46 protein-coding genes and 1 pseudogene (2 of these 47 only partly in view) are annotated in these 57,671 nt (G+C 68.3%); 20 read left to right on the top strand and 27 right to left on the bottom strand.

The features are described from left to right. Nucleotides 1–11,302, top strand: partial view of a non-ribosomal peptide synthase/polyketide synthase gene (locus IBX22_RS13815; protein ID WP_194815986.1) — the final stretch only. It extends 25,715 nt beyond the left edge of the window; only the last 11,302 of its 37,017 coding nucleotides appear in the window; its start codon lies beyond the left edge, outside the window; its stop codon occupies nt 11,300–11,302. Nucleotides 11,303–11,361: 59 nt separating this feature from the next. Here IBX22_RS13815 and IBX22_RS13810 read toward each other — a convergent pair whose 3' ends face one another. Together IBX22_RS13810 and IBX22_RS13805 are read right to left on the bottom strand one after the other, a co-directional pair. Continuing rightward, complete coding sequence (locus tag IBX22_RS13810; protein WP_194815985.1) at nt 11,362–11,973, bottom strand: YHS domain-containing protein; 612 nt, start codon at nt 11,971–11,973, stop codon at nt 11,362–11,364. Continuing rightward, a complete protein-coding gene (locus IBX22_RS13805; RefSeq protein ID WP_194815984.1) occupies nt 11,970–12,527 on the bottom strand; it encodes a peroxiredoxin-like family protein in 558 nt (185 codons plus the stop codon). The genes IBX22_RS13810 and IBX22_RS13805 overlap by 4 nt, the downstream gene beginning before the upstream one ends. A 77-nt stretch (nt 12,528–12,604) precedes the next feature. On the opposite strand from IBX22_RS13805, the gene IBX22_RS13800 reads away from it, so the two are divergent. After that, a complete protein-coding gene (locus IBX22_RS13800; protein WP_194815983.1) occupies nt 12,605–13,222 on the top strand; it encodes a TetR/AcrR family transcriptional regulator in 618 nt (205 codons plus the stop codon). A gap of 1 nt (nt 13,223) precedes the next feature. On the opposite strand, the gene IBX22_RS13795 is transcribed toward IBX22_RS13800, so the two are convergent. Then, entirely contained in the window at nt 13,224–14,336 is a 1,113-nt protein-coding gene (locus IBX22_RS13795; protein WP_194815982.1) for a GDSL-type esterase/lipase family protein, read from the bottom strand. Between the two features lie 111 nt (nt 14,337–14,447). On the opposite strand from IBX22_RS13795, the gene IBX22_RS13790 reads away from it, so the two are divergent. Then, entirely contained in the window at nt 14,448–14,912 is a 465-nt protein-coding gene (locus tag IBX22_RS13790; protein ID WP_194815981.1) for a MarR family winged helix-turn-helix transcriptional regulator, read from the top strand. Here IBX22_RS13790 and IBX22_RS38145 read toward each other — a convergent pair whose 3' ends face one another. Beyond that, complete coding sequence (locus tag IBX22_RS38145; protein WP_194815980.1) at nt 14,913–15,476, bottom strand: CGNR zinc finger domain-containing protein; 564 nt, start codon at nt 15,474–15,476, stop codon at nt 14,913–14,915. Between the two features lie 30 nt (nt 15,477–15,506). Between IBX22_RS38145 and IBX22_RS13780 the strand changes: the two genes are divergently transcribed. From IBX22_RS13780 to IBX22_RS13770, 3 genes are all read left to right on the top strand, one after another. Then, the gene (locus tag IBX22_RS13780; RefSeq protein ID WP_194815979.1) at nt 15,507–15,908 is read left to right on the top strand and encodes a RidA family protein; all 402 of its coding nucleotides are present in this window, start codon (nt 15,507–15,509) and stop codon (nt 15,906–15,908) included. 53 nt (nt 15,909–15,961) lie between these two features. Further along, entirely contained in the window at nt 15,962–17,113 is a 1,152-nt protein-coding gene (locus IBX22_RS13775) for an epoxide hydrolase family protein (protein WP_194815978.1), read from the top strand. A 105-nt stretch (nt 17,114–17,218) separates the two neighbouring features. After that, a complete protein-coding gene (locus tag IBX22_RS13770) occupies nt 17,219–17,371 on the top strand; it encodes a hypothetical protein (RefSeq protein ID WP_194815977.1) in 153 nt (50 codons plus the stop codon). 27 nt (nt 17,372–17,398) lie between these two features. On the opposite strand, the gene IBX22_RS13765 is transcribed toward IBX22_RS13770, so the two are convergent. The 4 genes from IBX22_RS13765 to IBX22_RS13750 form a co-directional block, all read right to left on the bottom strand. Continuing rightward, nucleotides 17,399–19,384, bottom strand: a complete 1,986-nt coding sequence (locus tag IBX22_RS13765; RefSeq protein ID WP_194817667.1) for a 5-oxoprolinase/urea amidolyase family protein — start codon at nt 19,382–19,384, stop codon at nt 17,399–17,401. A gap of 137 nt (nt 19,385–19,521) precedes the next feature. Further along, on the bottom strand, nt 19,522–20,142 hold the full coding sequence (locus tag IBX22_RS13760; protein WP_194815976.1) for an urea amidolyase associated protein UAAP2: 621 nt from the start codon (nt 20,140–20,142) through the stop codon (nt 19,522–19,524). Beyond that, nucleotides 20,139–20,891, bottom strand: a complete 753-nt coding sequence (locus IBX22_RS13755) for a DUF1989 domain-containing protein (protein ID WP_194815975.1) — start codon at nt 20,889–20,891, stop codon at nt 20,139–20,141. Before IBX22_RS13755 ends, IBX22_RS13760 begins: the two co-directional genes overlap by 4 nt. Nucleotides 20,892–20,932: 41 nt before the next feature. Continuing rightward, the gene (locus tag IBX22_RS13750; RefSeq protein WP_194815974.1) at nt 20,933–22,480 is read right to left on the bottom strand and encodes an amino acid permease; all 1,548 of its coding nucleotides are present in this window, start codon (nt 22,478–22,480) and stop codon (nt 20,933–20,935) included. A gap of 196 nt (nt 22,481–22,676) precedes the next feature. On the opposite strand from IBX22_RS13750, the gene IBX22_RS13745 reads away from it, so the two are divergent. Next, nucleotides 22,677–23,336, top strand: a complete 660-nt coding sequence (locus IBX22_RS13745) for a TetR/AcrR family transcriptional regulator (protein ID WP_194815973.1) — start codon at nt 22,677–22,679, stop codon at nt 23,334–23,336. Between the two features lies 1 nt (nt 23,337). Here the strand turns inward: IBX22_RS13745 and IBX22_RS13740 are convergent, their stop codons facing one another. The 8 genes from IBX22_RS13740 to IBX22_RS13705 form a co-directional block, all read right to left on the bottom strand. Beyond that, complete coding sequence (locus IBX22_RS13740) at nt 23,338–24,237, bottom strand: phosphotransferase (RefSeq protein ID WP_194815972.1); 900 nt, start codon at nt 24,235–24,237, stop codon at nt 23,338–23,340. A gap of 39 nt (nt 24,238–24,276) precedes the next feature. Continuing rightward, a complete protein-coding gene (locus IBX22_RS13735) occupies nt 24,277–25,677 on the bottom strand; it encodes a TerD family protein (protein WP_194817666.1) in 1,401 nt (466 codons plus the stop codon). Nucleotides 25,678–25,740: 63 nt separating this feature from the next. Beyond that, nucleotides 25,741–26,265, bottom strand: a complete 525-nt coding sequence (locus tag IBX22_RS13730) for a hypothetical protein (protein ID WP_194815971.1) — start codon at nt 26,263–26,265, stop codon at nt 25,741–25,743. A 66-nt stretch (nt 26,266–26,331) separates the two neighbouring features. After that, the gene (locus IBX22_RS13725) at nt 26,332–27,132 is read right to left on the bottom strand and encodes a family 1 encapsulin nanocompartment shell protein (protein WP_194815970.1); all 801 of its coding nucleotides are present in this window, start codon (nt 27,130–27,132) and stop codon (nt 26,332–26,334) included. Then, entirely contained in the window at nt 27,129–28,163 is a 1,035-nt protein-coding gene (locus tag IBX22_RS13720) for a Dyp-type peroxidase (RefSeq protein ID WP_194815969.1), read from the bottom strand. The genes IBX22_RS13725 and IBX22_RS13720 overlap by 4 nt, the downstream gene beginning before the upstream one ends. Nucleotides 28,164–28,213: 50 nt before the next feature. Continuing rightward, a complete protein-coding gene (locus tag IBX22_RS13715; protein ID WP_194815968.1) occupies nt 28,214–28,540 on the bottom strand; it encodes a cupin domain-containing protein in 327 nt (108 codons plus the stop codon). 99 nt (nt 28,541–28,639) lie between these two features. After that, a complete protein-coding gene (locus IBX22_RS13710) occupies nt 28,640–29,125 on the bottom strand; it encodes a dihydrofolate reductase (RefSeq protein ID WP_194815967.1) in 486 nt (161 codons plus the stop codon). Beyond that, the gene (locus tag IBX22_RS13705; RefSeq protein ID WP_194815966.1) at nt 29,122–29,925 is read right to left on the bottom strand and encodes a thymidylate synthase; all 804 of its coding nucleotides are present in this window, start codon (nt 29,923–29,925) and stop codon (nt 29,122–29,124) included. Before IBX22_RS13705 ends, IBX22_RS13710 begins: the two co-directional genes overlap by 4 nt. A 45-nt stretch (nt 29,926–29,970) precedes the next feature. Here IBX22_RS13705 and cobF point away from each other — a divergent pair, with 45 nt between their 5' ends. Together cobF and IBX22_RS13695 are read left to right on the top strand one after the other, a co-directional pair. After that, nucleotides 29,971–30,705, top strand: coding sequence for a precorrin-6A synthase (deacetylating) (gene cobF / locus IBX22_RS13700; RefSeq protein ID WP_194817665.1), 735 nt, complete (start codon nt 29,971–29,973; stop codon nt 30,703–30,705). Between the two features lie 41 nt (nt 30,706–30,746). Beyond that, on the top strand, nt 30,747–31,616 hold the full coding sequence (locus IBX22_RS13695; protein WP_194815965.1) for an Fpg/Nei family DNA glycosylase: 870 nt from the start codon (nt 30,747–30,749) through the stop codon (nt 31,614–31,616). On the opposite strand, the gene IBX22_RS13690 is transcribed toward IBX22_RS13695, so the two are convergent. Together IBX22_RS13690 and IBX22_RS13685 are read right to left on the bottom strand one after the other, a co-directional pair. Beyond that, nucleotides 31,609–33,120 carry a carboxylesterase/lipase family protein gene (locus IBX22_RS13690; RefSeq protein WP_194815964.1) on the bottom strand — a complete coding sequence of 504 codons (1,512 nt, stop codon included), beginning with the start codon at nt 33,118–33,120 and terminating at the stop codon, nt 31,609–31,611. The two genes, IBX22_RS13695 and IBX22_RS13690, sit on opposite strands and share 8 nt — an antisense overlap. A gap of 77 nt (nt 33,121–33,197) precedes the next feature. After that, nucleotides 33,198–34,403, bottom strand: coding sequence for a CdaR family transcriptional regulator (locus IBX22_RS13685; protein WP_194815963.1), 1,206 nt, complete (start codon nt 34,401–34,403; stop codon nt 33,198–33,200). Nucleotides 34,404–34,577: 174 nt separating this feature from the next. Between IBX22_RS13685 and IBX22_RS13680 the strand changes: the two genes are divergently transcribed. Continuing rightward, nucleotides 34,578–35,972 carry a lipase family protein gene (locus tag IBX22_RS13680; RefSeq protein ID WP_228538809.1) on the top strand — a complete coding sequence of 465 codons (1,395 nt, stop codon included), beginning with the start codon at nt 34,578–34,580 and terminating at the stop codon, nt 35,970–35,972. Nucleotides 35,973–36,158: 186 nt separating this feature from the next. On the opposite strand, the gene IBX22_RS13675 is transcribed toward IBX22_RS13680, so the two are convergent. The 3 genes from IBX22_RS13675 to IBX22_RS13665 form a co-directional block, all read right to left on the bottom strand. Continuing rightward, complete coding sequence (locus IBX22_RS13675) at nt 36,159–36,320, bottom strand: hypothetical protein (protein ID WP_194815962.1); 162 nt, start codon at nt 36,318–36,320, stop codon at nt 36,159–36,161. A 42-nt stretch (nt 36,321–36,362) separates the two neighbouring features. Then, complete coding sequence (locus IBX22_RS13670) at nt 36,363–36,608, bottom strand: DUF2630 family protein (RefSeq protein WP_194815961.1); 246 nt, start codon at nt 36,606–36,608, stop codon at nt 36,363–36,365. A gap of 87 nt (nt 36,609–36,695) precedes the next feature. Continuing rightward, nucleotides 36,696–38,153, bottom strand: coding sequence for a PLP-dependent aminotransferase family protein (locus IBX22_RS13665; RefSeq protein ID WP_194815960.1), 1,458 nt, complete (start codon nt 38,151–38,153; stop codon nt 36,696–36,698). A gap of 80 nt (nt 38,154–38,233) precedes the next feature. On the opposite strand from IBX22_RS13665, the gene IBX22_RS13660 reads away from it, so the two are divergent. Further along, nucleotides 38,234–38,929 (top strand): pyridoxamine 5'-phosphate oxidase family protein, encoded by a 696-nt coding sequence (locus IBX22_RS13660; protein WP_194815959.1) that lies wholly within the window; start codon nt 38,234–38,236, stop codon nt 38,927–38,929. Between the two features lie 80 nt (nt 38,930–39,009). On the opposite strand, the gene IBX22_RS13655 is transcribed toward IBX22_RS13660, so the two are convergent. Beyond that, entirely contained in the window at nt 39,010–40,245 is a 1,236-nt protein-coding gene (locus IBX22_RS13655) for a hypothetical protein (RefSeq protein WP_194815958.1), read from the bottom strand. Beyond that, entirely contained in the window at nt 40,245–41,009 is a 765-nt protein-coding gene (locus tag IBX22_RS13650; RefSeq protein WP_194815957.1) for a crotonase/enoyl-CoA hydratase family protein, read from the bottom strand. Before IBX22_RS13650 ends, IBX22_RS13655 begins: the two co-directional genes overlap by 1 nt. Before the next feature lie 90 nt (nt 41,010–41,099). On the opposite strand from IBX22_RS13650, the gene IBX22_RS13645 reads away from it, so the two are divergent. From IBX22_RS13645 to IBX22_RS13630, 4 genes and pseudogenes are all read left to right on the top strand, one after another. Further along, nucleotides 41,100–41,696 carry a TetR/AcrR family transcriptional regulator gene (locus IBX22_RS13645; RefSeq protein WP_194815956.1) on the top strand — a complete coding sequence of 199 codons (597 nt, stop codon included), beginning with the start codon at nt 41,100–41,102 and terminating at the stop codon, nt 41,694–41,696. A gap of 9 nt (nt 41,697–41,705) precedes the next feature. Then, nucleotides 41,706–43,328 (top strand): acyl-CoA dehydrogenase family protein, encoded by a 1,623-nt coding sequence (locus IBX22_RS13640; RefSeq protein WP_194815955.1) that lies wholly within the window; start codon nt 41,706–41,708, stop codon nt 43,326–43,328. Between the two features lie 273 nt (nt 43,329–43,601). Then, nucleotides 43,602–44,294 (top strand): annotated as a pseudogene (locus IBX22_RS13635) (M23 family metallopeptidase); the annotation flags it as partial. An 81-nt stretch (nt 44,295–44,375) separates the two neighbouring features. After that, complete coding sequence (locus IBX22_RS13630) at nt 44,376–45,755, top strand: DUF1731 domain-containing protein (protein ID WP_194815954.1); 1,380 nt, start codon at nt 44,376–44,378, stop codon at nt 45,753–45,755. A 24-nt stretch (nt 45,756–45,779) separates the two neighbouring features. On the opposite strand, the gene pcrA is transcribed toward IBX22_RS13630, so the two are convergent. After that, the gene (pcrA, locus tag IBX22_RS13625; protein WP_194815953.1) at nt 45,780–48,437 is read right to left on the bottom strand and encodes a DNA helicase PcrA; all 2,658 of its coding nucleotides are present in this window, start codon (nt 48,435–48,437) and stop codon (nt 45,780–45,782) included. 311 nt (nt 48,438–48,748) lie between these two features. Between pcrA and IBX22_RS13620 the strand changes: the two genes are divergently transcribed. Further along, nucleotides 48,749–49,042, top strand: coding sequence for a chorismate mutase (locus IBX22_RS13620; RefSeq protein ID WP_194815952.1), 294 nt, complete (start codon nt 48,749–48,751; stop codon nt 49,040–49,042). 109 nt (nt 49,043–49,151) lie between these two features. Here IBX22_RS13620 and IBX22_RS13615 read toward each other — a convergent pair whose 3' ends face one another. Next, nucleotides 49,152–50,606 carry an NAD-dependent succinate-semialdehyde dehydrogenase gene (locus IBX22_RS13615; protein ID WP_194815951.1) on the bottom strand — a complete coding sequence of 485 codons (1,455 nt, stop codon included), beginning with the start codon at nt 50,604–50,606 and terminating at the stop codon, nt 49,152–49,154. 133 nt (nt 50,607–50,739) lie between these two features. Between IBX22_RS13615 and pgi the strand changes: the two genes are divergently transcribed. Further along, nucleotides 50,740–52,377: a glucose-6-phosphate isomerase gene (gene pgi, locus IBX22_RS13610; protein WP_194815950.1), complete on the top strand. Its 1,638-nt coding sequence runs from the start codon at nt 50,740–50,742 to the stop codon at nt 52,375–52,377. A gap of 3 nt (nt 52,378–52,380) precedes the next feature. Here pgi and IBX22_RS13605 read toward each other — a convergent pair whose 3' ends face one another. Together IBX22_RS13605 and IBX22_RS13600 are read right to left on the bottom strand one after the other, a co-directional pair. Beyond that, on the bottom strand, nt 52,381–53,046 hold the full coding sequence (locus tag IBX22_RS13605; protein WP_194815949.1) for a nucleoside/nucleotide kinase family protein: 666 nt from the start codon (nt 53,044–53,046) through the stop codon (nt 52,381–52,383). Between the two features lie 64 nt (nt 53,047–53,110). Continuing rightward, entirely contained in the window at nt 53,111–54,289 is a 1,179-nt protein-coding gene (locus IBX22_RS13600; protein WP_194815948.1) for a M23 family metallopeptidase, read from the bottom strand. Between the two features lie 525 nt (nt 54,290–54,814). Between IBX22_RS13600 and sucC the strand changes: the two genes are divergently transcribed. The 3 genes from sucC to IBX22_RS13585 all read left to right on the top strand — a co-directional run. Continuing rightward, complete coding sequence (gene sucC / locus IBX22_RS13595) at nt 54,815–55,981, top strand: ADP-forming succinate--CoA ligase subunit beta (protein ID WP_194815947.1); 1,167 nt, start codon at nt 54,815–54,817, stop codon at nt 55,979–55,981. Between the two features lie 28 nt (nt 55,982–56,009). Then, nucleotides 56,010–56,912, top strand: a complete 903-nt coding sequence (gene sucD / locus IBX22_RS13590) for a succinate--CoA ligase subunit alpha (RefSeq protein WP_194815946.1) — start codon at nt 56,010–56,012, stop codon at nt 56,910–56,912. A 184-nt stretch (nt 56,913–57,096) separates the two neighbouring features. After that, nucleotides 57,097–57,671, top strand: the 5' portion of a protein-coding gene (locus tag IBX22_RS13585) for a DUF5336 domain-containing protein (RefSeq protein ID WP_194815945.1). 457 nt of this gene lie beyond the right edge of the window; the window shows 575 of its 1,032 coding nt (coding positions 1–575); the start codon lies at nt 57,097–57,099; the stop codon falls past the right edge of the window.

Below are 57,671 nucleotides of genomic sequence, written 5' to 3'. Positions count from 1 at the left end.
CTCCGATGTTCCGGTCACCGACGCCGAGCGGCTGGTTCCGCTGCGTCCGCAGCACCCGGCCTACGTCATCTTCACCTCCGGTTCGACCGGCCGCCCGAAGGGTGTGGCCGTGCCGCACGCGGCGGTGGTCAACCAGATCCGCTGGATCACCGGCGAATACGGCATCGACGCCGATGATGTGGTGCTGTTCAAGACCCCGGCCACCTTCGACGTCTCGGTGTGGGAGTTGTTCGGGCCGTTGTCCACCGGTGGCCGCATGGTCGTCGCGACGCCCGATGGGCACCGTGACCCGCAGTACCTGGCGGATGTCATCGCGTCCGAGCAGGTCACCATGACCTCGTTCGTGCCGTCGATGCTGACCGTCTTCGCGGGCGCCGCCGACGCCGCCGCTCTCGGCTCGCTGCGGGCGCTGCTCGTCGCGGGTGAGGCGTTCACCGCCGAGGCGGTCCACGCCATCCGCCGGGTGAGCTCCGCGGAGCTGTACAACCTGTACGGGCCGACGGAATTCACCGTGCACGCGACGCACGGCCCGGTGGCCGCCGATGTCAGCGGCGCGGTGCCGATCGGCCTGCCGGTCTGGAATGCCCAGGCCTACGTGCTGGATTCGCGGCTGCACCCGGTTCCGGCCGGTGTCGCGGGTGAGCTCTACCTCGCGGGTGATCAGCTGGCGCGCGGCTACTACGGCCGGGTCGACCTGACTGCGGATCGCTTCGTGGCCAACCCGTTCGGCTCGGGCGCCCGTATGTACCGCACCGGTGACCTCGTCACCCGCGGTAAGGACGGCGGCATCGTCTACCTGGGTCGCACCGACTTCCAGGTGAAGCTGCGCGGTCTGCGTATCGAGCTCGGCGAGATCGAAACCGCCCTCGCCGCACACGATTCCGTCGCCCAGTCGGTCGCGCTGGTGCGCTCCGACGACCGCACCGGCGATCAGCTGGTCGGCTACGTCGTGCCCGCCGACGGCGCGTCCGTGGACGTGGACGCCCTGCGCGCCTATCTGTCCGCGCAGCTGCCCTCCTACATGGTTCCGGCCGCCCTCGTGGTGCTCGAGGAGATGCCGCTCAACGCGAACGGCAAGCTCGACCGCAAGGCGCTGCCCGAACCCGCCTTCGAGGCAAGGGAATTCCGCGCACCGTCCACCCCGATCGAAGAGATCGTGGCGAACACCTTCGCCGAAGTCCTCGGCCTGGAAGCACATTCGGTCGGCTTGGACGACGACTTCTTCGAGCTCGGCGGCAACTCGCTGATCGCCACCCAGGTCGTGGCCCGCCTCGGCGCGGCCCTGGACACCCGGGTGCCGGTCCGCCTGCTGTTCGAGGCGCCGAACGTCGGTGCGCTGGCTGTCCGCATGGAAGCCCACGCCGGTACCGGCGCTCGTCGCGCGCTCGTCGCGGCCGCCCGCCCGGACACCATTCCGCTGTCGCTCGCGCAGCAGCGCATGTGGTTCCTGAACCGGTTCGACGCGGACTCGGCCGTCAACAACATCCCGCTCGCGGTCCGCCTCACCGGCACCCTCGATATCGAGGCGCTGCAGCAGGCGGTCGCCGATGTGGTGGCCCGGCACGAGGTGCTGCGCACCGTCTACCCGGAGACCGCGGACGGTTACGGCGTGCAGGTGATCCTGCCCGCCGGGCACACCCTGCCGGATCTGACCCCGATCCCGGTGCCCGAGAACGAGGTTCCGGATCGCGTCAGCGACCTGGTGCTGACCGGTTTCGACGTGACCGCCGAAGTTCCGGTGCACGCCAAGCTGTTCCGGGTCGAGGGCACCGACACGCATGTGCTGGTCTTCGTGGTGCACCACATCTCCGGCGACGGCTGGTCGGTGCGTCCGCTGGCCCGCGACGTGATGATGGCCTACGCGGCCCGCTCCCGGGGCGAAGCGCCGGGGTGGGCGCCGCTGCCGGTGCAGTACGCGGACTTCGCGCTGTGGCAGCGGGAAACCCTTGGCTCCGAAGCGGATCCGCAGTCGCTGATCGCGCAGCAGGTCTCCTATTGGACCGAGACCCTCGCCGGTCTGCCGGACCAGCTGGATCTGCCGTCGGACCGCTCGCGTCCGGCCGTCGCCTCCAACCGCGGTGGCGTGCACGAGTTCGCGCTCGGCGCGGAGCTGGTGCGCGACCTGGACAGCCTGGCCCGCGCCAACGGCGCGAGCTTGTTCATGGTGGTGCACGCGGCGTTCGCCGCGCTGCTGGCGCGCCTGTCCAACGGCGACGACATCGCCATCGGCACGGCCGTCGCGGGCCGTGGTGAAGCGGTGCTGGACGACGCCATCGGCATGTTCGTCAACACCCTGGTGCTGCGCAGCGCCGTGGATCCGGCGCAGTCGTTCACCGACCTGCTCGCGCAGACCAAGGACACCGACCTCGCCGCGTTCGGCCACGCCGACCTGCCGTTCGAGCGCCTCGTCGAGATCCTGAACCCGGCGCGCTCGCAGGCCCGGCATCCGCTGGTCCAGGTCATGCTGTCGTTCCAGAACACCGGTGCGGCCGCGTTCGAGCTGCCCGGGCTCGAGGTCGCCGGCGTGCCGCTGGACGTGGTCACCGCCAAGTTCGACCTGCACCTGAACCTGACCGACCGGCTCGGCGCGGACGGCGCCGCCGACGGCATGAGCGCCGAATTCGCTTACGCCACCGACCTGTTCGACGGCGCCACCGTCGCCGGGTTCGCCGAGCGCCTGGTGCGACTGCTGACCTCGGTGGTCGGCAACCCGGCCGGGACGCTGGGCGATGTCGAGCTGCTCGACGCCACCGAACACGCGCAGGTCGTCAGCGGCTGGAACGACACCGCGCACGAGGTCGACGAGACCGCGACGCTGGTGTCGATGTTCCAGGCGCAGGCCGCCAAGACTCCAGATGCGATCGCGTTGACCTTCGAGGGGACGAGTCTGTCCTACGCGGAGTTCAGCGCCCGGGTGAATCAGCTTGCCCGGCACCTGATCGCGCTGGGTGTGGGCCCGGATTCAACGGTCGCCCTCGGGATGCGCCGTTCGCTGGAGCTGGTGGTCGGCATGTACGCGGTCACCGTCGCCGGTGGCGCCTACGTGCCGCTGGATCCGGATCATCCGGCCGACCGCACCCGCTACGTGCTCGACACCGCAGCACCGGTGTGCGTGCTGACGACCTCCCGCGACGATGTCGACGCGGGCACTGTCCCAGCCGTCGTGATCGACCTGGCTCCCGGTGAAGGGAACGGCCCTGATACCGGTTCGCTCTCCACGTCCACCCCGGACCACCGTCATCCCGGCGAACGCCGGGACCCATCTGCTGTGCTGCTGGACTACAGCGCCTACTCCGCAGACCTGATCACCGACACCGAACGTCTGGGCGTTCTCCGTCCTTCCAACACCGCATACGTGATCTTCACCTCCGGTTCGACCGGCCGCCCCAAGGGTGTCGCGGTCTCCCACGCTGCGATCGTGAACCGCCTGGTGTGGATGCAGAGCGCCTACCACCTCGACGGTGAGGACGTGGTCTTGCAGAAGACCCCGGCCACCTTCGACGTCTCGGTCTGGGAGTTCTTCTGGCCCTTGCAGATCGGCGCCCGCCTGGTCGTCGCCAAGCCCGACGGCCACCGCGATCCCGCCTACTTGGCACGCGTGATCACCGAACAGCGCGTCACGACCGCGCATTTCGTGCCGTCGATGCTGTCGGTGTTCGTCGCCGAGGACGCGGCCGCGGCCTGCCGCACGCTGCGCAATGTCTTCGCCTCCGGTGAAGCGCTGCCCGCGGTCACCGCGCAGCGCCTGCGGGAGCTGACCGGCGCGCGCCTGCACAACCTCTACGGCCCCACCGAAGCCGCCGTCGACGTCACCTTCCACGAGGTGTCCGACGCCGCCCTCACCTCGGTGCCGATCGGCGCCCCGGTCTTCAACACCCAGGTGTACGTGCTGGATTCGCGCCTGCACCCGGTCCCGGCCGGTGTCGCCGGTGAGCTGTACCTCGCGGGCACGCAGCTGGCCCGTGGTTACGTGGCACGTCCGGACCTGTCCGCGGACCGCTTCGTGGCGAACCCGTTCAGCGCCGATGGTGCGCGGATGTACCGCACCGGTGACTTGGTCACTTGGACCGCCGATGGTGAGCTGGAGTACTTGGGCCGCACCGACTTCCAGGTGAAGTTGCGTGGTCTGCGGATCGAACTCGGCGAAATCGAAGCCGCCCTCACCGGTTTGGAGTCGATCGCTCAGGCTGTGGTGCTGGTGCGTTCGGATGATCGCCTCGGTGATCAGCTCGTCGGCTATGTCATTGCCGCGGCCGGTCATTCGATCGACACCGAAGCCGTGCGCGCCGAACTCGGCGGTGAGCTCCCGGCCTACATGGTCCCGGCGGCGTTCGTCGTGCTCGAGGAGTTCCCGCTCAACGCCTCGGGCAAGCTGGACCGAAAGGCGTTGCCCGCGCCGGTGTTCGAGGCCAAGGTGTTCCGCGCGCCGTCGACTCCGATCGAGGAGATCGTGGCGGGCGTGTTCGAGGACGTGCTCGGCCTGACCCGCGTCGGCGCCGACGACGACTTCTTCGAACTCGGCGGCAACTCGCTGCTGGCGACCCAGGTCACCGCCCGCCTCGGCGCGGCCCTGGACACCCACCTCGCGGTCCGCGACCTGTTCGAAGCGTCCACGGTGCACGCCCTGGCCGTGCACGTCGAGCACAACGCGGGCTCCGGCCGGGCCCGGCCGCAGCTGACCGCGCAGCCGCGCCCGGATCGCGTCCCGCTGTCCCCGGCGCAGCAGCGGTACTGGTTCCTGAACCAGTTCGACACCGCCGCCTCGGCGGTCGACAACATCCCGCTGGCCGTGCGCCTGTCCGGCACGCTGGACATCCCCGCGCTCGCGCAGGCGATCGGTGACGTGCTGGCCCGCCACGAGGTGCTGCGCACCGTCTACCCGAACTCGGCCGAGGGACCGCAGCAGGTCGTCCGGCCGGTCGCCGCCGCGCCCGAGCTGGTGCCGGTGGACGTCGACGAGGCCGACCTGGTCGGCACCGTGATCGGCTTCGCGCTCACCACCTTCGACGTCACCGCGCAGGTGCCGCTGGATGTGGCGCTGTACCGGATCACCGACACCGAGCACGTGGTCGCGTTCGTGGTGCACCACGTCGCCGCCGACGGCGCCTCCATGGGTCCCCTGGCGCGTGACCTGATGGCCGCCTACGTCGCTCGCGCCACCGGCGACGCGCCGCAGTGGCTGCCGCTGCCGGTGCAGTACGCCGACTACGCGCTGTGGCAGCGTTCGGTGCTGGGCGCCGAGGACGATCCGGAATCGCTTGCCGCCCAGCAGGTCTCCTACTGGCAGCAGACCCTCGCGGGCCTGCCGGATCAGCTGGAGCTGCCCGCCGACCGCCCGCGCCCGCCCGCGCAGTCGTTCCAGGGCAAGGCGATTCGCTTCGAACTGTCCCCGCAGCAGCACGCCCGCCTGCACGAACTGGCGCGCGCCAACCAGGCGTCGCTGTTCATGGTGGTGCACGCCGCGCTCGCGGTGCTGCTCTCGCGCCTGTCCGGCGCGGACGACATCGCGGTCGGCACCCCCATCGCGGGCCGTGGTGAACGCGAGCTCGACGACCTGATCGGCATGTTCGTCAACACCCTGGTGTTCCGCACCCAGGTGCGCCCGGACGCGTCGTTCGCCGAGCTGCTCGCCGAGGTCCGGGAACGCGACCTGGAGGCGTTCGCCAACGCCGACGTCCCGTTCGAGCGCCTGGTCGAGGTGCTCAACCCGGAGCGCTCCACCGCGCGCAACCCGCTGTTCCAGGTGGGCCTGTCGTTCCAGAACCTCGCCGAGACCGAGCTGACGCTGCCCGGCCTGAACGTGAGCGCGGTCAACTTCGATGCGCAGCTGGCCAAGACCGACCTGCACGTCACCCTGTTCGACCGGTACGCCGAGGACGGCACGCCCGCCGAGGTGATCACCGAATTCGGTTACGCCGTCGACCTGTTCGACGAGGCGACCGTGCAGGGCTTCGCGGACCGGTTCGTGCGCGTGCTGGACGCGGTGCTCGCCGATGTCACGGTGCCGGTCGGGGAGATCGACCTGCTCGCGGCGGAGGAGTCGACGCGAATCCTGCGGTCCTGGAACGACACCGCGCACCCGGTGGACACCACCGCGACGCTGGTGTCGATGCTCGACGCGACTGTCGCCGCGGCCGCGCCCGGCACGATCGCCGTCGTCACCGAGGACGAGCAGATCACCTACGCCGAACTCGACGCACGCGTGAATCGCTTGGCGCGCTACCTGATCGAGCGCGGCGTCGGCGCGGAGGACCGGGTCGCCCTGGCCATCCGCCGCTCCGCCGACCTGGTGATCGCCATGTACGCGGTTGCGAAATCCGGTGCGGCCTATGTGCCGATCGATCCGGACCAGCCCGCCGACCGGGTCGACTACATCCTCGGCACCGCCGCGCCGGTGTGCGTGCTGACCACCGGCCGCGACGGATTCGATACCGCCGCAGCCGAATCGGTGCGCATCGACGAGCTGGAACTGTCGGCGTACTCCGACGCTCCGGTCACCGCGGACGAGCGCGTGCGGGCACTGTCCGCCGCCGGCACCGCGTACGTGATCTTCACCTCCGGTTCGACCGGTCAGCCCAAGGGTGTCGCCGTGCCGCACGGCGCCATCGCCAACCAGTTGTTCTGGAAGACCGCCGAATTCGGCCTCGGCAGCGAAGACGCGGTGCTGCTCAAGACCGCGGCCACCTTCGACCTGTCGGTCTGGGAGTTCTGGTCGGCAGCCGTCAGCGGCGGCCGCCTGGTCATCGCCGCGGCCGACGGTCACCGGGATCCGGCGTACCTGAACGAGCTGATGCGGTCCACGGGTGTCACCACGCTGCACGTGGTGCCGTCCATGCTCGACGCGCTGCTCACCGAAGGCGAAGGCCGCCTGCCGGATTCGCTGCGCCGCATCCTCGCCATCGGCGAGGCGCTGCCCGCCGCGACCGCGCAGAAGTTCCGGAAGGGCAATCGGGCTGATCTGTTCAACCTGTACGGCCCGACCGAGGCCGCCGTCTCGATCACCAACCACCTGGTCACCGCCACCGACGAGGTGTCGGTGTCGATCGGTGCGCCGGAATGGAACAGCCAGGTCTACGTGCTCGACGCCCGCCTGCGGCCGGTGCCGTTCGGCGTCTCGGGCGAGCTGTACCTGGCCGGTGCGCAGCTGGCGCGCGGCTACTTCGGCCGCCCCGACCTGACCACGGAACGCTTCGTGGCCAACCCCTTCGGGACCGGCGAGCGCATGTACCGCACCGGTGACCTGGTGGCCTGGAACGCCGACGGCGAGCTGGACTATCGGGGCCGCACCGACTTCCAGGTGAAGATCCGCGGCTTCCGTATCGAGCTCGGCGAGATCGAGGCGGCGCTGCTGGCGCTGCCGCAGATCGCGCAAACCGCCGTGCTCGCGCACACCGACCCGAACCTCGGCGATCGTCTCGTCGCGTACATCGTGCCGTCGCCGGAGTCGCTCGGCGCCGCCGAGGACGACAAGGCGAAGGTCCTCGCGCCGGTGAAGTCGGCGCTGAGCTCGGCCTTGCCCTCGTACATGGTGCCGGCGGCATTCGTGGTCCTGGATGCCCTGCCGCTCAACGCGAACGGCAAGCTCGACCGGAATGCCTTGCCGGAGCCCACCTTCGAGAAGACCGCGTTCCGTGCCCCGGTGACCCCGCTGGAGCAGATCATCGCGGGCGTCTTCGGCGACGTGCTCACGATCGAGCACGTCGGCGCGGACGACGACTTCTTCGCGCTCGGCGGCAACAGCATCCTGTCCATCCAGCTGGTGTCGCGGGCCAAGGCGCTCGGCGTCGCCTTCAGCGTGCGAGATGTGTTCTCCCAGCGCAGTGTTGCCGCGCTGGCCGCGGCCGCCACCCTGGTGGACGACCCGGACCTGTCGCGCCTGGTCGAGCTGCCCGGCGGCGGCGTGGGCGAGATCCCGTTGCCGCCCGCCATGGCCGCGCTGCTCGCTGACGGCGTTGCCTACCAGCACTTCGCGCAGTCGGCGCTGCTGCCGCTGCCCGCCGCGCTGGACTGGGACACGCTGCTGGAAGCGCTCACCGCGATCGTCGACCGGCACGACGCGCTGCGGACCCGGCTGCGTCCGGCGGGCGCGGGCTGGCTGTTCGAGGCCCTCGAACCCGGCTCGGTGGATGTCGAGCCGCTGGTGCACGAGGCGCGCGTCGAGAAGGGCGCGAACCTAGCCGATCTCGTCGCCGCCGAACGCGCGGCCGCGGCGGGTCGCCTGGACCCGGCCAACGGCGTCATGGCGCAGTTCGTGCTGTTCACCTTCGCGGACAACCGCGACGACGAATTGCTCGTCGTGGCACACCGTTTCGTGGTCGACGGACCGTCCTGGCAGGTGCTGGGCGCGGACCTGATCCTGGCCGCCGAACAGCTCGGTGTGGACGCGACGCTGTCGCTGCCCGCTGTCGGAACCTCGCTGCGCCGCTGGGCCACCAGCTTCGCCGAGGTAACGGAACCGATGGCGCCGCAGCAGCTTTCGGCTCCGATCGGCAGCCGGGCGCTGGATCCGGCGATCGACACCGCCGCGACCCTCGAGCGGATCCAGGTCACCCTGCCCGCCGAGGCCACCGCCGCGGTCGTCACCGGGATCTCGGCCCGCTACCGCGGCACCGAGACCGACGGGCTGGTGGCCGCGCTGGCCATGGCCCTGGTCCGCTGGGGCCTCCAGGATGTGCTGATCGACCTCGATCGCGACGGCCGCGAAGCCGTTGCGGGCGCGGACCTCTCGCACACCATCGGCTGGTTCACCCGGCCCGGCACGTTCCGCCTGGAACTGTCCGATGTCGAGGCGGCCTTCACCGGCGGCGTCACCACCGGCGCCGTCGTCAAGTCGGTCAAGGAACAGCTGCTGGCCGAGCCTGTGGATATCTCGGGACAGATCGGCTTCCACTACCTGGGCAAGCCGGCCGCCGAGGTCAGCACCCAGCTGGATCCGGCGATGCCCGCGACCCGCAGCCTCGACATCGAGGCGATGGTCGTCGGCGGCGAACTGCGCGCCACCTTCACCTTCCCGTCCGGCCTGCTCACCCAGGACCGGGTGCAGGAGCTGGTGGATCTGTGGGTGCGAGCCCTCACCGCGGTGGCCGAACACGCGCAGCGCCCGGACGCCGGCGGCCGCACGCCGTCGGACATGCCGCTGGTCCGCGTCGGCCAGACCGACATCGACCTGTGGGAGCGCACCTACCCGCAGCTGACCGAGGTGTGGCCGGTGACCCCGCTGCAATCCGGTCTGCTGTTCCACGCCCTGATGAGCACCGCGACGGTGGACATCTACACCATCCAGGCCGTCGTCGACCTGGGCGGCGAACTGGATGTGAACCGTCTGCGCACCGCCGCGCAGGCGCTATTGGACCGCTACCCGAACCTGCGCACCGCGTTCGTCACCGACTCCGCCGGCCAGGCCGTGCAGATCGCCATCGACGGCGTCGAACTGCCCTGGCAGGAAATCGATCTCACCGACGTGCCGGACGCCGAGCGGACCGCGGAACTGCACCGTCAACTCGAGACCGACCGGGCGAACCGCTTCGACATGGCGGCCCCGCCGCTGGTCCGGTTCACCCTGTACCGCTCGGGCGAGCAGCAGTGGCACCTGGCCATCACCACCCATCACGTCCTGCTCGACGGCTGGTCCATGCCGCTGCTCATGCAGGACCTGCTGGTGCTGTACGCGGTGCGCGGCGAGCAGTCCGCGCTGCCGGCGGTGGCGTCCTACCGTTCCTTCCTGGAATGGCTGAGCACCCGCGACGCCGACGAGTCGCTGCGCAGCTGGGCGGCGGCCTTCGACGGTCTCACCGAACCGACCGAGCTCGCCCCGCAGCCGCGTTCGGCCGAGAACTACGAAACCGGCAAGGTGGTCGTCGATTACGACGCCGACCGCACCCGCAGGCTGACCAAACACTGCGCCGAACTCGGCATCACGGTGAATACCCTGGTGCAGGCCGCGTGGGGCATCACCCTCGGCCGGCTCACAGGCCGTTCGGATGTGGTGTTCGGCGCGACCGTCTCCGGTCGTCCCGCCGAACTCGCGGGCGTCGAATCGATGGTCGGCCTGTTCATCAATACGCTCCCGGTCCGGGTGCGCATCGATGACCGCGGCACCGTCGAGGATCAGCTGCGCACCCTGCAGCACGATCAGGCCGACCTGCTCGACCACCACTACGTCGGCCTCGCCGACATCCAGCGGATGGCCGGCGCCGGTTCACAATTCGACACCCTGCTGGTGTTCGAGTCCTACCCGATCGACCGCGAGGCCATCGCCGCCGCCAGCTCCATCGACGGCATGTCGGTCACCGGCGTAGAGGTGGACAGCTCGACGCACTACCCGCTCACCCTGCAGGTAGCCGCCGAGTCCACCATGGAGTTCACCTTCGAATACCTGACCAGCCGCTTCACCGCCGAAGAGGTGGACACCCTCGCGGTCCGCCTGGTCCGCGTGCTGGAATCGCTGCTCGGCGACCCGGCCGGTTCGATCGGTGACATCGACATCCTCGACGACACCGAACGCGCCCAGCTGCTCGCCGAATCCGGTATCGCCACAACGGCTCCCGCCCAGGATCCGTCCCGGGTCGGCAACCGCACGCTGGCCAAGGTGCTCGCCGAGGTCGTCGAAGCCGATCCGGAAGCCCCGGCTCTGCTCGACGACGGCAACGAGATCGCCTACCACGTCCTGGACCGGCGGTCCTCGCAGCTGGCCCGCGTGCTCATCGAGCACGGCGCGGGCCCGGGTGATGTCGTCGCGATCGCGCTTCCGCGTTCGGTGGACTCGGTCGTCGCGGTGTGGGCGGTCCAAAAGGCCGGTGCGGCAGCGCTGTTCGCCAATGGTCTGCGGATCGACGAAATCGTCGGTGCGGGAGCCGGATTCGGTATCACCCTGGATCCGATCCCGGGGCCGGTGCACTGGCTGGTGCCGGGTGACGCGCAAGTGCAGACGGCCTTGGCCGCCGCCGCGAGCCACCCGGTCTCCTACGCCGACCGCGTCCGCCCGCTCACCGAGGACAGCCCCGCGTTCGTCCTCCCGGGCGCAGTGGTGCTGACCCAGACCGAGGCACTCGACCTGGGTGTCGGCCTCCGCGACGACAACGGCATCGACTACGAGTCGACCACCTTCACCACCGCGGAATCCGGCAAGGCGGCCCTCTGGGAATTCCTCGCCGCGGCCACGGCGGGCGCGCTCTCGGTCCTCCCGGCCGGCGAGGACGTCGCATCCGACCTGGCCGACGGCGAGGTCACCCACTGGTTCGCCAACCCGGGTACGGACACCAGCGCAGCCGACGCGGAGATCACCATCATCTCCGCGGAGTAGTCCGGCAGTAGTAAAAGGCCGCCGCCCTGCCAAGGGCGGCGGCCTTTCTCGTACTTCGATCAGGCGCTGATCGCGTGTTCCTCGGCGAAGACCTTGCGGCACACCGGAGCGCAGAAGCCATAGGTGGTGCCTTCGTGGATGAGGGTGAGCTGGGCGGTGGCCAATTCGACGGTCATGCCGCAGATCGGGTCGATCACGAAACCCGCGGGCGCCTCGGGTGTTTCGCCGGAGGCGCGGAATTCCTCGGTCATGAGTTTGGTGATCTCGGTGCTGGTCGCGGTGCGGCCCATCAGGCCGATGCCGTGTTCGCGCAGGCCGACGATCTGCACCACGCAGTGCGGGTCGCGGGTGAGGCGGCCGGGATCGGGATCGGTCTCAGCGATCGCCGCGGTGATCATCGGGATGACGTGACCGCCGAATTCGCTGTTGTTGCTCCAGGATCCGGGCACGGTGAGCCGGACCAGGTAGCGCGGGGCGGCGGCCGGATCCGGGCCGCCGGTGACCCAGGTACCGGGGGAGTGCACCAGCACATGGGTCAGCTCACGGGCTTTGGCCAGCACCGACTCCGGGGCGTCGGGCGCGGTGGTCAGCTTCTGTAGCAGCCGCTCGGCGAGGGCTTGCCTGTCTGCCGCGGCCATGGTTTCGGACACGAACAGTTCGACGGTCATCATGCCGAGACCTCTTTCCCGGTCAGTGCCAGGAGTTCGTCGACCGACCACTGATCATCGGCGTGCACACCGTGTTTGGACGCGATGACCCGGCCGTCGGGTGCGATCAGGAAGTCCGCGGGCAGGCCCAGGCGTCCGCCCTCGGGTTCGCCCGGTGGCGCGATCTGCCGCTTGCGCAGCACCGCGATGACGGTGTGTACGACGCCACGGAGGATGGTCGGCCAGGCGCGCGGGTCGAGCAGGGCCCGCCGGCCGGATTCGACGCCGAACTCGCGATACAGCGCCCGGCCCGGGTCGGCGATGAAATCGAGCGGGAAGTCGGCGGTGTACTTGCGCAGTTCGTCTGCGCTGGAATGGAATACGACCACTTCGCGGATGTTCGCGGCGGTGATCTCCGGGTGCCGGTTGACGATCGAACGCAGATGCAGATTGCACACGGGGCAGCCCGCGAAGCGCCGGAACTGCAAGTGCACCAGGCAATCCGGGTCGGGGATGGGTATCCGCGCGCCGGTCACGGCGGTGAGCACGCGGTCGGGCACGTGGGTGGGAAGGGACATGGTCGGCCTCTCGACGGTTGTAGGTGTACGCAGTACGCCTACAACCAGTATGCGCGTACCTTGTACGCTGTCAACCCATGCCCCGCCCTCGCTCCCTGACCACCGCCGATCTGGCGACGGCGGCCCTCGCGGTGATCGACCGCGCGGGCCTGTCCGGCTTGACCATGCGCGCGGTCGCCAAGGAACTGCACGTCGCCACCATGGCGCTGTATCGCTATGTCGCCGACCGCGATCAGCTCGAGGTTCTGGTGGTGGACCGGGTCCTGGGCGGAGTCGACCTGTCGGTTCCGGCCGGTGACTGGCGCGAGCAGCTACGCGCGCTGCTCGATCGCATGCGGGTCGCGGTCTCCGCGCATCCGGCGGTGGTCCCGCTGCTCATGCGGCACCGGCAGTCCGCCACGGCCACGCTGCACATCATCGAAGCCATGCTCGGCGTCCTGGCCGCCGCCGGTTTCAGCGGACACGACCGCGTCCTCGCCCAGCGCACCCTCGTCGGCTTCCTGCTCGGCCACCTGCAGAACGAGCATTACGCGGCCCTCGCCGGGCCCGGCACCGCGGCCATGGCCGAACTCGTCGCGGCCGACTATCCCCATCTCACCGAGACCGCCGCCGAGGCCCGGGGGCTCGCGCCCGCCGAAGAGTTCCACGGCGGTCTCGACATCGTGCTCCGTGGTCTGACTCCGCCGGGCAGTTAGCTCAGGCGACCGGCATGGTGGCGGCCATGGCATGGGCGCCCACGTCGTTGAGGTGCATGCCGTCACCGGAGTCGAACTCGGGCCGGATGAAGTCGGGCCGCTCGGGGTCGGCCACGGCGGCGGCCACATCGAAGATCCCGTTGAAAACGTCCGTGCCGCGCAACCATTCGTTCACCGCGCGGCGGATGGGCAGGGATTCCTCGATCGGCATACCCGGGTAGACGCAACCGGCGTACGGGCCGATGGTGGCGGCGTGGATGGTCAGGCCCGCCGCGTGCGCGCGCTCGGCCAGCTGGGTGAATCCCGCGATGAGTTCGGCGGCGGTGGCGGGCGGCTGGCCGGCCATGCCGCCGAGAATCAGGTCGTTGATCCCGAAATTGATCAGTACCCGGGTGACGCCGGGGACTTCGAGCACGTCACGATCGAATCGGCTCAGGCCGGGTTCACCGATCTCGTTGGTGATCAGGCGGTTTCCGCCGATGCCCTGGTTCACGGCCCAGCCGTCGGCGAGGCGCTCGTTGAAGTAGTCGACCGAGCGGTGGTTCGCGCCCAGGGTGGTGCCCACGCCCTCGAACCAGGAATCGCCGAACGCGACGGTCACCGGGGCATCGGCGCGCACGTCGATGCCGGTCACGAAGAAGCGTGCCGGAACCTCCTCGCTCAGAGCCAAACTGACCGATGCGACCTCGTTTCTATCTGTCACATAAGCGATTTCGGTGGGCTGGTGCGAGAAGGTCGCCAGGCCGGTCGGTTCCGGCAGGTAGAGGCTGAGCAGCAAGTCGGTTCCCGCGGCGACGGCCAAATCGATCGGGTCGGAGACCGCCTCCTCGCCCGCCGGGATGACCAGCCGGTCGCTGCCGCCGAACAGCAGCGGCCGATCGGTCTCGGTCACGATCTCATCGGCGTTCTTGCGCAGAGCGATTCGCGCGGCCCCGACAACGAGGGGTTCCCGGCCGTAGCGATTGGTCAGCCGCACCCGCAGCTGCTCGCCGCCGCCCGCCAGGTGCAGCACTTGCCGCACTGTCTGGTCGGCGAAAGCCCGCGACTCGACGAGCTTGATCTGCTCGTAGGGGCTGATCACAGCGGAACGGAATCCGGCAACCCAGCGAGACATGAGAACCTCCAAAATGCTTGACGTGAGGAATGTTGCTTGAGCAAATTTCTACCCGAAAAGTATTCCTCGTGTCAACTATCCGCGTCGCAAGCAGTGCGGTAGGTTGGCGGCATGGATCTCTTCGACGACCCGCGCCTGACCGTGATGGGCCTGCTGTTCGAAGCGCAGGACGGGCTGGTCAAGAAGCTGGAGCCGACCTGGAAGGCGAACGGGTTGTCCGGGCTGGACCTGAACGCGATACTCCGCCTGAGTCGTTCGCCGAACCGGCGGTTGCGGATGACCGACCTGGCGACGCAGACCTCGCTGTCCACCAGCGGGGTTACCCGGCTGGTGGATCGGCTGGAGCGCGCGGGATTGCTGACACGTGAGCTGGATCCGTCCGACCGGCGCAGCTCCTACGCGGTGCTTACCGAAGCCGGCGAGCAGCGGCTCGAAGCGGTCCTGCCCGTCTACATCGACGCGATCGAGCAGTGGTTCACCGGGTTGCTGACCCCGGAGCAGTTGGACGGATTGACCACCGCGCTGCGCGTCATCCGCGACCAGGTGAACCCGGAAGCGACGTCCACGACCGGCTGATCAGGTCGTTTCGCGGTATTTGCGGACCTTGGTGAGGTTGCCGCAGCGTTCCATCGAGCACCAGCGGCGGCGGCCGGGGCGGGACGTGTCGACGAACAGCAGGCCGCAGTCGTCGGCGGCGCAGACGCGGATGCGGTCGGCCAGCGGGCTCGCGAAGAGGCCGATGGCGTCGCGGGCGAGGGTGGACAGGGCGGCCCGCGCGGTGGGGGAGGCGTAGCCGACGGTGCCGTCGGCGTGCAGCCGGGGGATGAGGGGTGGTTCGGCGGCGGCCTTGTTGAGGGCTGCGATGTCCTTGGGCTGCAATGGCTTACCGGCGGCCAGTCCGTAGGCGGCGTGCGTGATGGCGGTGCGCAGTGCGCGCAAGGCGGGCAGATCAGACTCCTCGGCATCGAGGTCGTCGAGTTCGAGGATTACCGAGATCCAGCGCCGCAGGTCGGCTGCGGTGTGCACGATTTCCCACACCGCGAGCTCGCCCTCGCCGCCGGTATGGACGAGATCCAGCGCGGCGCGGCCGCTGCGGAAGCGGCGGCGCAGATCGGGGGAAAGTTCCGCACGGGATTGCATGACACCACTTTAACTGGTTACGCTCGAATTATGACAATCACAACGCACATCAATCCGGAGAAACTGCACAGCAACCCCGCTTTCACCCAGGCAGTACGGGTTCCGGCGGGTGCGGACATCGTCTATATCGGTGGCCAGAACGGCGTCGATGCCACTGGCGAAGTGGTCGGCGCCGATATCGGCGCGCAAGCCCGGCAGGCGCTGGAGAACCTGCGGATCTGCCTGGACGCCGCGGGCGCGTCCCTCGAGGATGTCGTGAAATGGACCGTCCTCATGGTGGACGGGCAGGACGTCCGCGCGGGATTCGGTGCCTTCCAGGAGGTTTGGGGGCAGCGGCCGAACCCGCCCGCCATCACGGTGGCCACGGTCGCCGGCCTCGCCGTACCGGGCGCATTGGTCGAAATCGAAGCGGTGGCCGCGATTTCCGTGTAAAGCCCGATTGCTTAGGAACGAACCCGTCCTAGGTCGCTCCTAGGCTCGAATTCATGAGCAACGACATCAAGCAGTTCCGCATCGACATCCCGCAACAGCAGCTCGATGACCTGCGTCATCGGCTCGACAACGCGCTCCTGCCGGCCCTGCTGCCGGGTGACGACTGGGATACCGGCGTCCCGACCGCCTGGCTGCGCGAGATGGTGGACTACTGGCGCACCGGCTACGACTGGCGCGCGGAAGAGGCGAAGCTCAACGCCTACTCGCAGTTCACGACCGAAATCGACGGCCAGACCATCTACTTCCTGCACGTCCGGTCGAACGAGCCGAATGCCGTCCCGCTGCTGCTGACTCACGGCTGGCCCGGGTCGGTGGTCGAATTCCTCGACCTGATCGGGCCTTTGACCGATCCGGCGGCCCACGGCGGCGATCCGGCCGACGCGTTCCACGTGGTGATCCCCGCGCTGCCGGGCTTCAGCTTCTCCAGTCCGGTACGCGAAAACGGCTGGCCTGTTGCGAGAATCGCCGCCGTGTGGGCCGAGCTGATGAATCGCCTCGGCTATGAGCGGTACGGCGTCCAGGGCGGTGACATCGGGGCCGGCGTCAGCCCCGAGGTGGCGCGCGTTGTGCCGGACAAGGTGATCGGCGTGCACATCAACGGATCCCTGGGATTCCCCGAATTGCCGCTGCCCGAGGCGGAAATGGCCGCCCTCACCGACCTGGAGCGCGACCGCATCAGCCGCATCGAGGCGTTCATGAACGAGGAATTCGGTTACATCGCAATCCAATCCACGCGCCCGCAGGCCCTGGCCTACGGTCTGGTCGACTCGCCGGTCGGTCAGCTCGCCTGGATCATGGACAAGTTCCGCGAGTGGACTCACCCGCGAAATGTGGACCCGGACAAGATCATCGACCGGGATCGCCTGCTCACCAACGTCATGCTGTACTGGCTGACCGGCACCGCGGGCTCCGCCGCCTTCGTCGGCTATGCGCAGGGACAACCCTGGGGTCCGCCCAAGCAGAACTCGGGCGTCCCGACCGCCGCCATCATCTTCGCGCACGACGTCGGCATCCGCCGCTACGCCGAGCGCGAGAACACCATCACCCGCTGGATCGACGTCGACCGCGGCGGCCACTTCGCTGCCCTCGAGGAGCCGGAAATGCTGCTCACCGACGTCCGCGAGTTCTTCCGGGAGCTCCGCTGACACCGTGGGGCAGCAAGAAGTGACCGCACGCGGCTGATTGCGGTGTGTCGGCGGCGGGACCGGCTCACAATCGGATCAGGACAATGGCAATCAGGAGCAGTCGCCATGACCGAGCCGATGCGGATGACCGACGAGCACCGAGAAGAATTCTGGCGCCGGTGCGGATGGGCACCCGACCTGCCCGCCGATCAGCGCCAGGAAATCGAACACCGCTGGGACGACCAATCTATCGACCTCGCTGAGCATTTCGGCTGGTAGGCGATCCGATCTGGGCGGCGCGCGAGTTCAGTTGAGTTCGCCCGCCGCCTGCCAGGAGTCGCGTTCGGCGGTGAAGGCTCCAGCCTGCACCGCGCGGAACTCGTCGATGGATTCGGCGTTGTCGGCGAGGAACTTTCGGTAGTCGGCGAGTCCGAACTCGCCGTCTTCGGCTTTCACCTCCACGTTGCCCGCGGCGAAGTCGGCGCGCTTGTCGAGGAGCTCATCCGCCTCGACGGGGTACCAGCGAATCCGATCGAAGTATCGGAGCAGCCAGGGGTTTGCGTCTGCTGTTGCGCCAGGTTGCCAGGCGTGATTCCAGACTTGGGTTGTGCGGCCCACGAATTGGTAGCCGCCGGGGCCTTCCATGCCGTAGATGCAGAGGTATGCCCCGCCGATGCCGACAGCGTTCTCCGGGGTCCAGGTGCGGGCCGGGTTGTACTTGGTGGTGACCAGGCGGTGGCGCGGGTCGGTCGGAGTTGCCACGGGCGCACCGAGATACACGTCGCCGAGGCCGAGCACGAGGTACTCGGCGTCGAAGACGGTCTGGTAGACATCCTCGACCGTGGCCAATCCGTTCATGCGGCGGATGAATTCGATGTTCCACGGGCACCAGGGCGCGTCCGCGCGGACACCGTGCATGTAGCGGGTGATCGCCTCCCGGGTCGACGGATCGTCCCAGGACAGCGGCAAATGCACGGTGCGGCTGGGTACTACGAGCTCGTCGGCGGCGGGCAGGTGTTGTTCGGTCTCGGCCAAGAGCTCCAGCAAGCGCGGGATGGGCAGGACACAGGGGTCCACTCGGACCTGAAGTGAGCGAACGCCAGGCACCATTTCGACAATGCCCCGCACAGCCGCAGCGAGGAGATGCTGGTACAACGCGTGGACCCGGGCACGAAGCGTGAGGTCCAATGTCAGCCGCCCGTATTCGACGAGCACGCCGTCATCGCCCTGGCGGCGATAGGTGACGCCGATTTCATCGTCGACGTCGGCGCGGCGCAGCACACCGTCGTCGCCGTCACCGCCGCTGGACAGCACCACCGGCAAGTTGGCCCGCCGCAGCGCGCCCAATTCCCGGACAGAGGCGGCATTCTCGCTGCAGATCGGCACGAACCGCACCTTGTCCCCGGGGGCGAGCTGGCCGAGCTTCCACTTGTCGGCCGCGACAACGGTTACCGGGCAGACGAACCCGCCCAGGCTCGGACCGTCCGGGCCGAGCAGGATCGGGGTGTCACCGGTGAAGTCCAGTGCGCCGATCGAATACGCGTTGTCGTGGATGTTCGACGGATGCAGACCGGCCTCACCGCCGTCGGTCCGCGCCCACTCGGGTTTCGGGCCGATCAAGCGGACACCGGTGCGGTCGGAGTTGAAGTGCACCTCGTAATCGGTGCCGGTGATGGTGTCGAAGTCGTTGCGGGTGAAGAACTCCGGGGCACCGTGCGGGCCCTCGGTGACTGCCAGTTCCCAGCGCTTGGTCAGGACCGGCTGGTCATCCATCGGTACCGCTGGGGCGACCCGTGCCCGCGGCGCACCCAGCGGGAGAACCGTCCCGGCGCGCAAGGCGCTGCCATCGCTCCCGCCGAACTTGCCGAGCGTGAAAGTGGCGATGCTGCCCAGGTATTCGGGCAGCTGAATCCCGCCGGAGATCAGCACGTAGGTCCGCATTCCCGGCCCACGGATCGCGCCGATATCGAGGACGCCACCTGCGGGAACCTGCACGGTTCGCCAAAGCTCCACGGGCGCGCCGTCAATGGTGACATCAGCCGGTGCGCCGGTCACGCAGACCCACGTCGATTCGGCGAACCGCAATGCCGGGCCGCCGAGTGTGCACTCCAAACCGCCTGCGCCCTCCGGATTTCCGAGCACTCGATTGCCGAGACGGAACGACAGGTCATCCATCGGTCCCGACGGCGGAACTCCGATGTGCCAATAACCAATGCGCCCTGGCCAGTCCTGCACGGTGGTCAGCATGCCCGGCCGAACCACTTCGACCTGCGCGCCGAATGCCGCTGCCATGTCCGGGGCGCTGACCTGCTCGAGCGCGGAGGCCGACTCTGCCTGCTGCCGCGGGATCTCGGTGCCGACGTCAGCCTCGCGTCCTCTATCGCGGCCTGGGCTCTCTGCTGCGCCGCTCACAGCGACACCGGTTGCGGTCATCGCGACACCATCATCTGCACCGGCGTCGGGTCGAAACCGTTGCAGGGGTTGTTGATCTGCGGGCAATTGGAGACCAGCACCAGCGTGGCGGTCTCCGCGCGCAGCGTGACCTTCTTTCCGGGGGCGGACAACCCGTCGACGATCCCGAGGGTGCCGTCCGGCTCCACCGGCACGTTCATGAACCAGTTGATGTTGGAGACCAGATCTCGTTTGCCCAGACCATGTTTCATTGCCTCGACGAGGAAGTTCTCCACGCAGGCGTGCTGGTGGCGGGTGTGATGGCCGTAGCGCAGGGTGTTGGATTCCTGGGAGCAGGCGCCGGCGATGGTGTCGTGGTTGCCGACCTCGTCCGCGAGCACCGTCATCAGGGCGGTCCCCGAATCCGTCAGCAGCACACTGCCGGTGGTGAGGAAGATATTGCGCTGCGCGGTGACGGTGGCCTGCGCGCTGTAGCGGTCGGTGGGGTCGGCCGCGTTGTAGAGCAGGCAGTCGACCGCCTGATTGCCGTGCAGGTCGATGATTTCGAGCACCTCGCCCGCGCCGACGACGGTGGACCATGGGGCGCAAGCGGGAACGGTTTCGTCCAGGACGATCGTGCGAGCCGAGGTGGCGTTCACGCGTGTGCCTCCAGAGTCGTAGCGGTCCAGGCGGATTCGGTGTTCTCGACGGCGCGGAGGTATTCCGGATCCGAATTGGTCAGCGCGAGGAGCTCTTCGGGCGCGGACCAGGCGACGATGTCGAGGTCGGTGGTGGGCCGGTCATCCAGCGGGTGCGGTGCGTTGGCGACCAGCAGCACCACCGGCAGGTGCACGAGCAGATCGACCGAACCGTCCGGGCCGCCGCTCCCGGTGGCGACCAGCGCACCGTCGGATTCCACTCGGGCGCCACGGAAGAACGACACCGTCGGTGCGATATCCCGAGGCTCCAGACCTTGCTTCACCCCGGCCAGCCGCAACAGGTCTCGCCCGGCGGCGGTCGGACCACAGAGCGTGTCGTGATGCCCGGAGCTGTCGGCGACGAGGGTTGCCAGCACCCGGCCCTGATCCGACAGCAGCGGATGCCCGGACGAGAGATACGCCTGCCAAGGCACTTTCACGGTGTCGGCGACATTGAGCCGCTCCCAAGGGGCGTCGGCCCGGAGCAGCAGCAGGTGTGCGCAGGCCGCGCCGTCCGGATCGCTGAACCGGATCCGTGTTCCTCGGCCGAGCACCACATTGGCGTACCCACCCGCCGGAATCCGCTGGGCCCAGGTCATTTTCGAGCCGTCCACATCAGCCACCGCGGGCACGACGAAATTCGCCGCCGCTGCCTGTGCGCGGGCGTGGGCTCTGGCACCTGCTGTCGAAGAAGTGCTCGGGTCGGTCATGATTCGCTCTCTTTCAGCGGCGGCTGTACTGGACGACGGAGTTATGCGGGCTGGGGTGCCGGTTCCGGGGCGTCCCCTGCCAGGGCGTTCTGTTCGCCGACCGCCGGGCTCTTCCGGCCGACAAACCGGTAGACCACGAATCCGACTGCGGCACTGAGGATCACGAACAGCGGCGCGGACCACAGCATCCACCAGCCCCCACCCTGCGGCGTGTAGATCTCCGGCCGCGGCCAGGCCAGGTTGATGGCCATCGCGATACCCCACACCACCGCGCCGATATTCACCGCGAGCCCGAAGCGCCCCAGCGAGAACAGGCCTTCCTCGGAGACCTCGCCCGGCCAGCCGCTCAGCCGCTGCCGCAGCATCGGCGCCGTGACCAGCAGGTAGGCGATGTAGAACATGACAATGCAGACGCTGGCCAGCGTCGCGAAGATCGCCGCGTTGCCCAGGTTGATCACCAGCAGGGCGATGCCGGCCGCGCCGAACACCACGGCGGGCAGGATCGGCGTCCCGAAGCGCGGGTGCACCTTCGAAAGCGCCTGCGCGAAGGGAAGTTTCCCGTCCCGGGCCATGGAGAACATCAGGCGCGACCCGGCTGTCTGAATGGCCAGCGTGCACACGAACACCGCGACCGCCACCGCACACAGCAGCACCGTGCCCGCCGGGCTGGCCAGCTTGGCGGTGATGACGTAGGCCAGGCCGCCGGTGGCCAGGTTGCCGTCGGTCAGGCTCGGCGCGGCCATCAGCGCGCCGAGCAGCATGAGCCCGCCGCCCAGACCGGAGACCGCCAGCGCGGCCAGGATGGTGCGCGGGGCGACCTTGCGCGGATTCTTGGTTTCCTCGGCCAGTTCCCCGGCGGAGGAGAACCCGAGCATCACGTACGCCGCCATCAGGCCCGACACCAGGAACGCGGCCATGTACCCGCCGGGCGCGGCGGCCTCGGTGTTCAGCACAACGCCGGGACCGCGTTCGGCGTCGGCGAAGAACAGGCCGATCACCGCGGCGACGCCGACGATTTCGATGGTGACGCCGATGGCGTTGATCCGGGCCATGACGTCCACCCCGATCACGTTGATGATCGTGGTCAGCGCCATCAGCACACTGCCGAGCAGCACCGCGTTGGCCGCGCCGGAGGTCGAGGTGAGCGCCGGATCCTCGCCGATCAGCTGGAATCCGCTCCACACCGCCGGCAGCACCACCTGGAGTGCGATCGCGGCCGCCGCGGCGGTGACGATCTGCGCGATGATCATCGACCAGCCCGCGAACCAGCCGACCAGGTCGCCGGCCAGGCGGCGCGACCACTGGTAGATGGACCCCGAGATCGGGTAGTGCGCGGCGAGTTCGGCGAAGTTCAATGCCACCAGGAACTGTCCGGCGAACACGATGGGCCAGGTCCAGAAGAAGGCCCCGCCGCCGAAGGAGTATCCGAGCCCGAAGAACTGGAAGATCGTGGTCAGGATGGAGACGAAGGAGAACCCGGCCGCGAACGAGGCGTATCGGCCCAGCTTGCGGTGCAGGACCGGCTGATAGCCGAAGCCCGCCAGGTCGGCGCTGTCGGAATCGGATGGTGGGGTGAGTGTCGTGGCCATGGGTTCCTCCGGCGTGTGGCCAATATCTATCGAGTGACAGTTTTCCGTTCACGATCGCGCTTTCGGTGTCGCGCGTGTATCGCTTCCGGGAACGCCGGTAACTTCTGCGTTGCCGCGATTTCTGTCGAATGACAGAAACCTCACCGCGGGCGAGTGGCCGAAGGAGAGCCCTGCGGTGCGATGCCAGAATGAGCAGGTGACAAACCCTGGTCCCGGGCGTCCCCGGCTCGAGCAACGCACGCGGCGCGGGCAGACGCCGCGCGCGGAGATCCTCGACGCCGCCGGAGAACTGTTCACCACCAAGGGCTATGCGAATACCTCGACCCGGGCGGTCGCCGACGCGGTCGGCATCCGGCAGGCGTCGCTCTACCACCACTTCGGCTCGAAAGACGACATTCTCGACGCGCTACTCGCCGAAACCATCACCGCGCCACTGGAACTCGCGCAGCGGCTGGGCAAGGCAGCCGAGCCCGCACCGGTCCGGCTCTATACCCTCGCCCTGTTCGACGTCCGTCAGCTCTGCGCGGCGCGCTGGAATCTCGGCGCGCTGTACCTGCTGCCGGACCTGCGCACCGAACGCTTCGAAGCGTTCCGGCTGCGGCGCGACGAATTACGCGGGCACTATGAGGCTTTCGCCCGTGACGTGCTGTCCGAGGCCGGAGCGGCAGGTGTGCGCGGCGCCGAGGTACTGCCCTTCCGGCTCGTCGAAACCGTGATCAGCATCCGCTCCGACGAGGGCGCCGCGCCGGGCTATGCGGAAAGCGTCATCCCGGACGCGGCGTTGCGCATGCTCGGCTGGCCTGGAGATCTCGGCGAAATCCGCGGCACGGCAACCGAACTCCTCGCCACAGGTTGAGTCAGTCGGCCATGCCGCCGGCGAACGGCATCGCGCGCCACAGGTCGAGGGCCGGTGTCAGGTAATCGACCAGCACGGGCAGTTGCGGCGCGAGCGTGAGGGTGGCGATGATGCGCAGCATCCCCACGGCGTTCACGAAGCGCAGCACCTCCTCGTTCAAGGGCCTGGTGCCATTGCGCTTCGCACCACGGTCGTAGGCGGCCTCGTGGTCGGGCCCGAGCGCGGCCAGGTCCCATTCGATCGGGCCCAGCGTGATCAGCTCGAAGTCGGAGTAGAGGTCACCGTCCATGCCGGAGAAGATGTTCGCGGTCGGCGAGTCGCCGTGGATGGGCTGGAGGTCGATCCCCGGGAAGGCGTCTTCGAACGCCGCGCGCGAGCGCACCAGAGGTTCCAGCTGCCGCCACTCGCGCTGTGCGCGGTCCAGGTCGGCCGGATCGACCAGATCGGGGTGCTTTTCGAGCAGGGTGAGGCCTTCGGTGACGAACTGCGGATCGGCCGCCGACAGAAACGACAGGTGACCCGGGTAATCCCGCAGCGCCGCGTGCAGGTCGGCGACGCTTTCGGAGTTCGCCACATAGTCGGGTTCCTGGTCCCGATCCTCCGCGACGAACTGCCAGAACGTCATCGAGAACCCGTCGCGCTGAACGGGTTCCGGCGGCACGAGCGGGCTGGGCGGGATCTCCGGTGTGCCCCGGGCGGCGAGCCATCGCGTCACGTCCAGCTCCGCGCGCTGGCGGTGCGCGAGGGCATCGAGGCTCTCGCAGTGCGGCAGGATGGTCGGAACCCGGACCACGACCGGTGCCGGCGCAAGGTGCACGACAACGGAGAAGACGTCGTGCAGCACCGTGGCATCGGACACGGTCAGTCCCAGCTCGCGCCCGGCGCCGACCGCCGCGTCCACCGCGGCGGAGGTACGGCGGGCGAGGTCCTGGGGCGTGTCTCAGCCCTTGCCGCGGCCCGCCTTGAACCCGAAGTCCCAGTTGTATATCCGCGCGATCTCCATGACGCCCGCACCCGGCTGGCCCGCGGGCGGCCGGATGAACGTGCCTTCGCGCCGGACCACGAACTCGCCGTTGATGTTCTCGATGTGCGCGAGCACCGCGTCCCGCGACTCGTCCTGGCAGCCGTCGAGTGTCATCTCGATGGGCGTGGAGTTCACCGGATAGAGCGTGACGGTGGCGTGCACGCCGCGGAAGTCCTTGGCGCCCTCGTAGATCGAGGAGAACACCAGGATCCGGCGGAACTGGCTGGTGAAATCCAGGTTGATGTCGAGGTTCTCGCCGGTGGTGCTGGCGCCGGTGCGGTCGTCCTGGTCCAGCCGGATGTAGGGCGGGTTGGTCAGATCGCCGAAGGAGCGGTCCAGTGCGCGCACGGAACCGATGCGGCCGTCGGCCAATTCGAAGAAGCAGCACAGGTCGAGGTCGAGCCCGCCGTTGCCGCCGCGGGAACGGCGTCCGAACAGGCCGCCGCCGCGGGCGGGCTTGGTGGTGGTCCAGTTCAGGTTGACCCGCATGGTGCCGCCGGTCGCACCCGACTTGGTCAGCGAGACCGACGGCGCTTCCTTGGTGAGCGAGATCTTGCTCAGATTCACCGGCGCACCACCCGTCGGGGGCGGGGGCGCGAACTGCTGATGCTGGGGTGGGGGCGGCGCGAACTGCTGCTGGTGCGGCGGAGGGGGCGGCGCGTACGGCTGCGCGGGCGGCGCGAATTGCTGTGGCGGCGGAGCGTATTGCGGCGGCGGCACCGGCTGCTGGGCCGGCGGCGGCGCGTACTGCTGCGGCGGCACGGGTGGCGGCGAATACTGTTGCGCCGGTGGCGGAGCAGGCGTGTCGTCGACGGAAATGCCGTAGTCCGTGGCCAATCCGCTGAGCCCGGAGTCGTAGCCCTGCCCGACCGCGCGGAACTTCCAGGCCCCCTGCCTGCGGTACAGCTCACCGAGCACGAAGGCCGTCTCGGTGCTGGCGCCGGTGCTGTCGAACCGGGCCACCTCGGTGCCGTTGTTCGCGTCGAGCACCCGCACGTACAGGCCCTGGAACTGCCCGAAGGTGCCGCCGTCGGACGAGGCCGCGATGACGATGGTCTCGATCTGCGGTTCCACCTGCCCGAGGTTCACCCACAGGTTGTCCAGCACCGTGGGCCCCTGCTGCTTGCCCTCGTGCCGCACCGCGCCGGAGCTGTGCTGCGGCTGGTTGTAGAACACGAAATCGTTGTCGGAGCGGACCTTTCCCCCGACCAGCAGGAGCGCGGACGCATCCGCATCCGGAACACCGGGACCCGATTGCCACCCCAGTTCGATGCGGACCACGGGCATCGGCACCGGAACGTTGGCGCCCTTCATCATCGACACAGCACTCAAACTACTGGACCCGCCCCGGCCCGTCACCCCATATGCGGCGGTGCCGGGTCACCGTGTCGGCGGTGCGATCTTCCAGTGTGTGCTGAGCGCCCCGGCGATCTCCGGAAGCACGGTGATCGGAATCTTCTTGCGCCGCAGGATCTCCCGGATCTCGTTGACCTGCTCGCGTTTGCGCAGGTCGTAAGCGCCGGACACGGGCCCGGCCACCGGCGGAATGGACAGCAGCACCAGCTCCCCGTGCTGTTCGTCACCCCCGGCCAGATCCAGTGCCAGCGACCACCGCTCGCGGTCGTCGAGCGTGAACCGCCCAGCGACCACGCGATCCCAGTCGATGGTCGTTTCGTGCCATGGTTTCCGCAGGTAGATCGCGCTCTCGGTCAGCACGATCGCATCCCGGGCGAACAACGCCACCAGCGCCGCGGCCCCGGCTACCACCCCGGCCAGCGCCCCGGTGAACACCCGATACGACCCGAACACGGCCACGACCAGCAGGCACAGCGCCGCGGTCACCAGCATCCCGATCCCGATATACAGCGCGATTCGCCGCCCCGGCACCACACCCGCGCGCACCATCGTCCACCTCCTGCGTCAGCGGCTTCACGCTACCGCCTGCGGGGTGCAGGTCAATCCTGGCCGAGCTCAGGCCTCCAGTGCGACCGCGGCTTCGCCGGTGTAGACCAGGAACTGCAGGCTCTCCTGGAAGTAGAGCTGCACGTTCTCGGCGTCGTGCGCCAGGTAGCCGATGGACAGGTCCTGGCCCAGGTTCAGATCGAAATCGCCGCCGCGGGTGGTGAGCACGAAGGCGCCGTCGATGGCGGGGGCCCAGATGATCTCGCCGTCGGGGATGAGGCGTTCGATGTGGGTGCGGATGGGGTGGCCGTGATCGGAGGTCTCGCTGACCGCGGTGAACAGGTCGGCGCTGAGCAATACCGAATACGGGCCGTCGACACCGGCCAACCGCAGCGCGCTCAGCGCCTGGGTGACGGCCTCGGGGACATCCTTCGGGTCCGTCGGCACCTTGATCGACTCGTTGGACGAGCTCGCCCGCACCCCGGTGATCCCGGCCGCCGCGTAGCCCTCGAAGATGGCGCGGTCCTCGGCGAAGGCGATCTTGCGGGCGGCATCCTTCACCGGGTCCAGATCAGCGTCCTGAGCGCCCTTCTCGACGTTGTCGAGTTCGACGCGGGACAGCGTGAACGGCACTCGCAACTCCACCAGCGGCGCGACCTGGCGCTGCCGTGCCTGCACGCCGGTATCGGGTGCGCTGATCGGCTCGGTGCGGCCCAAACCGACGGCGTTGTAATCCTCGCCGTGCGGGCCGGACAGGTCGACCACGCGGCGGCCCGCGATATGGCGCTTGAAGGTGCGGCCGGCTTCTTCCTCGATCGCCTTCCAAGCCTCGGAAGTGATCGGCGCCAGCCCGCGATGGAGGTTATTCATGACCTACTCCTTTTCAATGTGCCGATGCCGAGTGAGCCGCTGCCATTGCTTTGACTGCCATTGCTGTGAACATCGATGCCCGCCGATTCCCCGGGCGCTTCCGCGGGCTCGGGCAGGTCCTCGAAGAAATCGGCGGACGGTGTAAAGAACTGAGTACCCGTGATGGCTGTGGAGAAATCAAGGATGCGATCGTGGGTAGCGTCCTCGGTGCCGAGGAACATCCGGACGAGCATGCTGTCGGTGACATCGGGGGAGGCCGCGTAGGCGATGTAGTACGTGCCGAACTCGCCCTCCTTGACGCTACCGAAGGGCATATTGGCGCGCAGGATCTTGCGTTCCGCGCCGGTCTCGGGGTCGGTGACGGTGTTCACGGCCACATGCGAATCGGCGGGCTTGTCCGCGTCGGACAGCTCGTAATCCTCGAGCTTGGTGCGCCCGATCACGCGCTCCTGCTCGGGGACCGGCAGCGCGCGCCAGGCAGTCAGATCGTGCGTGTACTTCTGCACGACAACGTAACTGCCGCCGGCGAATTCGGGATCCTCGTCCCCGACCAGCGCGGCCGATTTGGCGAGCGGGCCCTCGGGGTTCTCGGTGCCGTCCACGAATCCCAGCAGGTCCCGCTGTTCGAAGTAGCGGAAACCGATGGTCTCGTCGACGACGGTCCCCGCGCCCTCGAGTTTCTCGCCGATCGTCATCGCCAATTCGAAAGCGGCGTCCGGGGTTTGGGACTTGATGTGGAACAGCAGGTCGCCCGGCGTCGCGGGGGCCTGATGCTTCGGCCCGAAGTAACCCGGGAACTCCCGCAGCGCGGCCGGGCGGGAGCCGCTGAAGAGCCGGTCCCACGCGGCGGAGCCGATCGAGGTGACAATCGACAGGTCCGAACCCGGCACGCGGAAACCGACGGAGCGCTTGAGCCCTGACAGGTCCTCGAGAAGGTCGCGCACAGCCGACTCGCCCCCCTCATCGATGGTCACGACCAGAAAGATCGCGCTCGGTGAGAGTGGATCGAGGATCGGCTGTGGCTCACCCATGATCAACAGCCTAGTAGCCGGGACCGACCGCCCATCGGCTCAGCGTGGCCTTACTTGGCAACTGTGAGCAGGAACGCAACGTCCTCGTTGGCTTTGACACTGTGCCTGGCCTTGGGCACGACCAGCAGGTCACCGGTCGAACCTTTCCACTCGTTGCCACCACTGATCAGGGTCAGGGTGCCGCTGAGGACCAGGAGTGTTGCGTCGCCCGCATTGTCGTGTTCGGCCAGGCTCTGGCCCGCCGACAGGCCGACCACCGTCTGCCGGAGCGAGGCGGCATGTCCGCCGAAGATGGTTTGCGAACTGCGCCCGCTGGTGGCGGTAGCGGCCAACTTGAGCTGTTGGCGGGCGACCGCTGTCAGCGATTTCTTTTCCATAGAGAGATTGCCTTTCGCATCACTTCATCGGTGCTGGGCTGGCATATCAGGAGTATGCCCGACCGGCGATTGTCGCGGGCCGGGTTTGAGTGGGGCCGGTCAGCGGGTGTAGCGCACGATCCGGAACCGCAGACCGTTCGATGATTCTCGCCAAGGCTCCGGCGCCGCTTGCCATTCGGGGCCGATCTCCGGGGCGTAGGCATCGCCGTCGACTCTGACGTCCACCTCGGTGACCAGCAGTTCAGTGGCGAATTCCATGGTGGCGCGGTAAATTTCGCCGCCGCCCATCACCCAGACGTCACCGTCGGCCGCGGCCAGTGCCGCGTCGACGGATTCGACGCGTTCGGCGCCTTCGGCCGACCAGTCGGCCTGCCGGGTGACCACGATATTGCGGCGTTCCGGCAGCGGGCGGAATTTCGCGGGCAGCGAATCCCAGGTGCGCCGGCCCATGATGACCGGATGTCCCGAGGTCACGGCCTTGAAGTTGGTCAGGTCCTCGGGTAGTCGCCAGGGGATGGTGTTCTCGAATCCGATGACGCCGTCGGGCGTCTGCGCCCAGATCAGGCCGATCTTGCGCGCGCTCACACCGCCACCGGCGCCTTGATCGCCGGATGGTGCTGGTAGTCAACGATTTCCACGTCCTCGTAGCGGTACTCGAACAGCGACGGCGCCTGGTTCAGTCGCAGCGCCGGGAACGGGTACGGCTGCCGGGTGAGCTGTTCGGTGACCTGCTCGAGGTGGTTGTCGTAGATGTGGCAGTCGCCGCCGGTCCAGATGAAATCGCCGAGCCCGAGGCCGGTCTGCTGGGCGACCATGTGGGTCAGCAGCGCGTAGCTGGCGATATTGAACGGGACCCCGAGGAACAGGTCGGCGCTGCGCTGATACAGCTGGCAGGACAGCTTCCCGTCGGCGACATAGAACTGGAAGAACGCGTGGCACGGGGCCAGCGCCATCTGGTCCAGCTCGGCCACGTTCCACGCGGAGACGATGATGCGGCGCGAATCCGGGTTGCCGCGCAGGGTCTCGACGACCTGGCTGATCTGGTCGATGTGGCCGCCGTCCGGTGTCGGCCAGGAGCGCCACTGCACGCCGTAGACCGGGCCGAGCTCGCCGTCCGCGTCCGCCCACTCGTCCCAGATCGAGACGCCGTGCTCGCGCAGCCAGCCCACGTTGGAGTCGCCGCGCAGGAACCACAGCAACTCGTAGACGATCGACTTCAGATGCACTTTCTTGGTGGTGACCAGCGGGAATCCTTGCGACAGGTCATATCGCAACTGGTGTCCGAACACGCTGCGGGTGCCGGTCCCGGTGCGGTCCGCCTTCGCGGTCCCGGACTCCAGCACCAGCCGGAGCAGATCCTCGTACTGCGTATCGGTGGTCGCCACGGGTGACGAGCTTAGTGGGCGGGCCACATGGAAAGCTCTCCGCACATGCGCAAGCTCTACGTGATCGGCATCGGTGCGGGCGACCCCGACCAGGTAACCGTGCAGGCCATCAAGGCCATGCGCCAGGTCGAGGTGTTCTTCGTCATCGGTAAGGGCGCGGAGAAGCAGGAACTGCTCGACGTGCGCACCGCGATCCTGTCCGAGCATATGGATCGCCCGTACCGGATCGTGGAAATCCCGGACCCGCCGCGCGACCGCACGCCCGCCGATTACCAAGGGGTGGTCGAAGATTGGCACGACCGCCGCGCCGCCCTGCTCCGGGCGGCCTTCGACCAGGTCGAGGGCGTCGGCGGCCTGCTCGTGTGGGGTGACCCGTCGCTCTACGACAGCACGTTGCGCATGGTGGAGCGGGTGCTGGCGGGTGGCGGCTCCTTCGACTACGAGGTGATCCCGGGCGTCACGAGCGTGCAGGCTCTCGCCGCCCGGCACCGCGTGGTGCTGCATCGCATCGGCGAACCGGTCCACATCACCACCGGCCGGCGGCTGCGCGAGGAAGGTCTCGGCAGTTCCGCGGTGGTCATGCTCGACGGCGAGTGCTCGTTCACCGAGGTGCCCGGCGACGACATCCACATCTGGTGGGGCGCGTACCTGGGGATGCCCGACGAGATCCTGATCGAGGGCCAGCTGCGGTCGGTCGAGCGGGAGATCGTGGCCACCCGCACCCGGCTGCGCGCCGAAAAGGGCTGGATCATGGACGTCTACCAGCTGCGGCGAGGCTGATCACCAGGCCTTTGTCGGTGCCTCCGGGTAACCTGTGACACGTGCCCGAACTGCCGGAAGTAGAGGCGTTGGCGCAGTTCCTGCGGGAGCATGCGGTCGGCGCGGTGGTGGGGCGTGTCGATGTGGCGGCGCTGAGTGCGGTGAAGACCTTCGACCCGCCCGTGACGGCGCTGTCGGGGCGCGATGTCACCGGCGCGGGCCGCTGGGGGAAGTTCCTGGGGATGGATTGCGGCGGCCTGTGGTTGATCACGCACCTGTCCCGGGGCGGCTGGCTGCGCTGGCTCGACGAGCCGAGTCAGACGCCGCCGAAGCCGGGCGGGAAGAGCCCGCTGGCGTTGCGGGTGCACTTCTTCGACCCCGAAGGCGCGACCCCGGCCTTCGACCTGACCGAGGCGGGGACCAAGAAGCGGCTGGCGGTCTACATCGTCGAGGATCCGAAGCTGGTGCCCGGCATCGCGCGGCTCGGGCCGGACGCGCTCGAGGTCACCGAGGAACAGTTCACCGAGATCCTGCGCGGAGCGTCGCAGCGGATCAAGACGGCCATCGTCGACCAGACCTTGATCGCCGGGATCGGCAACGCCTATTCCGACGAGATCCTGCACACCGCCAAGGTGTCACCGTTCGCCAGCACCAAAACCATGCCTGCCCAGAAGGTTTCGGAGCTGTACGCCGCCATGCGGGGGGTGCTCACCGATGCGGTCGAGCGCTCCGTGGGCCAGGCCGCGGCGCGCTTGAAGGGCGAAAAGCGTTCCGGCATGCGAGTTCACGCTCGTACCGGTCTGCCGTGCCCGGTCTGTGGCGACACCGTCCGCGAAGTCTCCTACGCGGAACGGTCCTTTCAGTACTGCCCTACCTGTCAGACCGGCGGCAAGGTCCTCGCCGACCGCCGCATGTCCCGCTTGCTCAAGTGAGTGTCGACGCACGAATCCCCTGCCAGGCGATGCGTTTCGCCTGCTCCGGATCGTGCTCCAGGCGGGTCGGATCATCGATGATCAGCGTGGTGCGGCGCTCTTCGGTGTAGGCGGGCCAAGAGGGCAGCGGTGCTCCGGTGCGAGCGAATGCCAGCCAGTTGTCCTGGAATTGGCGGGTCACCGCCTGCAATCCGTGCCGGCCGCCCGTTGCGGTGAAGGCTCGTCCGATGGGGCCGTCGGTGGCGCCGAATACCGGGATCAGGTCGGTGGCGTGCGTAGCGCCGACTTTTGCGAGTTGCAGTGCGCGCGGCGCGAAATCGTAGCGGTAGGCGTAGGTGGGCGCGTATTGGCTGTGGGACTCCATGACGGTGACCGAGGGCCGCCAGAAGACGTAGTCGCCGCCCATTCGCACGGCCACCCGGTCCTGTGGATAGCCCGGATACGCTGCGGTGACGCGGGATTCGACATCGTCGCCCGCGCGCGTGAACACGGCGTGCAATCGCTTCGGGGTAGTGGGCAGGCCGTCGGCGAATCGCGCGAACAGCGTGCCCTCGTCGCGACAGGTGCCGATGATGAGCGGCAGCCGGTGCGCGGTGCCGTCGGCGAACGCGTCGATCGGCGACTGGGGCAGGAAGTCTCCGTCGATGACCGGGGACGCGGCGAACAATCCGGGGTGCTCCTGCAGTACCTGCCCGATGACGCGGGCGACCGCCTTTCGGATGTCGTTCGCGGAGGACTCGTTCAGGGCCCGGACGGCGTCGGCGGGATCGGCGCCCAGCGCGCTCAGGCAGCGCCGGGCGAAGGCGCGCGCGTCCTCGGCGGTCATCGCCCAGTCAGCGGGCGGACTCTGCGAAATACCGCGGTGGAACAGGCCTTTCGCGGCCGGAGTGGCGAACAGGGCGAGTACCGCATGGGCGCCCGCGGATTCGCCGAAGACGGTGACGTTCTCCGGATCGCCGCCGAAGGCCGCGATATTGCGCCGCACCCACTGCAGCGCGGCGACCTGATCGCGGAGTCCGAGGTTCGACTCGAAAGGCCGTTCGGCCGTGGCGAACTCGCTGAAGTCGACATATCCGAACGCGCCTAGTCGATAGTTGATCGACACCACGATCACATCGCCGCGCAGTGCCAGGCGCGCACCGGAATACAAGCCCAGCGCCGAGGTGCCCATCAGGTATCCGCCGCCGTGGATGAACACCATGACCGGACGCGGCTTCGACGAAGACGCCACGGGCGCGGTGACATTCAGCGTCAGCGAGTCTTCGCTGGTCGGCTGGTATTGGCGCGGGCCGATGCGCGCGCCCGCCCGATGCTGCATGGCGGCGAAGCCGAATTCCGTCGCATCCCGCACGCCGGTCCACGGCTGCACCGGTTGTGGCGCTCGAAAACGCCACTCGCCCACCGGCGGTGCGGCGTAGGGCAGGGCCCGCCAGCGCAGAACACGGCGGCCGCGCCGACCCCGCACAATTCCCTCAGCGGTCTCGATATCGGTCGTTGCCACCATCAGTAGATGGTATCGGCCTGGGGCACTCTGGCCCAGACAGAAGTAATCAGATTGTGTTCCACCGTGTCAGGCGGCGGCTACTCGGAGGCGTCGATATCGCTGGCCGTCAGGGCTGCGGCGAACAGCTGCGCGTGGTCCGGGCGGCCCGGATCGTAGCCGGTGAGGGTGCTGATCCGGTTGAGCCGATAGTTGAGCGTATTGCGGTGCACCACCAGCGAATCCGCCGCCTCCTGCCGGTTGTATCCGTGCCGCATCAGGGCGCGCAAGGTATCGAGGAGATGCTGGTGCTCGGCCAGCGGATCCAGGAGCGACAGCAGCCAGGACCGGGCGGGACCGGGGCGGGCCAGCTGGTACTGCAGGGCCAGGTCCGCCATGCGATAGACCCCGGTGGGCCGGTGCAGGCGGTCGGCCAGCCGGACGATCTCGCCGGCTTCCTCGGCGGCCGCGCAGACCTGCGCCGGGCTCGCCGCGACCGCATGACCCGCGACGGTGCGCAGGCCCGTGCCCGTCGCCATCCGGGCGACGAAAGTATCCAGCTTGCCCGGGGTTTCGGCATCGGCGGCGGGAATGAGCACCACGCCACCGGAGCGTTCCATGGTGCTCAACGCGCGCGGTGACAGCGCTTCGATCTCGGTGTGCGCGAGTCGCAGTACCGGACGCCCGGCCCCGGTCGGCTTGCCTTCCGGTTCGGCGAGCCGGAACACCAGCACCTGGAAGCCGCCATCGAGGAAGATTCCGAACCGCTCCGCCAGCAGGTCGGCGGGCTTGCCGTGCACGAGCGCCTGCGCGACAGCACGTTTGGCCTCGCGTTGCTCCCAGTGCAGGTCTTGGCGTTCGCGCAGATAGGCACCCGCCACACCGGGCGTCACCGCGCCGAGATAGCCCAGCACATACGGCACCAAGGCCAGGAGCTGATCGCGTTGTTCGGGCGTATTCGCCAGGGCGGCAACCGAATTCCAAGCAGCCGCGGCACCGTGGTGATAGACCGACAGCACCGTGTCCAGCGGCACCCCCGCCCGGGCCCGGTGCACCGCGATCTCGATCAGCTCGGTGACGTCCTCCTCGCGCGGTACCCGCCCCTCGATCACCGAGTTCAGGAACAGGCGCAGATTCGCCTCGGTGGCCTGCGGCAATTCGATGCCGATCAGGTCCGCGGGCAGATCCTGATAGTCGGGGACCTGGCGGAAAACCCCGGACAGGGTTTCCCGGACCATCTCGGGCAGCAGGGTCCGCAGGAAGTCGGCGAACTCTGCGCCGATGGCGGATTCCGGTGGCGATGTCATCCGACATTGTTCGCACAGACAAACATCGTCGCGCAATAGCCGGATGAGAACGGGTCGATCCCGTCGAATGCACAAACTCGGCACTCGAATCCTTGTCGTACGAACGGTGACCTGCGGCACTCGTGTCTGGGACGGTGTAGCGGTCCAGCGCTGTGCACAGGAAAGAGAAATTCGATGAGAGCACGATGGGGTGGTATTCGCCTCGCCGCCGTCGCGACGGCCGCAGGAATCCTGGTGTCGATGTCGGCCCAGCTCACCGCCGCCGCCGACACGTCCGGTATCCGGATCGAGCCGGTGCCCGCGCTCACGCTGCCGCCCGAACTCGACGAATTCTATGCTCCACCTGCGGGAATCGTCGCCGCGGCGGCACCCGGACAGGTGCTGCGGGTGCGGGCGATCGCGCCCGCGTTCTTCGGTATCGCGCACCTGAACGTGGATGCCTGGCAGCTGCTGTACCGCACCACCAACAGCTTCGGCGAGGCCATCGCCACCGTGACGACGGTGCTGAAACCGCGGGGCGCGCGTCCCGACGGTGGGCGGAAATTGCTGTCGTATCAGATCGCCGAAGATAGCGCCGCGCAGTATTGCGCCCCGTCCTATGTCATTCAAGCCGGATCGATTCCGGCCGATTACGTGAACGCGGCGGAAGTTCTCATCCCCATCGCCGCGGGCATCGGCCAGGGCTGGACCGTCGCACTGCCCGATTACGAAGGTCCGAATTCCTCGTACGGCACCTCGAAGCTCAACGCGCAGACCACGCTCGACGGTATTCGCGCGGTACAGAGTTTCGAGCCCGCGCAACTGTCGGGGGTGGAAACCCCAACGGCGCTGTGGGGATATTCGGGTGGCACCGTGCCCAGTTCGTTCGCCGCGGAGATCGCCCAGGATTACGCGCCGGAGCTCAATATCGTGGGCATCGCGGCAGGTGGCGTCGCGGCCGCGGACTACGCGGAAGCCTTGCGGCACAACAATCGCGGCCTCTACACCGGGCTGCTGACCGGTGTCTTGGCTGGGATGGCCAACGAGTACCCGGAGTTCCGTCAGCTGATCCGCGAGAATGTAGACCCGCTCGGCCAGTTGCTGATCGGCAGCAAATACATTCTCTGTCATCCCATGGGCACCGCCATCGTGCCCTTCTACGACTTCTTCGCCGCATTCCGCGGTGGCGACCCACTGAGTCACCCTGTGGTGCAAAGGATCATCGCCGAGAACTCACTCGGACAGCGCACCCCGTCCGCCCCGGTGTACATCTACCATGCCCAAAACGACGAGATCCTGCCCGGCGCAGGCGTCGACCGCCTGGTGAACAAGTACTGCGCGGAGGGCGCTCCCAGCGTCACCTACGTCCGAGAACTCCTGGCAGAACACATCTCCGGCGTCCTGACCCATCTCCCGGGCGCGTTCCACTGGCTCCGTGACCGCCTCAACGGCGTCCCCGCCGAACCGGGCTGCGCGATCACCAGCCCCACCACCATCGTCACCGATCCCGAATTCAGTCAGGGCCTCAGCGAGCTGGTCCCGACCGCCCTCCAGGCCATCGTCGGCCAGGCTATCGGGGCCAACCGATAGCAGTGCGCTAAGAGCACTCCGCGCAAGCGACGGAGTGGATATCGGAGATCACCCGTCCGCATGCCGGGCACACCTCGTTCAGCATGCAGGCGGGCTCGCCGGATCCCTCGGCTATGTTGCGGGAGAGCGGGGCCGTTTCGCCCGCGTGTCTGCCCGCCGGCTGGTCACGTTGTGGGTCGCGGCTGGTCACTGGTCCTGATCGCCGGCGGGGCCGCTCGGGGTGGCGCCGCCCTCGTCGGCCCAGTCGCTGCGGTCGTCGGAGCCCTTGGCCGGGTCGCTCTGCACGTCGTCGTCGGCCTTGTCGGTGCCGTTGCCGGTGTCGGTGGTCTTCGGCTCTGGATTGCTCATTCCGGCGAACTACCCCGCGGATCGATCGGGAAACCGGCCGATCTACTGGAGATAGCCCTCGACCTGGCCGACCGTGTTGATCTGCGCGTCGTCGGGGGAGCCGCCCGCATCGATCCGGGCCCGGCGGTGCCGGAGCAGATCCCAGCACTGGTCGAGCAAAACCTCCAGCTCAGCCAACTGCTTCCGCTCGGTCACCGGGTCGACCTCGTGGGCCGCCGCCTTGGCGCGCAGCTCGTGCTCCGCGTCGACCAGTTGCTTGATTCGAGCCAGGACATCCTGTTCGGTCATGCCGACCATGCTATGCCCGCTCGCGGGGTTGCCGGCGGGACCACACACGTGTTGCTGACCTCACCCGCGCGTCGCAGCGGTATCGGGTCACGTACCGGCGTGTGCTGCCGCCGCGACGCGAGCAAGGCAATCGGCGGCGATCGGGACAGCGGTGCTGAGGTCAGCCATCGGGAGTGCCGCGTAGCCGAGGATGATGCCGAAAGTGTGTCGACCGAGGGCGGGTGGCAGATGACTTCTGTTGGGGGAGAACGGCATCCGGGGGTACGGGTCGTCCTGGGCGGCCAAGTGGTGGCGCGCGAGGCCATCGAGGGCGACGCCATGGGCGCGGCCTTCGGCGACGGCGCGATCCTCTGCGGCGGCTGAGGGCAGCGGCACCACCACGTGCGACCCCGCATCGTCGCCGAGGACTTCCAGACCGCGGCGGCGCAGCGCGCTGACCAGGAGTTCCCGGCGGGGAGGAAGGGTGCGGCGCAGGCGGCGCAGATGCCGGGCCAGGTCGCCGTGCCGCGCGAGTTCGGTGAAGACGTGCTGTCCGGCCGGGCTCGGGCCCGACCCCGTGCGTTCCCGATAGATGAGTACGGAGTTCACGACGGCGGGCGCGGCGACGAGCCAGCCGACACCGAGTGCCGGGGAGAGGATCTTGCTGGTGGTGCCCAAGTGGATCACCACATCCGGCGCCATCGCGGCCAAAAGCGGCAAAGGTGCGGTGTCGTAACGCAATTCGCCGTCGTAGTCATCCTCGATGATGGGTATGCCGGTGCGGCGGGCGAATTCGACGAGCTCCACCCGGCGGCCTGCGGGCATCCGCGCGCCGAGTGGAAATTGGTGCGCCGGAGTGCAATACACCGCCTGGACCCCGTCCGGAATCAGGTCGACCCGCAGTCCGTCGGCGTCGCAGGGCGCCGGATGCACCGATATCCCCGCAGCGAGGAAGGCGCCCATCGCGCGCTGATATCCGGGATCCTCCATCGCGACCACATCGCCGGGCCGCAGTGCGGCATTCGCGAATTCGCTGACCGCCGAGCTGGTTCCGGCCGTGGACAGCACCATCGTGTCGCCGCCGGCCTGCAATCCGCGATGCCGCAGCAGGTGTTCGACAACGGCATCCCGGTACTCCGGTTCACCCGCCCGGTCCTTGCGGGCCACAGCGGAGTAGTCCGCCGCTGCCCGCCAGGCCCGCCGCCACGCACTCTGATCCAGGGCTTCGATGCACGGAGCCCCGGGGAACAGGTCGAGCAGCTCGGCGGCCTCGCCCGGACCGGCCACCGGCGCGGGCCGGGCGGGCGTCGCGGCGGGCGCGGTCGTCAGATAGGTCCCCGACCCCGGCTTGCCGATCAGCCACCCCTCGGCATGCAGCTGGTCGTAGGCGGCGGCCACCACCGTCCGGCTCACCCCGAGCTGCTGCGCGAGCGCCCGCGACGAGGGCAGCCGATCGTCGGCCCGCAGCACACCGCTGGTCGCCGCCTCCCGTAAACCGTCGGCGACCTGCACCGACAAAGGGTCCGCGGCATCCCGGTCGAGCACGAGAGGTAGTTCCTCCAGCACCGGCTGCCTCCTAATTGGCCTTCTGCAATTCCTGCAAATTGGCTATTCACCAATGCCACTTCTTCTCGCAAGCTTGTCATATGAGCACGACAGCCAGCACCCGGACGCCCCTCTCGCCGACCCCGCGCAGCACCGTGACCCGCCTCAAGGATCGCGCCCGCACCGACCGGGCCGACCTGGATGCCGTCCTGGACGCGGGCCTCGTCTGCCACCTCGGCGTCGTCCTCGGCGGCAGCCCCGTCGTCCTGCCGACCGTCTACGGCCGCGACGGCAACACCATCTACCTGCACGGCTCGACCGGCGCCGGCAACATGCGCGCCGCCCTCGCGGGTGACATCTCCCTGGCCGTCACCCATGTCGACGGTTTGGTCTACGCCCGCTCCGCCATGCACTTCTCGATGAACTACCGCTCCGCCGTCGTCCGCGGCCGCGCGGTCGAGGTCACCGACCCCGGCGAACGCCTGCGCGCCCTGCGGGTGATCGTCGAACACGCCGCCCCCGGCTCCTGGGACCGCGTCCGCCAACCCTCCAGGAAGGAATTGGCCGCCACCATCGTCCTCGCCCTCGACCTCACCGAAGCCTCCGTCAAAATCCGCACCGGCGGCCCCGGCGACGACCAAGCCGACATCACCAACGGCGGTGTCTGGGCGGGCGTCCTTCCCCTGCAACAAGTCTGGGGCACCCCGATCGACTCACCCGACCTCGAGCCCGGAATCGAAACCCCTACAACGGTTCTGAACCGCGTCTCGGACGCGCAAACCTCCGTCCCCGTGTAAGCCCACGCGGATCCCGTCGCCTTCGAGCGCCTGCTGAAGGGCACCACAGGCTTTGGCTATTCGATCTGACGCGGAGGGCTTCAGAATCCCGGAGATGACCAGTGCGACAACGGAATGCGCACGGTATCGGCAAAGGCGTCGATGAGTTCGCCGAGAGCAGAGGCCGACCCGATTGCTGGGTCCAGGGAGACCAGGGACAGGGTGTAGTAATCGCCGATTCGGCACAGGTAGCCGGACAGGCGGGTGCGCGGAAGGTGTTGCAGTCCTGGGTGGATGGCGCGAGCGGCGACGCCGGTGCATTTGTGGGGGCCGAGGGTGTCGAGGGTGGCGGGGAGGGGGCCGATGTTGGAGCAGAGGATGTCTCGTTCGCCGGCGCCCCTGGTGAGGGTGTGGGCCCAGCGGTCGGGGATTACCTGGAGGATTTCCTCGGGCATGCCGCCGGGGCTGGACATGCGGTGTTCGTAAGCTGCCCGGGCCTTTTCGCGGATCGTTGCCGGGTTGTCGGTGCGGGTGATGCTGATCGAGGTCATGGCGAGATCGTTGTCGGCCCGGGGTTCGTCGCGGGTGTCGACGGGCAGACTCGCTTCGAGCTCGTCGCGCGGAAACCCGCTGTTCCACAGCAGGTTTGCGACCAGCCAGATGAAGAGGCTGTTCGCGGTGCCGCCTTGTTCGGCCGCGATCCGGTCCCATTCGCTGGTGGGACATCGCAGGATCGCGCTGCGGGGGTCGGCGGTAAGTGTGCGACCTGGATCGAGGGTGGCGGACCGCTCCGGGATACCGCGGCGCAGTGCGCGAGCGGTGCCCCGGATGACGATCGACCACTGGCGTCGCGCATCCAGCCAGTCCGAGCCGCGGCTTGGGGAATCCACCGTTGCTTCCGGGCTCGCGAGGGCGGCGTCCGCCGCGTGCACCAGTCCCCGTCCGTCGGCAAGCGCATGCGAACAGGTCAGGGACACCACCGTTCCGCCGTCGTCGAGCGGCACCGCCGACAATCGCCAGCCGGGCCCGAACTCCGGATCGAGGTCGTCCCCCTGAGCGTCGGCCCAATTCAGCAGCCCGGCAACGGGAATCGGGCTGGACGCGTAGTCCAGGGGATGCGCGCGGCGGGTCGATTGCCAGGCGCGTCGTGCGCCCGGCACCCGCGCCCGAATTACCCTGCGCCCCAGCTGTCCTGCGCTGAGCGCGCGGTGGACCTGTTCGAGCATCGTCGGTTCGACACGATCCGCCGTCCGCCACAACCCCTGCAGCGCAATGGGAGTTCCGAGGCCGCGATGGGTGCGGAGGAAGATCTCGTCGACGACGCTGAGGCGATCCATCAGGGGCGCGGAGCCCCGTGTCGTCCTTCGCCCCCGGCGAACCGCGCCGCTCCCTCCAGCGCGCCGTCCATAAGGGCCTTCAGCCCGTGCTGGAATTCGTTGCGCAGCGCGGCTTCCTCGTCGAGACCGTCCTGTTCCAGCATCGACATGCGGTCCGAGCGCAGACACGTCTGGGGGAGCACGGCGAGCTCTGCGGCGAGTTGTTCGGCCGCCCGGCGCGCTTCACCGGCGGGCACCACCCGGTTCACCAGGCCCATCTGCAAGGCCTCCGGCGCACCGACGGCGCGGCCGGTGAGCACCATGTCCATGGCGCGCCCGTGGCCGATGATGCGGGGCAGGCGGATGGTGCCGCCGTCGATCAACGGCACACCCCAGCGGCGGCAGAACACGCCGAAGGTGCTGTCCTGATCGGCAACTCGCAGGTCGCACCACAGCGCGAGCTCCAGCCCGCCCGCGACCGCATACCCGGAAACGGCGGCGATCACCGGCTTGGACAACTTCATCCGGGTCGGCCCCATCGGCCCGTCGCCGTCCTCGGCAGCGTGGTTGGAGCGTTCGGAGCCCAGCGCTTTCAGATCCGCGCCCGCGCAGAAAGTGCCGCCCTCGCCCCACAGCACCGCGACGGCCGCGCCGGGGTCGGCGTCGAAGGCGCGGAACGCCTCGGCCAGCGCCGCGGCCGTCGGCCCGTCGACCGCGTTGCGCGCCTCGGGCCGGTGCAGGATCACCGTGGTCACCGGTCCGTTGTGTTCGACTCGCACACTCATTACTGCCAACCTTTCGCCACACTGCGTTCCCCCGACCCTACGACCTGACGCGCCTTGTGTGAAGAAGTGAATCCATGTTTCACTTCTTGCGTGGTGTACCGCAGAACCCCGGCCATGCAGGCCAGACTCGACGCGCAGGCCGCACTCATCGTGCAGGCCGCGACCCGGGTGCTGTCGCGGGACGGGTTCGCGGGGCTGTCCATGGCGGCGGTCGCGAACGAGGCCGGGGTGGCGACCGGCACCGTCTACAAGCACTACGAAGGCAAGACCGAACTGGTGACCGCGGTGTTTCGCCGGGTGGTCGCCCACGAGGTCGAAGCGGTGCGTGCGGCGGCGTCGGTGGGCAGTGCGACCGAACGGGTCGCCACCGCGGTGGAAACCTTCGCCGGCCGGGCATTGAAGAACCCGAAACTCGCCTACGTGCTGCTCGTCGAACCGGTCGACGCCGTGGTCGATATCGAGCGCCTGCACTTCCGCCGCGCCTTCGCCGAAGCCTTCGAATTCGCTGTCACCGAAGGTGTCTCGCGGGGCGAGCTGCCGCCGCAGGACGCCCGCACCAGCGCCGCCGCCCTGGTCGGTGCGATCGGTGAGGTGTTGGTCGGTCCGCTGGCCCACGCCCCGCACGGCGAATCCATTGTCCCAGAACTCGTCTCATTCGCGATGCGCGCCCTCGGCGCAACCCGGTAGGAGCTGTCGATGCCGACACATGAAGTCTTCAACCAAGTTCCCGACATCACCCCGTTCGACGTGTCGCGGAACCCGGCGCTGCTGGCGGGTCTGCACCGGGAGGGTGCGGGCTGGGCCGAGCCGGAGGTGCGCGAACTCGGCGTGCGCGCGGGCTCGGCCGAGGTCCAGGAGTGGGGCCGGCTGGCCAACGAGTACCCGCCGGTGCTGCGCACCCACGACCGCTACGGTCACCGCATCGACGAGGTCGAGTTCCATCCGGCCTGGCACGACCTGATGAATGTTGCTGTCGCCCATGGCCTGCACGGCTCCCCGTGGATCGACGACCGGCCGGGCGCGCACGTCGCCCGGGCGGCGAAGTTCTACACCTGGGGCGCTGCGGAGGCCGGGCACATGTGCCCGATCTCGATGACCTACGCCATTGTTCCGGCGCTGCGCCACAATCCGGAGCTCGCCGCGAAGTTCGAGCCGCTACTCGCCTCGCGCACATACGATTTCGGCCTGCGCGAACCCTCCACAAAGGCCGGGCTCATCGCGGGTATGTCGATGACGGAGAAGCAGGGCGGCTCCGACGTCCGCGCCAACACCACCACCGCCACACCGCAGCCCGACGGCAGCTACCGCCTCGTCGGCCACAAGTGGTTCACCTCCGCGCCCATGTCCGACATGTTCCTCACCCTGGCGCAGGCGCCGGGCGGCCTGTCCTGCTTCCTGTTGCCCCGCGTGCTGCCCGACGGCACGCGCAATCCCATTCGTATCCAACGGCTCAAGGACAAGCTGGGCAACAAGTCCAACGCCTCCTCGGAGATCGAATACGAGAACGCCACCGGCTGGCTGGTCGGCGCGGAGGGCGCGGGCGTGAAGACCATTATCGAGATGGTGAACATGACCCGCCTGGACTGTGTGATCGGCTCGGCGACCGGCATGCGCACCGGCGCGGTGCTGGCCGTGCACCACGCCCGGCACCGGGAAGTGTTCGGCACCAAGCTGATCGACCAGCCCGCCATGCGCAATGTGCTGGCCGACTTGGTGATCGAATCCGACGCCGCCACCACGGTGATGATGCGACTGGCCGGCGCCACCGACCGCGCCGGCACCGATCCCGCCGAGGCGGCGCTGCGCCGAATCGCCTTGGCGGTCACCAAGTACTGGGTCTGCAAGCGCGCTCCGGCGCACGCGGCCGAGGCGCTGGAATGCTTCGGCGGCAACGGATATGCCGAGGAATCCGGCATGCCGCGCCTCTATCGCGAGGCTCCGCTCATGTCGATCTGGGAAGGGTCCGGCAATGTCGCGGCCCTGGATGCCTTGCGCGCCATGGGGCGGCAGCCGGAATCGGTCGAGGCGTACTTCAATGAGGTCACCCTCGCCAAGGGCGCGAATCCGCACCTCGACGACGGGATCGCCCGGCTCGGCAAGGAACTGTCCGATCTCTCCGACATCGAGTACCGCGCGCGCCGGGTCGTGGAACTCATGGCGCTGGTTCTGCAAGGCGCGCAACTCGTCCGGCACGGCCACTCCGCTGTCGCCGACGCTTTCTGCGCTTCGCGCCTGGGTGGTGACTGGGGTATCGCGTTCGGCACCTTGCCGTCCGGCGTCGACACCGCGTCCATTCTCGAACGGGCCTACGTCGCCTAGGTGAGTTGCGGGGCGGCAATCAGTTCGTTACCTTCGGTTGGCTAAGGACCTAGGCAAGCCGTCGCGACCCGGAGGACGACAGAGCTCGATGTGTGCGGACAGTGGTGAATTAGCTGGGGATTCTTCGCATTTCGGACATTCTGTCGGCAGGGTGGGAGCGCTGTTGTGAGCCGCCACGGGAAAGGTCGGCGCACCCGCGGCAACGGCCCGCATCCGGAGTGGTTCGACGAATGGGAGCGATCCTCCAGCTACCAGCCGTATTCGGGCAGGCGCGGTGCCCATCGGATGCCGCCGCCACCGCATGGGCTGCGCGGCCGGGCGGTGGCCGTCGCGATGGCGGCGGGCGCTGTCGTCTCGGCCGGTCATCTCTGGCGTGACCTCGAAAAGCCCGCCGACACAGTGCAATACCAGGCAATGGGTCAGCCCCGTGTGGTCGAGCCCAGCGCCGAACCGCAGCTGCTCGACGAAGCGACCCCGACCGAGCTCGGCCAGTTCAGCGAGGTCCTGCACAACGGTGAGAAATTCGCCGAGCATCTGCGGGCCGAACACGACGCCGCCCTGCGTCCGCTGTTCACGAAGTTCACCACCGGCGTCTTCTCCTCCGGCTACGGCCAGCGCTGGGGCGTGCTGCACGCCGGCGTCGACGTGGCCGCCCCCATCGGCACGCCCATCTTCGCGGTCGAGGACGGCACCGTCATCAGCGCGGGCCCGGCGGACGGCTTCGGCATGTGGGTCCGGGTGCTCGGCGACGACGGCACGGTCACCGTCTACGGCCACATCAATACCGCGCTGGTCACCGTCGGCCAGCAAGTCGTCGCGGGCGACGAAATCGCGACGGTCGGCAATCGCGGCGAATCCACGGGCCCGCACTGCCATTTCGAGGTCTGGCTGCACGGCACCGAGCGCATCGACCCGCTTCCGTGGCTGGCCACCCGCGGCATCGGACTCGGGCCGGAACGTGACTGAGCCCGCCCGTGATCCAGCGCACCCGGTGATCCGGCGCACGGTTTCCACGCTGGTCGTGCCCTAGCGGTCTACCGTCGGGTTATGGCTAGTACAACGACGTACACGCAGTTCATCGCCCTGCCGACCGAGGCCGTATGGGACGTGGTGGGGGAGCTCGGACGTTGGCCGGAGTGGAATCCGGGTGTCGTTTCGGTCCGACTGGACGGACCGGTCGCGGTCGGAACCACGGGCGCTTACCTGCCGCGCGGACGGGCCAACGAGCTGGTCCACGGGCGGTTCGCGAAGCCGTTCACGATCACCGCCGTGACACCGGGCCGGTCGTTGACCCTGGAGCAGCCGGAACCCGTTGGGACGATGCGGATCACCTGGACGGTGATCCCCTGCGACGGCGGTGCCGAAATCGCGCAGGAGCTGACCTTCAGTGGCCCCTCCGCACTGGCAGCTCGGGCGGTAGTCGGTACCTTGCTGGAGCGCGACGCGCGGGTGTGCTTCGCCCGCTTGGCGCAGCTGGCCGGTCTCGCGCCCGCGGAAAGCGGGCTGACCACCGTAATCGCCGGTGGCACCGGCGCATTGGGCAAGCAGATCGCCGCCGACCTGACCTGCCGGGGCCATCGCGCGGTCATCCTTACCCGTCGGCGTGACGCCGGACTGCCGTTCGAGCAAGTGGAGTGGGACGGTCGCACACTCGGTGATTGGGTTGCCGCACTGCGCAATCCGGGCCCCACGGCCCTGATCAACCTCGCGGGCAAGCTCGTCGACTGTCGTCCGACCGAGCGCAATATCGCCGAACTCCGCAGCAGCCGAGTCGATTCCACCGCAGCCCTGGTGGCCGCCGTGGCGACCCTCCCGAAAGGGATCGACTACTGGCTCCAGGCCAGCACCACCGCAATCTGGTCGGACGCAGGCGAAACCCGCTGCACCGAAACAACTCCGCTGCCGGTCGGCCTGCCACAGATGACGGGCGTAGCCGAACCGTGGGAGCGGGCCTTCGAAGGCGCGAATGCCGAACACTGGACCATCTTGCGCACCTCCATCGTGCTCGACCCCCAAGCCCCGGCCCTGAAACGCCTCGCCCAACTCACCAGAGCCGGACTCGGCGGCCGCGTCGGCAGCGGCGAACAATGGTTCAGCTGGATCCACGTCGAAGACTGGCTGACCATCGTCCGCGCCACCATCGGCCTCGACCCGGACCTCACCCTCCCGAACGGAATCCTGGTCGCCGCCACCGATTTCCCGGTCCGCAACCGCGACCTGATGGCCACCCTGCGCAGGCAACTGCACCGCCCACCGGCCCCACCCACCCCGGCCGCCGTGCTCGCCCTCGGCGCGGTCCTGCTGCGTAGCGACGCAGCCCTCGGACTGACCGGCCGCCACGCCACCTCACAGGTTCTCCGCGAGGCAGGCTTCACCTACAAGTTCCCAACCCTCGACGAGGCATTGACGGACCTCTTGCCGCGCTGAGCAGATCCCACCTGCCGCGACGGTTCAGAGCTTCTCCAGCGGGCTGTGCTGCGGAATGAGGCGGACCTTGCCCGCCTCACCGAAGTCGATGAGGACAGTCGCCAGGGGCCCGGCACCGTCGGCGGACACGACCCGGCCCAGGCCGTACTTGTCGTGGGTGACCCGATCGCCCACGGCGAGAACAAGATTCTTGTTGCCGCGCGGGGAGCCGCCACCGGGAGCCGGGCGGCGGGGGCCTCGGCTCTGGACGCCCGGACGGTTGGTATCCGGCGACCAGCCGTCGCCGCGAGTCCAGTCCCGTTCCAGGCCGTCGTCGTCGCCGCGGCGGCGGAAACCACGGGTGGACGGTGAGGGCGCGGGTTCCAGCCGCCGCCAATCCATCAGGTGGCCCGGGATCTCCTGCAGGAAGCGGGATTCCGGATTCTGCGAGGGCTGACCCCAGGCCGAGCGGATGATCGCGCGGCTCAGGTACAGGCGCTGCCGGGCGCGGGTGATGCCGACGTAGGCGAGGCGGCGTTCCTCCGCGAGCTCGGCGGGATCACCGAGCGCGCGCATGTGCGGGAACTGTCCGTCCTCCCAGCCGGTCACGAAAACGACAGGGAATTCGAGGCCTTTGGCGGTGTGCAGGGTCATCATGGTGACCACGCCGGTGCCCTCGTCGGGGATCTGATCGGTATCGGCGACGAGCGAGACCCGCTCCAGGAACGCGGCCAGCGAACCCGGCTCCGGTTCCCCCTCGCCGGCCTCGGGCAGCATGCCCTCGGCACGGGCGGCCTCGGCGTTGTTGTGCGCCTCGGAGCTGAATTCCCGCGCTACGGACACCAATTCGTTCAGGTTGTCGAGCCGCGCACCGTCCTGCGGATCGTCGGAGGCTTCCAGCTCGGCGCGGTACCCGGTGCGATCCAGCACCGCTTCGACCACATTGCCCACATCCGGGAAGTCCGAATCCGCCTGCACGCCCGCGGCCCGGATCTCCGCCAGCAGCTCCACGAACCCGGCGATGGCCCGCTGCGCCCGGGTGTTCAGCAGCGCCACCTTGCCGTCGGCTGCATCACGCAAGGCCGCGGCGAATCCGATGTCGCGCTGCTCGGCGTGCACCGCCACACAGGCTTCGGCGCGGTCGCCGATGCCGCGCCGCGGGGTGTTCAGGATGCGGCGCAAACTCACCGCGTCGTCCGGGTTCTCCAGCACGCGCAGATAGGCGACGATGTCGCGGACCTCTTTGCGCTCGTAGAACCGGACGCCGCCGACCACCTTGTACGGCAGGCCCATCCGGATGAAGATCTCTTCCAGCGCCCGCGAATTGTTGTTGGTGCGGTAGAACACCGCCACATCGCTGTAGTTCGCGTCGCCCTGGTCCACCAGGCGGTCGATTTCTCGGGCCACGAACGAGGCCTCGTCGTGTTCGTTGTCGGCGACGTAGCCGACGATCAGATCGCCCTCGCCGGAATCGGTCCACAGCTTCTTGTCGCGCCGGTTCTCGTTGCGCGAGATGACCGCGTTGGCGGCCGACAGGATGTGCTGGGTGGAGCGGTAGTTCTGTTCCAGCAGAATGGTTTCCGCATCGGGGAAGTCGCGTTCGAATTCCTCGATATTGCGGATGGTGGCGCCGCGGAAGGCATAGATGGACTGGTCCGCGTCACCGACGACGCACAGTTCGCTGGGCGGTACCGCGTCGTCGCGGCGCACCGGCTCGAAATCCGGGTCGGCGGCCGCCGCGCCCGCGTCGATATCGTCGAGTTCCGGACGGCGGTGGTGGCCGACCAGCTCGCGCACCAGCACGTACTGCGCGTGGTTGGTGTCCTGGTACTCATCGACCAGCACATGGCGGAACCGGCGCCGGTAGTACTCGGCGACCTGCGGATGTTTCTGCAGCAGCGCGACCGTCTCGCCGATCAGGTCGTCGAAGTCGAGCGCGTTCGCCGCGCGCAGCCGGCGCTGATATTCGGTGTAGACCCGCGCCACCAGACGCGGCAATTCTCCGCTGTCGTCGGTTTCCGCGTCGGCGCCGGCCTGCGCCGGATCGATCAGTTCGTTCTTCAAGTTGGAAATGGCGGTGGCGAGCAGTCGCGCCGAGTATTTCTTCGTGTCGATGTCGAAGTCGCGGCTGATCATGGTGAGCAACCGCCGCGAATCATCGGCGTCGTAAATGGAGAAATTCGAATTCAAGCCGGGCAGCAGCGCGGCCTGCATCCGCAGGATGCGCACACAACTGGAATGGAATGTCGACACCCACATGTTGTTGGCGCGCGGACCGACCAGACCGATGACCCGCTCGCGCATCTCCGCGGCGGCCTTGTTGGTGAAGGTGATGGCCAGGATCTGGCCGGGGGTGGCGCCCCGCGCGCCGAGCAGATAGGCGATGCGCCGGGTGAGGACGGCAGTCTTCCCGGAGCCCGCGCCCGCCACGATCAGCAGTGGCGCACCGGTGTGCACCACCGCGGCGCGCTGCTGCGGATTGAGACCTTCCAGCAGGCCTTCGGCCTCCTCGGTGCGGCGCTGTTCCCGCTCGACTCGGCGCTGCTCCTGCTCGTCGGCCCGGCGCTGCGCTTGCGCGGCGAGCGAACCCGGCGCGCCCGGGCCCGCGGCCCCGGTAGGACCGGTATCGACCTGCGCGTTCGGGGGAGCGTCGGAGTGCCGGTTCCGTCCGGCCTGAGTCTGAGGAGCCACCGTGATGTCCATTGCCCATCCACGCTACCGGCGGGCACCGACAAGGCAGAAGCCCCGGTCGTCTCCGAGGTCAGATTCGCAAATAGAAGTGTTTTGCATTGCATCTGACCCGTGGCAGACTGGCGACATGATCTGCGTACCGCGTCCCTGCCGCACCGGCTATCCGCCGGGTATCGCCGCCGGACGCGATTCGAGTAGCTGAGCGCACTTTCCGGGGGGACGATGGAAGACCGTAAGGTCTAATCACGGGTGAAAGAACCGGAGCGGACGGTAACAGCCCGCGCGCGCCAGCCGATCCATGTTCTGACACGAGGAGATGAATGATGAGCACCCCTGCCACGACGCACGGCTCCGATGCGGCGCTGCCGCAGACCGAGGCTGAGATCGATAAGCTCCGCAAGGAGATCGACCAGCTCGATGCCGAGATCCTGGCTGCCATCAAGCGCCGTACCGAAGTCTCGCGCATCATCGGCCGCACTCGGATGGCCTCGGGTGGCCCGCGACTGGTGCACAGCCGCGAAATGAAGGTGCTGGAACGCTTCAGCGAGCTCGGCCAGGAAGGCCACACCCTCGCCATGCTGCTGCTGCGCCTCGGCCGCGGCCGCCTCGGCCACTGAGCACTACCCCTTAGGCCACCAGGCCTCGAAACTTCGCGGTGTCTGCAGGACGACCGTTTCCCAAGGCCGCCCCGGGTGTTCATGCACCCCGGGGCGGTCGTTTTCGTTCTCAGGTCAGGGCGATGTACTTCGTCGAGAGGTACTCCTCGATGCCCTCGGTACCGCCCTCGCGGCCGAAGCCGGAGGCCTTGACACCGCCGAAGGGGGCGGCGGGGTCGGAGATGACGCCGCGGTTGACGCCGACCATGCCGGACTCCAAGCCCTCCGCGATGCGCAGGGCGCGGTCCAAGTCGCGGGTGTAAACGTAAGAGACCAGGCCGAATTCGGTGTCGTTGGCGGCGTCGAGGCCCTCGCGTTCGGTGTCGAAACCGATGATCGGGGCGACGGGGCCGAAGACCTCCTCGCGCAGGATGCGGGCGTGCGCGGGGACCTCGGTGAGGATGGTGGCCGGGTAGAACCAGCCCGGGCCGCCCGGGGCCTTGCCGCCGAGGCGGACCTGGGCGCCCGCCGAGACGGCGTCCTCGACGAGTTCGGTGACCGTGTTCAGCTGCTCCTCGTTGATCAGCGGGCCGAGGGTGGTCTGCGGGTCGCTGCCGGGGCCCAGCCGCACCTCGCTCGACATCGCCGCCACCAGCTTGGTGGTGAATTCCTCGAGCACGCCGTTCTGGACGTGGAAGCGGTTGGCCGCGGTGCACGCCTCGCCGCCGTTGCGCAGCTTGGCCAGCATCGCGCCCTGCACGGCCGCGTCGATGTCGGCATCGTCGAACACCACGAACGGCGCGTTGCCGCCGAGTTCCATAGAGGTACGCAGCAACCCGTTCGCGGCCTGCTGTACGAGCTTCTTACCGACTTCGGTAGACCCGGTGAAGGTGAGCTTGCGCAGGCGCGGATCGTCGAGCAGCGGCTGCGTGACGGCACTGGAACGGCTGGTGGTGACCACCGACAGCACACCGTCCGGCAGTCCGGCCTCGCTGCAGAGCTTGGCCAGCGCCAGCATCGTCAGCGGCGTCGCCGAGGCGGGCTTGACGATCATGGTGCAACCGGCCGCCAGCGCGGGCCCGATCTTGCGGGTGCCCATGGCCAGCGGGAAGTTCCACGGCGTGATGGCCAGGCACGGCCCGACCGGCTGCTTGTGCACCATGATCCGGCCGGTGCCGGACGGGGCGTGCAGGAAGCGCCCGTGCACCCGCACCGCCTCCTCGGCGAACCACCGGAAGAACTCCGCGCCGTAGCGCACCTCGTTGCGGCTCTCGGGCAGCGCCTTGCCCATTTCCAAGGTCATCAGCAGCGCGAATTCCTCGGCCCGGGCGGTGAGCTGCTCGAAGACGGCGCGCAGGATCTCGCCGCGCTCCCGGGCCGGGGTCGCGGCCCAGTCGGCCTGCGCGGCGGCGGCCGCGTCGAGGGCGCGCACCGCGTCCTCCGGGGTGCCGTCGGCGACCCGGGTCAGCACGTCCCCGGTGGCCGGATCGTGCACCTCGAAGGTGCCCCCGCCGGTGGCATCGACGGGGCCGCCGATCCACAGCTGCGTCGGTACGGATTGCAGAAGTTCGCTCTTCGATACCATGCGCCCCAGCCTAGGCGGCGGCGGCTTCCTGGAGCCGTCGAAACCGACGCGGATTGTGCCGCAGCACATCCCCGGGCCGTCGCGGGGGTGGTTCTCGTGCGCGACCGTGCGGCTGCCAGTAACCTCGGCATACGTGAGCAGCGACATCACCGCATCGGCGGCCTGGCGGAAACTGCACGATCACTACGACGCTGTCGCCGAGCGACACCTCAGGGAGCTCTTCGCCGACGACCCGGCGCGCGGCCGTGAGCTGACCGTCGAGGTCGGCGACCTGCACATCGACTACAGCAAGCACCGGATCACCCGGGAAACCCTGCACCTGCTGGTGCAATTGGCCGCCGAAGCCGGTGTCGCGCAGCGCCGCGACGCGATGTATCACGGCGAGCACATCAACACCTCCGAGGACCGCGCCGTCGGACACGTCGCGCTGCGGCTGCCCGCGGGCGCGCCGGTGACCATCGACGGCGCCGACGCGGACGCCGAGGTGCACGAAGTCCTGCGCCGCATGGGCGAATTCACCGATGCGCTGCGTTCCGGCGAGTGGCGCGGCGCGACCGGTGAGCGCATCTCCACCGTCGTGAACATCGGCATCGGCGGCTCGGACCTCGGGCCGGACATGGTGCACAAGGCGCTGCGGCACTACGCCGACGCCGGCATCGACGCCCGGTTCGTCTCGAATGTCGACCCCGCCGACCTGGTCGCCAAGCTCAACGGCCTGGACCCGGCGAAAACCCTGTTCATCGTTGCCTCCAAGACGTTTTCGACGCTGGAGACGCTGACCAACGCGACCGCCGCCCGGCGCTGGCTGGTGGCCGCGCACGGCGAGGACGCGGTCGCCAAACACTTCGTCGCGGTCTCCACCAACGCCGAACGGGTCGCGGAATTCGGCATCGACACCGCCAACATGTTCGGCTTCTGGGACTGGGTCGGCGGCCGCTACTCGGTCGATTCCGCGATCGGCCTCTCGGTCATGGCCACCATCGGCAAGGAACGCTTCGCCGAGTTCCTGGCCGGAATGCACGCGGTGGACGAGCATTTCGCGACCGCGCCGCTGGAGCGGAACGCGCCGGTGCTGCTGGGCCTGCTCGGTGTCTGGTACTCGAACTTCTTCGGCGCGGAATCGCGTGCGGTGCTGCCGTATTCGAACGACCTGGCCCGCTTCCCGGCCTACCTGCAGCAGCTCACCATGGAATCCAACGGCAAGTCGGTGCGCGCCGACGGCACCCCCGTCACCACCTCCACCGGCGAGATCTTCTGGGGCGAACCGGGCACCAACGGCCAGCACGCCTTCTACCAGCTGCTGCACCAGGGCACCCGGCTGATCCCGGCCGACTTCATCGGGTTCGCCCGCCCCACCGACGATCTGCCCACCCGCGACGGCACCGGCAGCATGCACGACATCCTGATGAGCAACCTGTTCGCCCAGACCAAGGTGCTCGCCTTCGGCAAGACCGCCGAAGAGATCGCCGCCGAGGGCACCGGCCCGGACGTGGTGCCGCACAAGGTGATGCCGGGCAACCGGCCCAGCACCACCATCCTCGCGCCGCAGCTCACCCCGTCGGTGGTGGGCCAGCTCATCGCCCTCTACGAGCACCAGGTCTTCGTCGAAGGCACCATCTGGGGCATCGACAGCTTCGACCAGTGGGGCGTGGAACTCGGCAAGCAGCAGGCCCTTGCGCTGGGGCCGCTGCTCACCTCGGCGGATGAGCCTGCCTCCCAGGGTGATTCCTCCACCGACGCACTGATCGGCTGGTACCGGGACCACCGCTAGGCCCTATTCGAGGTAGTACCGCCCCTGATGGCCGCGCAGCACCAGATCCGCGCGGCCACGGGTGCCGGCGATTCGGTCGGCGTTGCGAAAGTCGCTGTCGTGCACCTTCATTCGTGCGGCGCCGACGGTCCGTCCGCCGCGAATATGGCGGCGCAGCAGTCTCTTCTCCAGCAGCCGACGGTCGGCGTCGAGATACCAGCACTCGTCGAGCAACTTCCGCACCGCCGACCATTCCTGACCTTCGTCATCGTCGAACAGCAGATAGTTGCCCTCGGTGATGACGATGCGCTGGTCGGCGAAAACGATGCCGCCGGGCGTGGGTTCGTCCACTCTGCGATCGAATGTCGGCCAGGGCACCGGCGCCCCGAGCGGTGCGTCTCTCAAGCGGCGCAGGTTCTCCACGAATCCCGCGGCATCGAAGGTATCCGGCTCACCTTTGCGCGTCAGCTTGCCCGCCGCGCGCAGTTCGGCATTGTTCAGGTGATATCCGTCCATCGGCGCGATCTCCGCGACCAGCCCGCTCTCACGTGCGTTGATGGCATCTCGCAAACCTGCCGCGAACGTCGACTTCCCGGCTCCGGGCGGCCCCGCGACACCGAGTAGGTACCGGCTCGACCCCGCAGCCGCAAGTACCCGCTCCGCAAGTTCGCCCCACGACATCGCCGTCATCCCGGCAACGGTACCCGGGCCACCGCGAAATCAGTTGTTGCGACGGTGATTCAGAGCACTTGCGTCAATCGCGCTGGACACCGAGGCCGATGCCCCGGGTGGCCAGCCACGGCACCGGGTCGACCTTGTCGACACCGTTGAGCCAGACCTCGAAGTGCACGTGCGGGCCGGTGGAGAAGCCGCGGTTGCCCATGGTGGCGATCTGATCGCCGGCCATGACGCGCTGGCCCTGGTACACCGTGGCGGTGTCGATGTGGCCGTAGATGGTGACGGTGCCGTCGTCGTGCAGCAGCCGCACCCACATGCCGAAGCCGGCGGCGGGGCCCGCTTCGATCACGGTGCCGTCGGCGACCGCGTAGATCGGGGTGCCGATGGGGCCCGCGACGTCGATGCCGAGATGCTGGACGCCCCAGCGGGCGCCGTAGCCGGAGGTGTAGTTACCGGCGGCGAACTTCGCGAACAGCGGCCGCAGTTTCGCGGCCTCGGCGGCGGCGAGCTCCTCGGCGTACTTGCGGCCCTTCTCCAGGATGTCGGAGAACTGGCCGAAGTTCGTGGGCGCGGAGACGTTGAGCACCTGCGGCGCGACGGGGGAGACGCCGGGCCCTTCCAAGCTGACCGACTGCGCGGCGATCTCGTGGATCTGACCCGAGGCCTCGTAATCGATGCTCTGCGAAGGTTGTTCGGGGGAGGCCATCGCGCACTGACCGGCGGCGACGACAGCGCCCGCGGCCACGGCGACGACAGCGGCGCGACCCTTGAGGGCGGCCGGCGGCGCGGGCATGCGGTGCGCGCCACCGCGGCGCGGCTTGTTCAGCGCGGGGATCTCGGTGGATTCGGGCGCCCACGCACCGGTGTTGTCCGGAGTCCAGTCGGCACCGGCGTCCGGCACCCATTCGTCGTCGGCGGCGGGGGCCCAGTTGTTCTCGGGCTCGGGGGTCCAGCCGTTGTCCGCGTTGTCGTTGGCCGCCCAGGCGCCACCGTCGGACCACGAATCCTGCTGGGCCCACTCGTTGTTCGTGGACCAGCCGTTGTTGTCGTAGCCGCCGTTGTCGTAGGCGGAGTAGTCGTCGTACTGCTGATGCGCGGGCTCGGCGGCGGCGGGGGCCGCGGCGGCGTACCGGCTGTTGGACGAGGGGAAGGACCGTCTGCCCGTATCGGCTACAGCGAGGGGTTCGTTGTCTTCGCGATAACGATGTCCCGAGCGAGCGCGATTTCCGGAAGCGAGGGTGGAGCGATGATTCATCGGAGATGCCACATCGTGAAGCGGGTTGACCTGGTGAGACGGGAAGGAACCGGCGCCCACAGGGAACGGCGAACCTGTGGAGTGCTGCTGTGCGTCAAGCTTGCCGTCCTCCTGGTTGTGACCGAGTTGTGACATCGACCGCAATGACGGTAACGAAACGATTGCAGGGTCCGCAAGCGTTGCGCCCGATCCTTACAAACATGTGAGATTGATCACGGTAGTGCCGAGTTAAGTCTCACGGTGTGCGGGGCACTCTGGTGAGGTTATCCGACGACGTCGCGTAGTACATGCGCTTCGACGGGCGGGATGTCCCGCTTAACCTGGCGCGGCGTCAACAAGCTACTCGTGAGTAGCCTTGGCCAGCGGTTTTTCCGCACCGCGTATCTGCCCGTGACCTGCGCCACTTACGATGAACGTGGCCGATTGGCCCTCCATGTGACTGGTTAGAGTCCGACCCGACCCGCTTCCGACGTCGGGCCGCCAACAAAGACGTTGTCATAGCAACGCAGACGAGACGGTGAGTACATGGATCTCTTCGAATATCAGGCGAAGGAGCTCTTCGTTAAGCACGGAGTGCCTTCGTCCGAGGGCCGCGTCACGGACACAGCCGAGGACGCCCGCGCCATCGCCGAGGAAATCGGCAAGCCGGTGATGATCAAATCCCAGGTGAAGGTCGGCGGCCGCGGTAAGGCCGGTGGCGTGAAGTACGCCGCCACCCCGGAGGACGCGTTCACGCACGCGTCGAACATCCTGGGCCTGGATATCAAGGGACACATCACCAAGAAGATCCTTGTCGCCGAAGCCAAGGACATCGCGGAGGAGTACTACATCTCCTTCCTGCTGGATCGCTCCAACCGCACCTACCTGGCCATGTGCTCGGTCGAAGGCGGCATGGAGATCGAAGAGGTCGCCGAGAAGACCCCCGAGCGCCTCGCCAAGGTTCCCGTCGACGCCGTCAAGGGCGTCGACCTCGCGTTCGCGCGTTCCATCGCCGAGCAGGGCCACCTGCCCGCCGAGGTGCTCGATGCCGCGGCCGTGACCATCCAGAAGCTGTGGGAGGTCTTCATCGGAGAAGACGCCACCCTGGTCGAGGTCAACCCGCTGGTGCGCACCCCCGAAGGCGAGATCCTCGCCCTCGACGGCAAGGTCACCCTGGACGAGAACGCCGAATTCCGGCAGCCGGGCCACGCGGAGTTCGCCGACCTCGACGCGACCGACCCGCTCGAGCTCAAGGCCAAGGAAAACGACCTCAACTACGTCAAGCTCGACGGTGAGGTCGGCATCATCGGCAACGGCGCCGGTCTGGTCATGTCCACCCTGGACGTCGTCGCCTACGCCGGCGAGGCCCACGGTGGCGTCAAGCCCGCCAACTTCCTCGACATCGGCGGCGGCGCCTCGGCCGAGGTCATGGCCGCGGGCCTGGACGTCATCCTGGGTGACGAGCAGGTCAAGAGTGTGTTCGTGAACGTCTTCGGTGGCATCACCGCCTGTGACGCGGTCGCCAACGGCATCGTGAAGGCGCTGGAAATCCTTGGCGCCGAGGCGAACAAGCCGCTGGTCGTCCGTCTCGACGGCAACAAGGTCGACGAGGGTCGCAAGATTCTCGCCGATGCCGCGCACCCGCTCATCACGCTTGCGCAGACAATGGACGAAGGCGCCGACAAGGCCGCCGAACTGGCTGCCGCCCGCTAACGACGGCCGAGTTAAGGACAAACACAGAATGTCTATTTTCCTGAACAAGGACTCCAAGGTCATCGTCCAGGGCATCACCGGCGGCGAGGGCACCAAGCACACCGCACTGATGCTGAAGGCGGGCACCCAGGTTGTCGGCGGCGTGAACGCGCGCAAGGCCGGCACCACCGTCTCGCACACCGACAAAGACGGCAACGCCGTCGAGCTGCCGGTGTTCGGCACCGTCGAAGAGGCCATGAAGGAGACCGGCGCGGACGTGTCGATCGCCTTCGTGCCGCCGAAGTTCTCCAAGGACGCCATCATCGAGGCCATCGACGCGGAGATCCCGCTGCTCGTGGTCATCACCGAGGGCATCCCGGTGCAGGACACCGCCTACGCGTGGGCCTACAACGTGGAGAAGGGTCAGAAGACCCGCATCATCGGCCCGAACTGCCCCGGCATCATCACCCCCGGTGAGTCGCTGGTCGGCATCACCCCGGCCAACATCACCGGCAAGGGCCCGATCGGCTTGGTCTCCAAGTCCGGCACCCTGACCTACCAGATGATGTACGAGCTGCGCGATTTCGGCTTCTCCACCGCCATCGGCATCGGCGGCGACCCGGTCATCGGCACCACCCACATCGACGCCATCGAGGCGTTCGAGAAGGATCCCGAGACCAAGCTCATCGTCATGATCGGCGAGATCGGCGGCGACGCCGAGGAGCGGGCCGCGGCCTACATCAAGGCCAACGTGACCAAGCCGGTCGTCGGCTACGTCGCGGGCTTCACCGCGCCCGAGGGCAAGACCATGGGCCACGCCGGCGCCATCGTCTCCAGCGGTGGCGGTACCGCCCAGGCCAAGCAGGAGGCCCTGGAGGCCGCGGGCGTGAAGGTCGGCAAGACCCCGTCCGCGACCGCCGCACTGGCGCGCGAAATCCTGGAAAAGGGCTAGATCATCGCCTGATTCGCGACAAATGTACGAAGGCCGCTCTCAGAACCTGAGGGCGGCCTTTGTATTTGGCGTTCCAGCAAGGCGTCCGGTTGGTTGAGGGTGACCGCAGCGGACGAGTGCAGTAGCGTCAAGTGAGGTTCCAGACGTATTAAGCACGAAAACGATCGACCTAGGAGACGACGACATGTCATACCCGACCGGGGGCTCCGGGTACAACACACCCGCGACGCCTTCCGCACCAAGCACAAGCAACCTCGGCCAGCAGGCCAGTGGCGGCAGTTCAGGCGCGAGTGCTTCCGGGTCCGAGGGCAAAGGACTTCCGTTCTTCCTGCTGATCGGTGTCGCCGCGCTCGGTGCGCTGAACTTCCTGCTCGGATTCCTGCCGTACGCGACCTTCTCCGACGCGGACCTGAGCCTGAGCGGATTCACCACCGGGCTCACCGGTGTGCTCGTCGTGCTGTTGTTCAGCGGACTGGCCGCCGGGCTGTCGCTGCTGCCCGGCCAGGACTGGAAGGCGATCTCCGCGGCCGCGGCGGTCGCGGGCTTCCTCGGCGTGGCGGTCCAAGCGTTCAGTCTCCCTGATCAATACGAATCCGGGATCGGCGCGTGGGTTCTGCTGTTCCTGGGTCTGGTGCAGGCTGCGCTGGCCGCCGCCGTCGTGCTGTTCGCGATGGGCATCGTGAAGGCGCCCGCGCCCAAGCCGGCGTCCGCGCAGCAGGGCCAGCAGAGCGGATACGGTTCGCCGCAGGGCGGATACGG

Source organism: Nocardia sp. XZ_19_385, assembly GCF_015355755.1.
Taxonomy (GTDB): Bacteria; Actinomycetota; Actinomycetes; order Mycobacteriales; family Mycobacteriaceae; genus Nocardia.
This window is presented reverse-complemented; position numbering and strand designations above follow the sequence as displayed.

Bases quoted from the DNA above. Each gene is read 5' to 3' on its own strand.
- IBX22_RS13630 (WP_194815954.1), top strand. From the start codon at position 44,376: ATGGCTAGTACAACGACGTACACGCAGTTCATCGCCCTGCCGACCGAG.
- IBX22_RS13680 (WP_228538809.1), top strand. From the start codon at position 34,578: ATGAGAGCACGATGGGGTGGTATTCGCCTCGCCGCCGTCGCGACGGCC.
- IBX22_RS13735 (WP_194817666.1), bottom strand. From the start codon at position 25,677: ATGATGAAGGGCGCCAACGTTCCGGTGCCGATGCCCGTGGTCCGCATC.
- IBX22_RS13810 (WP_194815985.1), bottom strand. From the start codon at position 11,973: ATGATGACCGTCGAACTGTTCGTGTCCGAAACCATGGCCGCGGCAGAC.
- sucD (WP_194815946.1), top strand. From the start codon at position 56,010: ATGTCTATTTTCCTGAACAAGGACTCCAAGGTCATCGTCCAGGGCATC.
- IBX22_RS13615 (WP_194815951.1), bottom strand. From the start codon at position 50,606: ATGGTATCGAAGAGCGAACTTCTGCAATCCGTACCGACGCAGCTGTGG.
- IBX22_RS13725 (WP_194815970.1), bottom strand. From the start codon at position 27,132: ATGAATAACCTCCATCGCGGGCTGGCGCCGATCACTTCCGAGGCTTGG.
- IBX22_RS13640 (WP_194815955.1), top strand. From the start codon at position 41,706: ATGCCGACACATGAAGTCTTCAACCAAGTTCCCGACATCACCCCGTTC.
- IBX22_RS38145 (WP_194815980.1), bottom strand. From the start codon at position 15,476: ATGCAATCCCGTGCGGAACTTTCCCCCGATCTGCGCCGCCGCTTCCGC.
- IBX22_RS13770 (WP_194815977.1), top strand. From the start codon at position 17,219: ATGACCGAGCCGATGCGGATGACCGACGAGCACCGAGAAGAATTCTGG.
- IBX22_RS13805 (WP_194815984.1), bottom strand. From the start codon at position 12,527: ATGTCCCTTCCCACCCACGTGCCCGACCGCGTGCTCACCGCCGTGACC.
- IBX22_RS13780 (WP_194815979.1), top strand. From the start codon at position 15,507: ATGACAATCACAACGCACATCAATCCGGAGAAACTGCACAGCAACCCC.
- IBX22_RS13675 (WP_194815962.1), bottom strand. From the start codon at position 36,320: ATGAGCAATCCAGAGCCGAAGACCACCGACACCGGCAACGGCACCGAC.
- IBX22_RS13800 (WP_194815983.1), top strand. From the start codon at position 12,605: ATGCCCCGCCCTCGCTCCCTGACCACCGCCGATCTGGCGACGGCGGCC.
- IBX22_RS13670 (WP_194815961.1), bottom strand. From the start codon at position 36,608: ATGACCGAACAGGATGTCCTGGCTCGAATCAAGCAACTGGTCGACGCG.
- IBX22_RS13715 (WP_194815968.1), bottom strand. From the start codon at position 28,540: ATGGAAAAGAAATCGCTGACAGCGGTCGCCCGCCAACAGCTCAAGTTG.
- IBX22_RS13690 (WP_194815964.1), bottom strand. From the start codon at position 33,120: ATGGTGGCAACGACCGATATCGAGACCGCTGAGGGAATTGTGCGGGGT.
- IBX22_RS13685 (WP_194815963.1), bottom strand. From the start codon at position 34,403: ATGACATCGCCACCGGAATCCGCCATCGGCGCAGAGTTCGCCGACTTC.
- IBX22_RS13730 (WP_194815971.1), bottom strand. From the start codon at position 26,265: ATGGTGCGCGCGGGTGTGGTGCCGGGGCGGCGAATCGCGCTGTATATC.
- IBX22_RS13775 (WP_194815978.1), top strand. From the start codon at position 15,962: ATGAGCAACGACATCAAGCAGTTCCGCATCGACATCCCGCAACAGCAG.
- IBX22_RS13650 (WP_194815957.1), bottom strand. From the start codon at position 41,009: ATGAGTGTGCGAGTCGAACACAACGGACCGGTGACCACGGTGATCCTG.
- sucC (WP_194815947.1), top strand. From the start codon at position 54,815: ATGGATCTCTTCGAATATCAGGCGAAGGAGCTCTTCGTTAAGCACGGA.
- IBX22_RS13600 (WP_194815948.1), bottom strand. From the start codon at position 54,289: ATGAATCATCGCTCCACCCTCGCTTCCGGAAATCGCGCTCGCTCGGGA.
- IBX22_RS13750 (WP_194815974.1), bottom strand. From the start codon at position 22,480: ATGGCCACGACACTCACCCCACCATCCGATTCCGACAGCGCCGACCTG.
- IBX22_RS13620 (WP_194815952.1), top strand. From the start codon at position 48,749: ATGAGCACCCCTGCCACGACGCACGGCTCCGATGCGGCGCTGCCGCAG.
- pcrA (WP_194815953.1), bottom strand. From the start codon at position 48,437: ATGGACATCACGGTGGCTCCTCAGACTCAGGCCGGACGGAACCGGCAC.
- IBX22_RS13720 (WP_194815969.1), bottom strand. From the start codon at position 28,163: ATGGGTGAGCCACAGCCGATCCTCGATCCACTCTCACCGAGCGCGATC.
- cobF (WP_194817665.1), top strand. From the start codon at position 29,971: ATGCGCAAGCTCTACGTGATCGGCATCGGTGCGGGCGACCCCGACCAG.
- IBX22_RS13795 (WP_194815982.1), bottom strand. From the start codon at position 14,336: ATGTCTCGCTGGGTTGCCGGATTCCGTTCCGCTGTGATCAGCCCCTAC.
- IBX22_RS13755 (WP_194815975.1), bottom strand. From the start codon at position 20,891: ATGACCGACCCGAGCACTTCTTCGACAGCAGGTGCCAGAGCCCACGCC.
- IBX22_RS13765 (WP_194817667.1), bottom strand. From the start codon at position 19,384: ATGGCAGCGGCATTCGGCGCGCAGGTCGAAGTGGTTCGGCCGGGCATG.
- IBX22_RS13660 (WP_194815959.1), top strand. From the start codon at position 38,234: ATGAGCACGACAGCCAGCACCCGGACGCCCCTCTCGCCGACCCCGCGC.
- IBX22_RS13790 (WP_194815981.1), top strand. From the start codon at position 14,448: ATGGATCTCTTCGACGACCCGCGCCTGACCGTGATGGGCCTGCTGTTC.
- IBX22_RS13605 (WP_194815949.1), bottom strand. From the start codon at position 53,046: ATGACGGCGATGTCGTGGGGCGAACTTGCGGAGCGGGTACTTGCGGCT.
- IBX22_RS13655 (WP_194815958.1), bottom strand. From the start codon at position 40,245: ATGGATCGCCTCAGCGTCGTCGACGAGATCTTCCTCCGCACCCATCGC.